The organism is Kushneria marisflavi (assembly GCF_002157205.1).
GTDB lineage: Bacteria > Pseudomonadota > Gammaproteobacteria > Pseudomonadales > Halomonadaceae > Kushneria > Kushneria marisflavi.
Genome location: NZ_CP021358.1, coordinates 3,167,498 through 3,225,168, shown reverse-complemented (window position 1 = coordinate 3,225,168; position 57,671 = coordinate 3,167,498). Strand labels below are relative to the sequence as shown.

Sequence of the window (57,671 nt, the reverse complement as noted above, 5' to 3'; positions counted from 1 at the left end):
CATTGCCCCGATGCGGGCTCGGGCACGGTAATCAGCTCATAACGATTGTCGTGACGCCAGCGACTCGCCACACCTGGCGCATCAATGCTCAGACGCTCACCGTCGGGACTGACCAGCGTCACCGGCCCCTCACTCTGATCATGAAAGATCAACGCCGTAAATTCGCGCACATGGTCGTCGACCTGAAACCGGCCATCTTCCAGCGGCAGTTGCTGTCTTGGCGCCACCTGATCGAGCACATCAAGAAAGGAGCGCAAAAGCGCCTGAGAATCTTCTGCCACCGAGGCCAGCCCCCCGGTCTGCTGCGAAATGGAACGCATCAGATCAATATCGGCATTACGGGATAGCGCGATGGTATGTACGACCACATGGCGCCCGGCAAGATCCGGTGCCAGCGTATTGATGATGCGCTCGCGCGAGGCGCGATCCCGAGCGGGCTTGTTGCTGACGGCCGGGACATCCACCATGCCATCGGTCAGCACGATAAGATGCGTCCTGCCCTCCGCGCTCACCCCCCGGGTGGCAAGATTGAGCGCCGACTCGAGATCAGTGAACTGCTCATAGTGGGTCAGCTGAGGCAGTACGGAGAGTGCGCGCTGGCGCCACTGATCGTTGACGGCCCCCATGGCCAGCGGATTGGCGACCTGTTGACCAAAGGTCCAGAGCCCGGCGCGCACGTTATCGGGCAGCAGATCCACCAACAGACGAACTCCGCTGGCGCGCAGGTTATCGGGGTCGTTGTCCTTCATGCTGCCGGAGACATCGATGGCCAGACGAACATCGCTCTGCTCCGGCGAGCCCTGTGGCTCCGCTTGAGCCGGCAACGCCATCAGGGCCAGCAGCAACCATGCACCTGTCATCAGCCACCGATACAGCATAGGGCCTATCTCCCGAGCGAAGGTTCCCGTCGCGCTGGTGCACTTTCCCGACGCTGGCGGGAAACATCACGATCATCACGACTGTCTCTGTTTCGAGCATTGCCGGAACGGTCATCGTCGTCATGATCATGCCGGCCGCGGCGGCCGATAAAAAAGGTCACCAGCATACCCAGCACTGCACCGATGGCCATCAGGGCACCGCCGAAAAGGATCTGGCCGCCGTTATGCTGCAGAAATCCGACAGCGGTCACCACCAGAGACGGTGCCCACCCCGAATACCCAAGCTCCGACTGTGGACCGGGCACCGAAAAGAACGCCGGCATCCAGAGCAGGCCAGCAACGGCCCCGGTGACCAGCCAGCGCGGCAGGCGTGGCAGAAATGAAATGGCGAAGTAGCCGAAAACCAGCACCGCAACGGATAATACGAACCAGCATAGCCACAATAGTGGGATCGAGTCTGAAATCAGCACGCCCTTGATACCTCCGGGTTAAATACAGCGATCAATGTTACACTGCACATTATGAAAGAACACCCATCTCCCGCGCCGGTAGCGCGCTTCAAAAAAGTCGAAGACCCCCACTGGCACTGGCTTGAAAACCGTGACGCGCCAGAGGTGGCCGAATTTCTTGAGGCCGTAAACCTTGAATGTGATCAGTGGTTTGAACCACTTGATTCACTCACGCAGACCCTTTTTGACAGCCACCTCGCCCGCCGCGAGCTGGCCGTGACAGGTCTTGCCACGCCCTTTGACCATTTCGTGTACTGGAGTGAAACGGCGGCTGACGCCGACTACCCGGTCTTCTGGCGCCATCCCATCGCTGAAGGCCTTGACCATCTCGATATCGAGCGCCGCGGTCACGAATGCCTGATCGACCTGCAGGAACTTTCTACCCACAACAGCTTTCTCGAACTGGGTGATCTGTCCCTGTCCGAAGACGAGCAGTGGATGGCCTGGACGCTGGACACACAGGGCAACGAATATTTCGATCTCTACCTGCGTCATTTGCCGGATGGCGAAACGATTCGCCTCGAGCGCGGGATCGGACCTGACCTGTGCTGGGCAGAAGATAACGCTACCCTGCTATTTACGCGCCATGACACGACCCAGCGTCCGGCGACCGTCTGGCGACGCCATCGCAACCATGATGATGCCGTTTGTATCTTTGAAGAGAGCGACGTCGAATTCTGGGTCGGTCTGGACAAGACCCGCTCAAGAGAGTGGCTGGTCATTCACAGTGCCTCAAAGGACACCAGTGAAGCCCATCTGGTTCCCGCCGCGACACCGGAAACCGCCCCGACCTGCTTTCATCCGCGCGAAACCGGGGTGGAATATGGCCTCGATCACCGTCCGGGAATGTTTTACGTACTTCACAACAGAAATGCCGTGCATTTCTGCCTCGACCGCGCCGAGGAGCATGCATTTGATCGCTGGATACCGATGATCGAGCATCGCGCCGACACCACCCTTGAAGACGTGGATGCCTTCTCCTGGGGGCTGGTGCTGACCGAGCGTGATCATGACAGCGCTCAGGTGCATCTGCGATTGATGCAGCTGGATGACCAGCATGACGTGACACGTGATGAGTGGCTGCCCATCGCCGAGACACCCTGCAGTCTCGGGCTCGCCGACACGCCCCATTTCGATACACGCCAGCTTCGCCTCCACGAAGAATCCTTTACGACCCCGCCCCGCTGGGTTGAATTCGATATCGACAGCGGCGAGCGACGTCTGCTGCGCCAGCAACCCGTCTATGGTGATCTCCAGCCCGGCCATCTGGCCTGTCGCCGACTCTGGGCCACCTCCTTTGATGGTGAACGCGTACCGGTATCGGTAGTGGCACGCGCGGATTTGATCGACCGCGGGCCGCTGCCTACCCTGCTGTATGGCTATGGCGCCTATGGCCAGACGCTCGACCCGTGGTTTTCCATCTCGCGCCTTGAACTTCTCGCGCGTGGTGGTGCCTTTGCCGTGGCCCATGTACGCGGCGGCGGCGATCGAGGCGAGCCCTGGTATCTGGCCGGCAAGCTGGAGCACAAGGAAAACAGCTTCCAGGATTTTCTGGCCGCTCGTAATGTGCTGGTAGAACACGGCTTGGCCGAAGAGCGCCACATTGCCGCTTATGGTGCCAGCGCCGGCGGACTGCTGGTAGCTGCCAGCGTCAATCTGGATCCACACGCCTTCTGTGCGGCGGTGCTGGATGTCCCCTTTGTCGATGTACTGCGCACGATGGAAAACCCGGACCTGCCGCTGACGACGGCGGAATATACCGAATGGGGCAACCCGGAAGAGCCGGAGGCCCATCGACGCATCAAGGGATATTCCCCGTTGAACAACCTGGTCCCCGCACCATGGCCGGCCGTCTATCTGCAGGGCAGCTGGCACGACTCACGGGTGCCCTACTGGGAGCCGGCCAAGCTCTATGCACGCCTGGTCGAACTCGACAGCGCCCGAGGGCCGGTCATGCTGCGCACCGACATGAGCGCCGGTCACGGTGGTGCTTCCGGACGCTTTCATGCCTGGCGTGATGTGGCCCGGCAGGACGCCTTTATCCTGTGGGCACTGGGGCTGTCAGACGCTTCAGCCACCATCGAAACGCTGCCGCAAGACGACTGAACGTGATGGGTGCTGCAAAGGCGCCCATTAACAGGAAGTTGTCACACGACCATGTCCAATTAAAAGGGCGCGCCTCATGACCGAGGCGCGCCCTTTTTAAATGCGATATTGCACTAATTTCAGAGCCTTTACTGACCCCCTGGGGCAGCGCTTACGACTGGCAAGGCATCACGGCAATGATGTAATCCTCGTAGTCCTGCTCGGGCACCTTCTCTTCACTCACGGCCATACCGTGCACGCTGACGCCGGCGCGGCGCGCTCCCTGCGGATCACCACTGATCAGCGGGTGCCATTTGGGCAGCGGTTTTGACTGCGCCAGGCGCCGGTAGCCACAGGTGTCGGGCAACCAGTGAAACGCCCGGGCTCGCTCTGGCGTCAGCTGCAGGCAGTCAGGCACCTTGTCAAAGCGGTGCTCGTAATCGCTGCAGCGACACACCGTGGTGTCGAACAGACGACAGGCGACCGACAGCGTCACGATTTCTTGGTGCTCCTCGTCCTCAAGGCGCACCAGACAGCACTGCCCGCAGCCGTCGCAGATGGCCTCCCACTCCTGAGGCGTCAACGCCCCCAGCGGAAATCGCTCCCAGAATCGCTCTCGCATATGCCCTCCCGACACGCCTATTCAGGTGTCCGATCATCAAAGCGGGCGCTGACATCAAAGGCCAGATCCCGCGTTCGTGCATCGCCACCAGGCGGCATCTGAAGATAATAGCCCTTTTCCTTCAGCGCCTCGATGACCCGAGCTGTATCGACACGCGCCAGCTGACGCTCCGGCGTCATGACCATCATCATGATGGACTGCGGCGCGCCAAAGCCTTCCAGCAGAGCCTCTGGCACCACCTCCAGCCCTTTGGTGCGATCCACGTATAGAAACATCTCTTCCTGACGTGGGCTCTTGTAGATCTGACACAGCAGCAGTGTCGGTGTCGAGGCCATGGGGTTCTCCGAAAATGCGTAATGGCTTCAGCGCCCGTGGGCATCCGAAGTCTAAGAGCGGGTATCGTGCGACAGCGCCGATACCAGGGCATCGTTGAGCACTTCCCCCCGCCAGCCGCTCATGCAGGGCCAGTCGGTCCGCTGAAGATCCGCGCTGATCCAGCGCTCGAGCTCACGGCGGGTTACAAGCACTTCTGCCGGCAAGGACAGTGCCGTGGCGCGCTCGTTGACCGCCGCCTTCAGTGCCTTCATGCGCTTTTTGTACGCATCACTGATGGGAGAAGGCAACGTATTGGGCAGATCGGCCTCTTCCAGCCGCACCGCCTCTTCGATCAATGCCAGTAACGTGTCACCTTCACGCTTGATCAGGGCAGGCTTGATGCCATCCACCCGGGAGAGCTCATAACGATTGCCCGGCAGCGCCGCCGCCATTTCCATCAGGGTGGCATCGCTGGCCAGCCAGTTGCGCGGCAGATTGCGCTCGCGCACGGCGCGCTCTCGCCAGACACACAGACGTTGAAAGGCCGCCAGCTGGCGTGGTTCCAGACGCCAGGCATTGCGGTGTCGCAAATACCAGCGGGCGTCATCGCGTGCCCCTCTTGCAGCATCGACCAGCGCATGGCAGTCCTCGAGCAGCCATTGGAGACGGCCCTTTTCACGAAGACACGCCTGCTGACGCTGCCAGATCGATGACAGCCAGACCACATCCAGCGCTGCATAGCGACACTGCTCCTCGCTCAGCGGACGCTGCAGCCAGTTGGAGCGGGTTTCTCCCTTGGGCACATGCTGCTGAGCCCAGTGATCCACCAGCCGCTGGTAGCTGATGGAGCTTTCCTCGCCCAGCAGGGCATGAGCCATCTGCGTATCAATCAGCGGTGAAGGCACATCGCCCACCCAGAGCGTAAAGATTTCCATGTCTTCACTGCAGGCATGCAGAATCTTCAGTGGTCCCGCATCGCCCAGCAGGGTACGCAACGACTCGGTCGGTGCGACGGCGGTCGGGTCGATCAGATAGACAACATCAGCATCCCCGAGCTGAATCAGTGCAGGCACCGGATAGAAGGTGGTTTCGCGCATGAACTCGGTATCCACTCCGATCACGTCGCGGGTGGCAAGATCAGCGCAGGCGCGCTCGAGCGCTTCTTCGGTATCGATAAAGTGCCAGGTGACGTCAGTGGGCATGGTCATTGGGTCTACAGCCGCCTGCCGACGCTCGGGCCGGCAGTGAATCAAGAAAAACAAGCCGCATGGCGGCTTGTCGCATCGGTTGGGTTCGCCTCAAGCGGCGCTCTGGCATGACATCATTCAGGGTCCCGCTCGCCAAAGGGCTGGCGGCCCATGAACGCACGGGACAGCGTCCCGCCATCAACATATTCGAGCTCACCCCCCATGGGCACGCCATAGGCAAGACGCGAGCAGCGCACACCCAGTGCACGCAGCTGCTCGGCGATATAGTGTGCGGTCGCCTCGCCCTCAACGGTAGGATTGGTGGCCAGAATCAGCTCCTCGATCTGGCGCTGATGGACCAGCGTCTCCAGCTGATCAAGCCCCAGATCATTCGGGCCGATACCATCGATGGGAGAGAGATGGCCATGCAGCACGAAGTAGCGCCCGCGAAAACCGCCGGCCTCTTCGATGGCCAGCAGATCGGCCGGGGATTCCACCACACACAGGGCGCGATCATCCCGGCGAGTATCCTCGCAGATGCTGCACAGCCGGCTTTCTGTCAGGTTACGACAGCACTCACAGTAGCCCACTCGTTCAAGCGCCTCGCCCAGCACTTCCGCCAGCCGGCGTCCGCCTTCACGGTCACGCTCAAGCAGATGAAAAGCCATGCGCTGCGCTGTGCGAGGGCCAACACCCGGCAGCACTCGCAGCGTTTCGAGCAAACGATCAATCAGCGGTGAAAATGTCGCCATGAATTGCGCGTATCCTAGAATGGCATCTTGAAGCCGGGCGGCAGATTGAGCCCTTGGGTGGCTTCTTCCATTTTGGTGCGCGAGTTGACTTCCACCTTGCGCACGGCGTCGTTGACGGCCGCAGCGAGCAGGTCCTCAAGGAATTCCTTGTCTTCCTGCATGATGGCCGGGTCGAGCTCGATCGATGTGACATCATGTCGGCCGTTCATGGTCACCTTGACCATGCCGGCGCCGGATTCGCCATGCACTTCGGTGTCAGCAATTTCTTCCTGCACCTTTTGCATCTTGTCCTGCATTTCCTGAGCCTGCTTCATCAGGTTGCCCATGCCGCCCTTCATCATGATTGCGCCCCTCAAGAGTCGTTAAATCAAACCTTGTTAATTGCCTTGTCAGCCGTTGCCGACATCATCCTGCTCGAACGAGGTTACGCTGCGCTCCAGCAGGCGGGCACCAAATACTTCCTGTAGAGACTGAATATGTGGGTCATCACGCAAGGCTTCAATGGCACGCTGCAATCGCGCCTGCTCAAGCCGTGCACGGCGACGGGCAGGCGTTTCGATATCCTTATCGATCTCCCCCACTTCAATACTCACCCGACGTGACAGACCTCGTGCCATCAGCGCCTTCTCAAGACGCTCCCGGTGCACTTCAGCGTTCATGGCGCTCTGGGAGTGATGCAGCCACATGGCGAGATGCTGACCATCATCATGGCGCACCACGCAGTTGGCCACCAGATTGGCCGTCATTCCCGAAAGCCCCAGGACAGGAAAGAGCTTGAGCCAGCCCGCATTATCGATCGGCGTATGATCCGCCTCGATCGGCAGAGCATGAAAAGTCGACCCGGCACCCGACACGTCATTGTCTGTCTTATCGTTGTCTGTCGTGTCATCTGTCGATATGCCGGCGTTATCGTGTGACGGGGCATCGGCAGACGGATCATCGCCAAGCCCTTCAACCATTGTGGCGAGCGCCTGTGCCTGACCACCAGCGTTCTCACCGACCGCTTCATTCATGTATTCATCAAGCGGATCGTCCTGATCATCCTCGTCGTCAGGCGCCTCGTCGATCGGCGCTGTCGGTGCCGAGGCCGTGCCAAACATTGCCTGGTGAGTATCCGCAACTTCTGGCACTTCCGGTGTCACGCTCGGCTGAGGGTGATCGGCAGGCACACTCTCACCGGCCTCGTCATATAGCGCTTCGCCATAGGCGGCGCTGCCTGTCGCGTCGACCAGCGACGCCGCGGCGTCATCATCGCTCCAGGGCGGTGCCGGGACAGGCGCAGACGACTCGGCAGCGGATGGCACAGGCGCCACGGGCTCGGATGGCACGGCCGGAGCTTCCGCGGTGGCCGTATCGGGGGGTGCAGGCGTTGGTGCCGAAGCCGCATTCGACTTGGGCGCCGCCTCGGCGGGTGTCGCCTCAGCAGGCGCCGTTTGTGCGGGCGCGGCAGTATTCGTCACCGGTGGCGGTGACGCATCGCCACGAATCGGCAACGGCTTGTTATCCGGCGCCGGCGCGCCCTGCGGGCGGAAGGCCAGCATCCGCAGCAATGTCATTTCCAGCGCCGTTCGCTGCTCGGGGGCATTGTCCATGTCGCCCCGGCCGTTGAGCGCAATCTGGTAATAAAGCTGCACGTCTTCAGGCGTGAAGTGTGCGGCCAGGGCGATCAGGGATTCGCGGTCGCCCTGGGCATTATCCAGTGCCGCCGGCACCATCTGCGCAATCGCCAGACGATGAAAGACGCCACACAGGGCGTCCAGTACGCCGGCAAAGTCAGGGCCCTGTTCGGCCAGCTGCGCCACTCTTGCCAGCACATCGGCAGCATCACCGCCGGCCAGCGATTCAGCCAGCGCAAGAATCTGTCGATGATCGAGTGTACCGAGCATCGCAATGACATCCTGCTCGCGCACTTCTCCGTGACCAAAGGCAATGGCCTGGTCGGTCAACGACATGGCATCGCGCATGGAACCATCGGCGGCACGGCCCAGCAGCCAGAGCGCGGCAGTATCGAAGGCCGTCTGCTCCTGAGTCAGCACATGTCCCAGGTGATCAACGATCCGCTCGGGGGTCATGCGCTTGAGCGCAAACTGCAAGCAGCGCGACAGCACCGTAATGGGAAGCTTTTGTGGGTCGGTAGTGGCCAGCAAAAAACGCACGTGCGGCGGCGGTTCTTCCAGCGTCTTGAGCAGCGCATTGAAACTGTGGGTCGACAGCATGTGCACCTCATCAATGAGGTACACCTTGTAACGGCCCTGAGTCGGCGCGTACTGCACGTTATCAAGCAGCTCACGGGTATCTTCAACCCGGGTTCGCGAGGCAGCGTCCACCTCGATCAGGTCGACGAAACGCCCCTGATCGATGTCCTGGCAGGTCCGGCACTGCCCGCACGGGCGCGACGTCACGCCGGTTTCACAGTTCAGGCACTTGGCCAGGATGCGTGCCAGCGTGGTCTTGCCCACCCCTCGCGTGCCGGTAAACAGGTAGGCATGGTGCAGCCGCCCCTGATCAAGCGCGTTGACCAGCGCACGACTGACATGCTCCTGCCCTATCAGCTCATGAAATGTGCGCGGCCGCCATTTGCGGGCCAGTACCTGATAGCTCATGCAGCGCGATAGCCTGTATTCAAAGCGGTGAAGTGTCGACGCATGAGAAAGATCGTCGATCGATGGATAGGCCGACCATTCTATCGGCTGGGCGTAGATGCGCCAATCAATCCATGACAACGACTCTTGTCATGATCACCGGGGACAGTCTTTCAAGAGAAATAGCGTTATGACGGACAGCACAACATGACCGGAAGGGTCGGCATGATCAGATCAGTATGGAGAGGATACTTCGAAGAGAGGGTGGCAACCCTCGACAGCCACATCCCGGCACACGCATCCATCACTACCGTTGCTCCCTTCCGGGCCTGGCGGGGTTCGCGATATCGCGTTGCGAGAGGACCATCGAGGGTCACCATCACCGGAGATCAGGGTAAGATATGTGCCGGCCGCTGGCCAGCCCCCGATCAACCGAGCGCGCATCTTAGCAGCACGACTCCCGGAATCGCAAGCGATGCCGACAAACGATCACAACAGTCTTGATGCGCCGGCCGTCCAGGGTAGACTGCCCCTCTTTTGCGTACGGTCGCTGCGGAGCCTTCATGGCACTACTGCTCATCGAGGATGACGTGCTGCTGGCACAGACTCTTGAAACCCTGCTGCGTGATCATGATGACCGGCTGGAGATCATGACACGCGGGGATCATGCCTGTGATTATCTTGCCACGCCTCGCCAACTCGACCTTGTGATTCTGGATCTCAATCTGCCGCATCGCAGCGGCCTTGAAGTGCTCACCACGCTGCGTCGGCACGACCATCAGACACCCGTGCTGATTCTGACCGCCCGCGCCTCAATCGAGGACCGAGTGGCCGGTCTTGACCTGGGCGCCGATGACTACCTGACCAAGCCCTTCTCGCTCGACGAATTCGAGGCCCGAGTACGTGCGCTCTTGCGCCGCGCGCGACCAGTCGTCAATGACACCCTCACTCTGGGCCAGTTGATGCTGCATGTCCCGACCCAGCGACTCGAGCTCAATCAGACGCCGCTGTCGCTTCCGGGCCGCGAACAGCGTCTGCTGGCCTGTTTGCTGCGTCATGGCGAACAGGTCATCAGCCGTGCCGATCTCATGCGTGAGGCCTTTGGCGGCGATGCCCCACCGGGGGACAACGCGCTCGAGGTCTATGTGCACCGTCTGCGCCGACGCCTTGAAGGTAGTGATGTGCGCATTCGTACTGTCCGCGGCCTGGGTTATCGTCTGGAGCCGATCTAGACCATGGCGCCTGCGGTCAGCCTCCATCGTCGCCTTCTGGGTGGGCTCACCCTCCTGCTGTTGCTGACCTGCGTCCTGCTGCTGCTGCAATCCTGGTACAGCGCGCAGCGCAGCGCCGATCGCGTCTATGACCGACTGCTGGCTTCCGCTGCTCAGGTCATGAGCGATCAGGTCGGCTGGCGCGACGGTAGACTCTGGTTTGATGTGCCGGCCTCGGCACTGAACATGCTGGCGCCAAATGGTGATGAACGCGTCTTTTATACGCTGGTCGATCACAGGGGGCAGACGGTCAGCGGCAACGCCGATCTTGAAAACCTGGTCACGCCACTTCCAGCCACCGGCACCTTCCAGGCCGATTCGGCTCATCTGAATGGTCTGTCATTGCGTATTGGCGCACTGGGGGCGCGTCTGACCGCCTGGCAACACCGCGAACCCTATACACTACTCGTGGGCCACACACTGGAGGCGCGACGCGCGATGACGATAGCGCTCTTTCGCGACAGCAGCCTTCGACTGGCCGGTATCGTGGTGCTGGCGCTGACAGGGCTTTTGATGACCCTGCGTCTGGCCCTGCGACCACTGGAACATCTGCGCACGCGCTTAAAGGTCCGCTCGGCGCATGACCTCTCCCCCATCAATGCCCGCGTGCCACGCGAGCTAGAAGAGCTGCTTGCAGCTCTCAACGCGCTGCTGGCCCGCCAGCAACAGGTGCGCACTCATGAACAGCGCTTTATCGGTGATGCCTCTCATCAACTGCGGACGCCACTGGCCGGAATTGCTGCCAGCGCAGAACTGGCACTTCGAAGCCATGACCCGCATCGCTGGCAGCAGGCCCTGCAGGAAGTACAGGGCGGTACTCGCCGCGCGACGCGCCTGGCCGAACAGCTGCTGTCATTGACACGTCTTGACGCGCCGCAGGCCCCGGTGAATCGACAACCGATAGCGCTCAAGACGCTGACCCGCGACACGCTGCTTCGCCTGCTGCCGGCTGCCGACCGCGCCGGCATCGATCTCGGGCTTGCCGAGCCCTGTCCGGCGCTGGCCGTAGAGGGTGATGGCTGGCAGCTCGAAGAAGCGCTGAGCAACCTGATCGATAACGCCCTGCGCTACGCCCGCACCCGAGTGACCGTTGGCATCGATGCCGACACCAGAGTGCTTTATGTCGCAGACGATGGCCCGGGCATCAGCGCCGCCGAGCAGGCGGACGTATTGCGTCCGTTTCATCGCTGTCAGGAGCAGGGACCCGGTAGCGGTCTTGGGCTGGCGATTGTCGATGGCGTGGCCCGAGCCCATGGTGGGCACGTGGTCATGGACCACACGGACAGCGGTGATTTCAGGATCGGTCTATGGCTACCCGATTGATGCTGATGCCAGCTTCCTTCAAGGCCCTGTGCCGCGCGGTGTTGATCATGCTGCTGATCCTTGCAGCCGCAGCCTCTGATGCTGAAGGCACCGGGACAATCTCACCGGGCCATCTGCACCTTGAGGGACAAGGCGTTGAGCGTCTCAACATTCAGGGGGTGGTGGAGGCCGACGTTTTGCGCCCCGTACTTGAAGCCTTTCATCGGCGCTACCCGGGTATCACGCTGGACTATCGCGACGCCTCACGTGGCGAGCCCCAACCCTTCACCGCCATCCCCTCCGATGTCGATCTATTGATGTCCTCGGCCATGGCACAGCAGTACCGTCTGGCCAACGCGGGTCTGGCACAGCCACTGGGCGAGGGAGTGATCAACCCGGCCTGGCCGCAGGACGCCCGCTGGCGCGATGAGCTTATTGGCCTGACCCAGGAACCCCTGGTCATGGTCTACCGTCGGGAACTGGCCGATCGCGCCCAGCCGCCAACGGATCATGCCAGTCTGCTGGCCCTTTTAAACCATCACCGTGATGCTCTGACCGGTCGCGTCGTGACCTATGACCCCGCCCGAAGCCCGACTGGTTTCATGGCCGTGGCCCAGGATGTCGCGCGCTCCACGGAGGCCTGGACACTTTTCGAGGCCATGGGTCAGGCCGACACACAACTGGTGGACTCTACCGCTGCGATGCTTCAGGGGCTTATCGAGGGACGCTATCTGATCGGCTACAACCTGATCGGCTCCTACGCGCGACGCGCGGTTCAACATCATCCCGAACTGGTGATGCAGGCCCCCGATGATTATGCGCTGGCCCTGCAGAGGCTGGCGCTGATTCCCGGGACTGCCCCGCACCCGAGCACGGCCAGACGCTTTCTGGCCTTTATCACCTCAAACGAGGGGCAGGCCGTCATGACCTCCCTGACACCGCTGGGCAGCCCGCTGGCCGTTCATGACGCTACTGGAGGCGAAGCATCACTGGAGCCCATTCGACTGACACCGGGATTGCTGGCGCTGATCGACCCGCTCAAGCGGCAGGCTCTGCTCCACCGCTGGCAGACGATTTTTAACAGTGACCGGCACTTCGTCTCGCACACCGTTGAAGGCGAGGTAGAATAGCCCTATAGAAGATCCCGAATGCCTGGCATCGGGCCCCCCCTTTCTTGCACCGCAGGACATGAACATGAGCAGGATGGTACGTGTCGATCAGCTTCTGGTCGCCCAGGCACTGGTACGTTCGCGCACACGTGCCCAGCGCCTGATTCGTCACGGCCGGGTACAGCTGATCCAGCAGGGGCAGCCACGCACCCTGACCCGCCCCGGCGAAAAGCTGCCCGAAGAGAGTGAGTTTCATGTCATTGAGGACCCGGAGGAGCGCTACGTCTCACGAGCCGGGCTCAAGCTAGAAGCACTGCTGGCCGCCACCAAAATGACGCCCAAGGGGCTGACGCTGCTGGATGTAGGTCAGTCGACCGGCGGGTTCACCGATTGTCTGCTCCAGCATGGGGCGGCGCGAGTGATCGGCATCGAAGTCGGCCATGACCAGCTCGATGCACTGCTGCGCGACGATCACCGCGTGCACTGTCTGGAAGGCATCAATGCGCGCCACCTGCCGGACGAGCAGATCATGACGCTGGCCCCTGACGGGCTGGCCGGTGCCGTGATGGATGTGTCGTTCATTTCCCAGACGCTGATTCTGCCGGAGCTTTCGCGTCTATTACCGGCCGGCTCGCATCTGCTCAGTCTGGTCAAGCCACAGTTTGAGCTCTCCCCCGAGCAGATTGGCAGTGGCGGTATCGTGCGCGATGCGCGGCACTACCTGCAAGTGGAAAGCCGCCTGCGCGCGTGCTGCCAACAGATCGGATTTACTCTCCACTACTGGGGAGACAGCCCGATCACCGGCACAGACGGCAATCGGGAGTTCGTGATGCATGCCACCCGCGATCTCGGCTGACCGGAATCAGGTCAGCTCGCCGGGCGAGACATCGCCCGGATCACCGTCGTGGGCGTTGCTGGCATGAGGGCTCGGGCGGCCATCCTGCGTCGCCCGCTGCTGAACCAGGCGCTTCTCGCCCTTTTCGTTGTGCAGCCAGACGTCCATCTGCTGGAAGGCCACGCGCAGGCCGCTGGTCCTGAATTCGGCATCGACCCGGCGATTGATCTCATCGGTGACCACCAGACGATCGACCAGTTCGTTGACGAACACCCGCAGCTCGAAATTGAAGGCGCTCTGGCTGTAGGCCATGCAGAACACCTGTGGTTCGGGGTCGGCAAGCACCTTGGGGTGCTCATCGGCAATGCGTCGAAGAATGCGATGGGCCAGATCGAGATCGGTGCCGTGCGCCACCCCAAAGGTCAACACCACGCGCGTGATGTTGTCGGTCAATGACCAGTTGATCAGCTGATCCGTCACGAACGTCTTGTTGGGGATGATGATCTCCTTGCGATCAAAATCCGTCACCGTGGTGGCTCGGATACGAATCCGGCTGACCGTGCCGTGCAAATTACCCAGCGTAATGGTGTCGCCGATACGAATCGGTCGCTCGAACAATATGATCAGACCTGAAATGAAATTGGCAAAGATCTCCTGCAGACCAAAACCCAGCCCGACCGACAGAGCGGCCACCAGCCACTGCAACTTGTCCCAGGTCACGCCCAGCGTGCCCAGCGCTGCCACGATACCGCTGCCGACAATGGTGTAGGACAAAAGCGAGGTAACCGCGTAGGCACTGCCCTGCTTGAGATTGAGCCGGGACAGCACCATGACCTCCAGAAGCCCCGGCAGGTTGCGCGCCATGACCACCATCAGTCCGACAATGATCAATGCCGTCATCACATCGGCAAGCGTCACCACGTTGACGTCGCCACCAGCGGCATCGCTTTCGCTGATCTGACCGATGCTGACGTTATCCAGATACGACAGCACGCCCAGAAGGTCAGCCCAGACCAGATACAGCACGCTGATAAAAATCAGAAACAGGATCAATTTGGACAGACGCAGTGACTGCTGATTGACCTGTTCCATATCCAGCGGCGGTTCCTCGACAAGCTCAACACCGCTTTCGGCGGCACTGTCACGCCCCTGTGCGCGGCGACGGGCCACCGCACGTCGGTACGCCAGCCGCCGGGCCGCTACGGCGAGCCCCCTGACCACACTGGCCTCAACCAGAAGCCACAATGCCAGAATATAAAGCGTCAGAATAAAGCGGCCACACAGCCGCAGCGCCGTGTATTCATAGCCAAACAGAATCATGCCGATCAGTGCCAGCGGCACCATGGAAAGCGTAACGCCCAATAGCAGACGGAAAAGACGTACCCCCATCCAGGGCACGTGCGCCAGAATCAGGCGCAGCATGAAAACGCTCATGCCGACCAGCCCCGCCAGCATGATCAAAAGCGCCAGCGGCTGCTCGGCCAGTCGGCTATCGGCCTGTTCGGCAATGCTGGCCACCACGACCACCGGGCTCACGCTGCACCCCAGCCAGAAGATATTGCGACGCAACTGTTCGACATAGGAAGAAGGCCAGTGAAAATGGCGTGTCGCCACCCCGTCGGGCACCAGCAGACGTCGAATCAACCCGAACACCTGTACGGCAAGCGCCAGCTGCAAAAGCGCTCGTCCCAGCGAGACGGCAAACCCTTCGCCGCCCAGCCACAGGGCTATCCCGGCAGTCAGGAGGGTCAGCGGCAGTGTCGAGGACAGGACCAGATTGAGCAGGATGGCACGGGGGGTATGCAGCTGCGTATCCCGCTTGAGACGACCGATCTGGTCATGCAGCTCCAGCAGATAGGCCTTGATGCGACGACGAAAAAAGGCCACCAGTCCGGCCACGATCAAAAGCGGTACGGCCAACAGGGCTCGCGGGGAAGGGATGGCCCAGAGCGACCCCAGCGTCTGAAACCATTGTCCACCCAGCAGCTGCTGCCCGAGGCGCTCCGGAAGCTCCCTGAGCCATGACAGGCCCAGCGGCTGTCCGTTGGCAACCCAGAACAGCTGCTCTTCAATGGTGTCACGCACCGAGCGGCTGATGTCGACCAGCTGTTGCTGGTTAAGCTGAACATCGATGGCCCGGCTCAGTAGACTGCCGTACTCGCGATCCAGCTGATCCAGCAGGTCACGCCGCATCTCGAGCGTTTGTAGCAGTACCTGACGTGCCTGAGGCGTCAAGGGTTCATCGCTTTCCACCTGGGTATCGATGTAGCTTTCAGGGTTGGCCAGCGCCTGGCGCAACTGGCCGATATCAAACTGACGCAGGCGAAGATCGCCAATCTCTTCCTGAAGGCTGTTCTGATTCTGAACATCGGGTAGCGATCCACGCTGCTGACGCAGCACGCGCGACAGCAAAAGGCTGCCTCGAAGCGCCTCGATCTGCTCGTTGAGCGTGCGCTCGACCTGGCGCACCTGCTCAAGCCTGGCACGGGTATTGATCCCGTCACGAATCATCGTGTTGGCGCGATCGGTCGTGCGTAAAAGCTCCTGGGCCAGCGCCTGATTTTCGGCACGCGCTTCATCCACGACCGGATTGCTGATCCGATCGTTATCCCCGATGTGGGCGGCCTCGGCAATGGCCTGCTCGGAGGCATCACGACGCTTCTGGTTGATCGCCTCCTGCAGCACCAAAAGCGTATTCTGATTGATATCGATCTGACGCATCAGCAGCTCTCGATGCACCTGATTGACGTCGCGCAGTACCGTACTGTTGGCCAGCTGACGCTGACCCAGCTCGATTCGGGCATCCAGCAGAGCCATGCGCACGTCGACCAGCTGTCGCTGTTCGCGGCTTGGCGCACTACCATCGCTGGACTCCAGCGAGTCACTGAGCTGCTGTTGCTCACGACGTGCATCGCTGATGGTGGCCTGCACCCGCTCAGGCAGGGTCTGGGCGCTGATCAGGGCACGAGAGACTTCGCTGAGCTGCTCCTGCTGACGCTTGAGGTCCTCAAGAGTGGTGCCCAGCCGCTGCTCCAGCTGTTCGACGGAACTCCTGCCCAGTGCCTCACTGTCCAGCGCTCGATCACTTTCCAGCCCCTGTAGCTGACCTTGATACTGACGCCGCTGTCGGCCGGCCTGATTGACTCTCTCTTCGAGCGAGGCCTGTTCCTGCTGCGTTTTATCAAGCGCCTCAAGCGCCTCGCGGGTCTTTTTCAGCGTTTCGAGCGTCTGCTGTTCGACCGCGCTTTTGGGATCGTTGCCCTCAAGCGTCTGTATCTGTTCGTCTATGGACTGACGAGTCGGCATTTCCTGATCGCTGGCCAGTGCCCACAGAGGCATCAACCACAACATCAGTATCATTACCAACAACATGACCCGGCACGCTGACCCCCTGACAGGTTTTCCCACGCTGACCCTACCTCACATGAACGAACATCTCTGGATTAGAACTTCCTGCGCAGACATAATATCGATCTACCAGGTAATAACTAAAACGTCGCTCGGAATTGCCGATAATGACGGTCATCCCGACAGCGTCTGCCCCACCCCTGGGCATGTCGAATTCTGGGCGCCATGATAAGCTCATCGTGACGTCTGTCATCTCTGGAATGGATCTTTATGACTCATCGTATTCAACGTCTGGTAGTGAAGTCCCTTCTACTGGGTCTCATGACAGGCAGCACGCTGGCCGGTGCCGCGGAAAACGATACCGATACCCTCGCCATGCAACGGGATCGTGACAGGGAAGCACTTGAGCGGCAGGCGACGCTTAACCCGGTAGCCATTACCGTATACAAGCGCAATTATCTAATGCCCTACACCTACAACACCCGCCCCAACGCCAGCGATTTCAGAGAAATCGATGAAAATGGTGAGATCGATCACGGCGAAGTCAAGTTTCAGTTCAGCGTCAAGGTCGGGCTGATCGATGACGTGTTTGGCGACAATGGCGATCTGTACTTTGCCTATACCCAGCGCTCCTGGTGGCAGGCCTACAACAGTGACGCTTCTTCGCCATTTCGCGAGACCAATTATGAGCCGGAACTGTTCATGAGTTTCGATAACAGTACCGTTCTCGGGGGCTGGACCAACACGGCCAATCGCGTGGGCCTGGTGCATCAGTCCAATGGTCGCTCCGATCCGCTGTCACGCAGCTGGAATCGCATTTATCTCGACAGTATCTGGCAAAAGGGCAACTGGACCGTCTCTGTGGCGCCCTTCTGGCGTATCCCTGAATCCGAAAAGGACGATGACAACCCGGATATCGAAAATTACGTGGGCTATGCCGATATCACGACAGGATATCTCTTCAGCAACCAGCACGAGATTACCTGGCTTGCACGTGGCAATCCGGGCAAGGGCAATTTCGGCAATCAGATTGATTATTCCTTCCCGCTGCACGGCAAGATCCGCGGTTTTGTACAGTACTACGAGGGCTACGGGGAAAGCCTGATCGATTATGATCACTACACTCGCCGTATCGGCCTCGGCTTTTCGCTGAACACGTCATTTCTGGGGATTCCGGATACCATTTAGGTCTCTTGCGGAACGCATGATCTCTTTACATTGATGCCTTCGGCCATGCTGCTATGATGAGTATGCAATTTTATTGTCAACGGAGGGACATCGCATGGCCATGAAGCCTATCAGGGGTAATGAACACGAAAGCCAGGAGCAGCTGCGCGAGGATCTGCGTCAGCTCTCCAGCACGATCGAGGAGTTGATGCATGCGACTGCCGACGACTCCCGTGAAAACGTGGCTCGTCTTCGTGAACGCGCAGAAGCCAAGCTTGTAGAAACCCGTCAGCGTCTGTCAGCCAGCGGTGAGCGTGTTCGTCATCAGGCACAGGACAGCATGGAATGTGCTGATCAATACGTGCGCAGCAATCCCTGGAAAAGTGTCGGCTACGGTGCGGCGCTGGGTGTCGTGGTAGGCCTGATCCTCGGTCGCAGCTGATGTCTTCCGGTAGCGGCCCTGCCGAACGCGTTATCCTGGCCGCGCGGCGTCTTCTACGAAATCTTCTGGATACCGGCGAGACGCGCTTGCGTCTCGCTGTTATCGAGCTTCAGGAAGAACGCGCAAGGCTCTTTTCGCTGCTGTTGCTTTCCGGCATCGCGCTGATGTTGTTCGCCTTTGGCATCGGCATGCTGATGCTCTTGATCATTGTGGCCTTCTGGCAGGACCATCGATTGCTGGCGATCGGTATTGCTGCTGGCGTGTTAATTCTGTCGGGACTGCTGGTGGCTTTACGTGTGAGATCCATCTCACGCGAGCCGAGCCTTTTACGCTCAACGCTGGCGCGCTTTAGCGAAGACAAGGAATTGCTGGATCAAACACGCATCGACCACACACGTGTGGGAGAACGGCATGAAGAAAGATGAACTGGCTGCTCGGCGTCATCGCTTCGAACAGCGCATCATGCAGGAGCGTCTTCAGATCACGAGTGCCGTGCGGGACTGGAATGAAGCCACTGCCCCTATCGATCATGCCTGGCGGCAAATCGTTCACTACAAGGGACCGATTCTACTGGGATCGGGCCTTTTAGTGACCATGCTGTCACGCAACAAGGGGCGAGTTGGTAAATTGTTCAAGCGCTCCGTTGTTATTTATACAATGGCGCGCCGTGCCAAAAAGATGATCGGCCGCTAGACATGACCGTGGACCAGTGTTTTCCTGAGCGCAGGCCTCAAAGTGCCTGCGCACAGGCATAACCCGAAGCCCAGGCCCATTGAAAGTTGAACCCGCCCAGTTGACCTGTTACATCAAGAGCTTCGCCGATAAAGTGCAACCTGGGGTTCTCCTGAACCGCAAAGCTTTTTGATGAAATGGCCCGGGTATCAATGCCACCGATGGTGACTTCTGCCGTGCGCCACCCTTCTGTTCCAGCCGGCTTGATCGTGAAGTCAGTAATCCGGGCGGCCAACGCTTCAAGCTTTTGATTGCTGTAGTCCGCCATAATGCCGGATAGCCCCAGCCACTCCTCCATCGCCTGCGCCAGTCTTTTCGGCAGATGTTCTCCCAGCCAGCCACCCAGTGTTCTTTTGGGAGCATCCTGGCGTACCCCCTTGAGTGTAGCGAAGAGATCATCCACCTCGGGCAGCCAGTTGATATGAACCTCATCGCCTCCCTGCCAATGGCTCGATGCCTGCAGAATGGCTGGACCCGAGAGCCCACGATGCGTCAATAACGTCGCGTCGCGATAGTGCCCGTCCCTGCATTGAACAACCGTCGGTGTGGATACCCCTGATAGCGCTGCCATCCGTTCCTTCCAGGGCATATCCAGCGTCAGGGGCACCAGTGCCGGTCTCGGCGTAATGATATCCAGCCCGTACTGGCGAGCAACATCATAAGCAAACCCGGTTGCGCCAAGCGTCGGAATGGAGAGACCACCGGTTGCAACCACCAGCTTGTCCGCCAGCACCTGCCCGGTCGAGGTGGATAACGCCACTCCCTCCTCTTTAACATCAACATGCTCGATTGACGTCGATAGCCTGAGCTCTACGCCGGCCCACTGACATTCAGTCAGGAGCATATCGACAATCGGCTGGCTGGAATCGGCACAAAAGAGCTGGCCCGGCGCCTTCTCAATGGGCTCGATGCCGTGACGCTCAACCATTTCGACAAAATCGCTCGGCGTGTATCGCTTCAGGGCAGAAATGGTGAAATGTGGATTGCGCGAGAAAAAATGGCCCGGCGCCGTCGCCATATTGGTGAAATTGCATCGTCCACCGCCCGACATCAGGATTTTCTTCCCGGGGCGTTTGACGTGATCAAGCAGCAGCACTCGCCTGCCACGATAGCCGGCCTGAAGAGCGCACATCATGCCGGCGGCACCGGCCCCGATGACCACCACATCCCAGTGATTCATTTGCTTTACGTATCTCTACAAGAGTTGGTGTGCACTTTTTCAGCAAAAAGAGAAAGGGGCCGCAAAAGCGGCCCCTGTTCATCACCTGCCATACAGGTTTAGTCGGCAGAAGGTACGGATGTTTCCTTGTGACCGCCGAACTGCTGGCGCATGGCAGACAGCAATTTTTCGCCGTAGGTATTATCGCTGCGTGAGCGAAAGCGCGTAAAGAGTGCGCTGGTCAGAACATTCGCCGGTACAGCTTCCTCAATGGCTGCCTCAATGGTCCAGCGGCCTTCGCCGGAGTCGTTGACATGGCCGCTGTACTGGGAAAGGTCATGGTCTTCAGACAGGGCAATCGAGGTGAGATCCAAAAGCCATGATGAGATAACACTACCTCGTCGCCAGAGCTCGGAGATGTCTGCAAGATCAAGATCGTAACGCTCGCCTTCGGGCAGCGTTTCAAGATTGCGATTCTTGAGAATGTCAAAGCCTTCGGCATAGGCCTGCATCATGCCGTATTCAATGCCGTTATGAACCATCTTGACGAAGTGACCGGAGCCGACCGGACCACAGTGCAGATAGCCCTGCTCGGCGCGACCATCAAAGCGCTCACCTTCACGACCGGGCGTTTTTTCAATATCGCCGGGCCCCGGTGCCAGGGTCTTCAGGATAGGATCCAGACGTTCCACGATGTCCTTTTCGCCACCAATCATCAGGCAATAGCCACGCTCACGCCCCCATACACCGCCGGATACCCCGACATCAACGTAATGGAGATCCTTTTCACCAAGCTCTCGAGCGCGACGGACATCATCCTTGAAGAAGGCATTGCCACCTTCGATCAGCGTGTCCCCCGGTTCAAGCAACTCCGAGAGCTTGCTGATGGTGGATTCGGTGATCTCGCCCGCGGGCAGCATCAGCCATATGTTGCGTGGGGCAGGCAGCTTGTCCACCAGAGCCTTCAGGGAGTCAGCGCTATCAGCACCGTCCTTTTGAAGCGCGTCTCTTGCCTCATCACTGGTATCGAACACAACGCATTCGTGACCGGCGTCCATCAGGCGGCGCGTAATATTGCCGCCCATTCTGCCAAGACCAACAATTCCTAGTTTCACAATCGCGCTCCCGTCTCGTTGCCCGTCAGGCCGCCAGGCCCGACAACGTCAGTATCGTGAAGTGAAGTTTAACAAAGGTGTGTATTTCCTGCCTCTTGACCTCGGCTCGCATCCGCAAGGTTTTGATAGCTTAAAACTATAACAGTCCAATCTTTTATGCCGATGTGTCCGGGCTTTTATACGAGCCTTAAGGCGGCGGCGACGGCGGTCAACATGGCACAGAGCGGGCATTCATATAGCGCAGGCTATCCAGTACCTTGAACCCCTCAAGATTACTAATGATGACCCAATGAATCATTAAGTAACAATTAGCTGACATACCCGTCATCACAAGCCCAACAGGGAGTGTTCATTCCATGCACCGGGAAAAGTTTGTTGCTCTGGACTGGCTGCGCTTCGCACTGGCGATTTACCTGGTGCTTTTCCATACCCTCAAGGAGTATGGCGATATCCGAGCGGTACAATGGATATACAGCAGCATGAGTCTCGGCTTCTATTCGACCAGCACCTTCTTTGTGCTGTCTGGATTTCTGCTGGCCCACGTCTATATCGGCAGGGACCAGGGGCGCCATCTTGATTACAAACGTTTCTGGATCAAACGCTTTGCCTCGCTTTATCCCATTCATATCATGGCACTGATCATTGTGCTGCCGCTGGTCATCATCAATGCAGGCGGCATCACACAAATCGCGGTGACCCCCAACACCAACGACTGGGCAGCGGGCGACAGCATGGCCTCACATATGCTGGGCGTCAGCGGCTTCATGAGCAATCTTCTGCTGCATGTCAGTCTTCTGCATGCATGGAGCCCGTTCTATACCACCTTCAACTTTGCCACCTGGTCGTTGTCGGCCCTGCTCTTCTTTTATCTGGTATTTCCCTTTATTGGCCCGGCGCTGGCACGGATTCACCGCCCCCTGCTGGCACTTGTTGCCATTGGCCTTATCTACGCCATACCGGCGCTATACATGTTTCTGACCGGCACCAATGACAACGTGGTAGCCCATGGCCTCATGCACCGTAACCCACTTTTTCGACTGCCCGAGTTTCTCGCCGGCGTGGTGCTTCATCAGGTTTATCTGCGCCATAGGCTGCTATTGTCGGCGATGTTCAGTGCGCGTGGCACAATGATCTGTATCGCTTTTATTCTGGGATGTTTTGCCTTCAGTGCTTGGATTCATGCCGAAGTCAGGGGCAGCTGGTATTACCTGCTGCATAATGGGATTTTGCTGCCCTCTCAACTGTTGCTGGTACTGATGTGTGCCTGGTTCCAGCCCGATAGCAATACGTCTCAGGCCAGACTCGCAGCACGCCTTGGTGTGGCATCGCTGTCCATCTTCGCACTGCACACACCGCTCAACATGATTTCTTCGAAACTTGAGAAGCTGATACTGGGTACCATCGAGATGCTCACCACGCAGGCACCGGTTTCCATATCGTCACTATTGAATCTGGCTGGCGAGCAAACACGGGAACTCTGGATGTATCCGTTTTTTCTGGCAGGCGTTGTGGTGGTCTGCGTATTGTTCCAGGAGCAATTGGTTAACCGGATGCGTACCGCGATTCAGAATCGACTCCTGAACAGACAAAAGCGCAGTAACACGAACATGTCTCACGGACATGCCTGAGGGGTGAATGGTTAACGTGACTGTTGATTGAACATGACAGTCATTGTTAACTAAAATTTAGTTACTCAAAGACACAATATATGTAACAATGCAGCAACGTTGCCTGGCAAATAGCCACAACGAGATTTCAGGCCGGTGACGCACCCTCGCAGCCGGCCTCTTTTTCATATCTCCCGCCCCGCCGGTGCGAGCCGTAAATTTCGATATAAGCGGGCACATCCGTGTGCGGAAGGCTTTACCGTGACCATCCAGGCATCCTACCCAAATACAGTATTAAACACCTTTTTTAGATTTTTTTGATACAGGTCAATTATATACAAAACCTTACGCTTCGATCATCCCAGGTAGACATCTTCTGTATGCATAAGGCACGGATGCTGAACTGTTTGGCCTCGTGTCCAGCAATGTCTGCACCAGCCCGGTGTTTAGCGTCAGACGTCGATGATAAAAGCCTGGAGCATCCATCCACCGTGCATTGAGTAGAGACACGAAAAGGGGAAATCAGGCATAAGTCGATTCCCCTTGATGTTCTGAAGTGATGGCATCGGCAGCCTGACGTCGCGGGCGCCCCCTCCTTCCGCACGAGCCAGACAGCACTTGTTACCTGAATAGCGTTTTTTTAGACATGAAAAAGCCGGCTACAAAAGCCGGCTGATTCTGAATACGTGGCGGAGAGGGAGGGATTCGAACCCTCGAAGCCTTGCGGCTTACACACTTTCCAGGCGTGCTCCTTCGACCACTCGGACACCTCTCCGCATTGTCATCCGCGCAGACTTGTCTGCGAGAACGGCGCACATCCTGACATGATGGCCCAACAATTGCAAGTCTCAGCCATCAATACGCTCGACAAAGTCGCGGGGATCGAGCGGTTTTGGCGTCCGGTCTCCCTGAGCGCAATGTCCCAGATAGAGAAAGCCCACGAGCTCATCATGAGGCTCAAGCCCCATCGCCCGACGAACGCCTTGATGGTGAGCAAAACCGCCGGTTCGCCACATGGCCCCCAGCCCCTGAGCATGCGCAGCATAAAGCATGGCATGGGCGGCACAGCCCGCCGAGATGATCTGCTCGATGCGCGGCACCTTATGGTTGGGCGTCACCGAGGCGACGACGGCAATCACGACAGGCGCGCGCAGCGGCTTGGCACGCGCCTTTTCAAGTGTCCTGTCGCTGACCTCTGGATTGTCTTCCTGTTCGGCGCGAGCAAACATTGAACCAAGCGTCTCACGACCGGCGCCGCTGTACTCGATAAAGCGCCAGGGGCGTAGCTCACCATGATCCGGTGCTCGCAAAGCGGCACGATAGATGAGCTCCATTTGCTCGGCGGTGGGCGCAGGGGCTTCGAGCCCGCCGTGTGACTGGCGATCCAGCAACAGTGCCATGGCATCCATACTGCTTATCTCCCCTACTGGCGCATCAGGCGCAGTGTCTTGATCGGTGTCTCGCCAGGCATGGCGCGCCATGGACTGATATCCAGTCCGCCTCGACGCACATAGCGTGCCATGACCAGCAGCTGATCCGGTTCAGCCTCACGCAGAATATCCATGAACATGCGCTCGACGCAGTGCTCGTGAAATTCCTGATGCTCGCGAAAGGAGATGATATAGGCCAGCAGCGCATGATGATCCAGCGCCGGGCCGCGATAGCGAATCAGCACGCTGCCCCAGTCCGGCTGGCCCGTGACCGGGCAGTTGGACTTGAGCAGGTGAGAGTGCACGGTCTCTTCAATGATTTCATTGTCAGTGATGATCAGCTCGGGGTCGGGCTGATAGGTGTCTACTTCGACGTCGAGATCATCCAGACAGATCCCGGGCAGGCGCCCCGGGGCAAGTGCCATGTCATCGACGCCAAACAGCGTGACCTCCACCTCGGCATCCACCACGCGTGACAGGTCCTGCCTGAGCACTCGGCGTACCTCGACAGAGGAGGCAAACCGGGTCTGGTTAAAGCTGTTGAGATAGAGCTTCCAGGACTTGGACTCGATCAGATGTGTCGAACTGGCAGGCACGCGAAAGCGCGCGATGGCCACGACCGGCTTGCCGGTGGGCGTCAGCCAGGAGAGCTCAAAGGCCTGCCATTCGTCTTCCCCTTCAAAGGGAAGATCATCCTCGTCCAGATCCAGCGACGCCCGGTTGACACTGCGTGCAATCGGATACAGCAGTGTCGGGTCGTATTCGGTGATGTAGGCACTGGTCTGTCCCAGTGGCGCATCCTTCAGGTCGTCGCTCATGATCAGCTACGCAGCCCCTTGCCACGGCGCAGCAGCCACATGGCCGCGGAGAAGAAAATCACGATAAACACCGCAATGGCCCCGACAGCTGCGCCAACATTGATATCGGAAACGCCAAGGATACCGTATCGGAAAGTATTGACCATATACAGAATCGGATTGATCAGGGAAACGTTCTGCCAGAACTGCGGCAACGTGTGGATCGAATAGAATACGCCCCCCAGATAGGTCAGCGGTGTCAGCACGAAAATGGGCACGATCGAGATGTCATCGAACTTCTTGCCCAGTAGCGCATTGATGAACCCGCCGATGGAAAAGAGAATCGCGGTCATGATCACAACCAGCGTGGTCAAAATCGGATGCTGGATATGCAGATCAGTAAAAAAGAGCGATACCGCGGTCACGATAATGCCTACTGCCAGTCCGCGTGCCGAGCCACCGATCACAAAGCCGGACAGCACCAGCCAGTTGGGCATGGGCGAGATAATCATCTCTTCAACACTGCGTTGAAACTTGCTGCCAAAAAACGAGGAGGCCACGTTAGAGTAGCTGTTGGTGATGACCGACATCATGATCAGGCCGGGCACGATGTAGTCCATGTAATCCACGCCATCCATCTGGCCGATACGTGAACCGATCAGGTTGCCGAAGATAATGAAATACATCGTCATCGTGATGGAAGGTGGCAGCAGCGTTTGTGGCCAGATACGCATGAAGCGGCGGATTTCGCTGCGTACGATGGTCCAGAGCGCCACCATCATCTGTCGAGTGTTCATCAGCGAATGCCCCCCTGCTGCCCTTTCGTGTCGTTACTGCCTTCCACCATGCGCACAAAAAGCTCCTCGAGCCGGTTGGCCCGATTTCGCATCGACACTACCTCGATGCTTTGCTCGCTCAGGCGGGCAAAGGCGTCGTTGATGCGCTGTCCCTTGTCGACCGACAGCGTGAGCTGGGAATCATCAATTCTTTCCACGTCAAAACCTTCGATCACCGGGCACCTGGTGACCGGCGAGGCCAGATCCAGCACGAAGGTTTCGCGGCTAAGCTGACCCAGAAGCTCACGCATGCTCGTGTTATGCACAATTTCGCCGTGATTGATGATGGCAATATTGCGGCACAGGCTTTCTGCCTCTTCCAGATAGTGCGTGGTCAGGATGATGGTGGTGCCTTCCTGCTCGTTGATGCGCTTCATGTACTCCCACATGCTGCGACGAAGCTCGATGTCCACGCCCGCGGTGGGCTCATCAAGAATCAGCAGACGCGGGCGATGGATCAGGGCACGCGCGATCATCAGGCGCCGCTTCATGCCGCCGGAGAGCATACGCGCAGCGTCGTTGCGCTTGTCCCAGAGCCCAAGGTCTTCCAGCAACTGGCGTGCACGATCCTCGGCCTGACGACGCGGAATGCCGTAATAGCCGGCCTGGGTCAGCACAATGTCTTCAACCTTTTCAAACTGGTTGAAGTTGAACTCCTGCGGCACAACGCCGAGATGATAGCGAGCACGGGCAAAATCACGGTCAACATCGATGCCGTAAATCGACACCTCACCTGCCGTTTTGCGCACCAGTGAACTGACCACGCCAAGCGTGGTGGATTTACCGGCACCGTTGGGGCCCAGCAGCGCAAAGAAATCGCCCTGGGGCACTTCCAGGTCGATGCCCTTGAGGGCGTGAAAACTGTTGTCGTAAACCTTGGTCAGGCCTCTTATGGAGAGGGCAGCATGCACAATCAGAACTCCATGACGATCAGAAATATCGCCGCAAGCACGTGCACCGACGGGGAGCCACGTCATCCTGCAAGGCAGGTTAAAAAAGGCGGCGACAGGGGGACGCCCGTACAGGAAGGGCGTTAAATGAAAGCATCGATTATCAAAACGCCATCCAGCGGCGCTTGAGGAGATGCCTAATATCAGGCAGCAATGATAGTTGAACAGACGACATACGGCACTGTTCAGCCACAAAAAAGCCAGCCGCCGGCGTCAGTCTGAAAAGACGGATCCGACGTGACACAACACAATAAAGCGAAAAAGCCAAAGGAAATGGCGTCCCATAGGGGGTTCGAACCCCTGTTACCGCCGTGAAAGGGCGGTGTCCTGGACCACTAGACGAATGGGACGTATTCATATGAGCAGAAACACCGATCGAACCTGCCTGTCAGGCAACGATTCGGAGAATCTATTCTGGATATCGAGGATGAAGCAGCAAGAGAACTTGATTGGGCTGGCGTTTCATTGAACCGGCATAGCGGATCACGACCCATGCTTTCTGACTTGCGCTAACAAAAATTGGAGCGGGAAAGGAGATTCGAACTCCCGACCCTCGCCTTGGCAAGGCGATGCTCTACCACTGAGCTATTCCCGCATCAAACAAGAAGTGGCGTCCCATAGGGGGTTCGAACCCCTGTTACCGCCGTGAAAGGGCGGTGTCCTGGACCACTAGACGAATGGGACGTATTGGAGCGGGAAAGGAGATTCGAACTCCCGACCCTCGCCTTGGCAAGGCGATGCTCTACCACTGAGCTATTCCCGCACCGGTCATCAATGAAGCGAGTGGCGTCCCATAGGGGGTTCGAACCCCTGTTACCGCCGTGAAAGGGCGGTGTCCTGGACCACTAGACGAATGGGACGTATCCGGTTCGCCTCACCGAGTGGCGCGCATATTACCCACACGCCGTTTATGTGTCAAGCATGCAAATCCACATCCATCTCATTTTTTTGATTCTATCCATCATCTCGCATGAGAGTGCCCTGAAACACGCGCTTGTGAACGGCCCTGCTCTACCGAACTGATATCTGGCGCATTTTTTGCATCCGGTAATGCCCATTCCTGGATGACGAGTGCCTGATGTCTCTTACACTTACCAAAGTTTCAAGCGCTGCGTCAGCGTCTATCAATGCCGATCGATCTACACCGGGCTCAGCCGGTACGCCCTCCCCCGAGGTCACGACGTCACGCCCGCAGTGTCAGGCCACACCGGCCACCACCGATCATCGATTCGATGCCGCCTTCAACACTCAGCGAAGCTATGGCGGCGGCAGCTGTGTTGCGCCACATCATCTTGCCGCCAATGCCGGGCGCGATGTTCTCAAACAGGGCGGCAACGCCATCGAAGCCATGGTAGCGGCGGCGGCCACCATTGCAGTGAGCTATCCGCACATGAACGCACTGGGCGGCGACGGCTTCTGGCTGATCCACGAACCGGGCAAGCAACCTGTTGCCATTGATGCCTGCGGCTGTGCGGCACAACTGGCCACGCCCGGTTTTTATGCCGGTGAAGCATCTATCCCGGAGCGCGGACCAGAAGCGGCCCTGACCATGGCAGGGACCGTCAGCGGCTGGCAAAAGGCGCTCGATATTGGTGCAACCTGGAGCACGCCACTGCCATTGGGCACCCTTCTGGAGGATGCCATCCGTCACGCCGAGCAGGGCATCGCAGTGTCCAGAAGTCAGGCGGCCCTGACCCGCAAGCACCTGGAGCGGCTGTCACAGGCGCCGGGATTTAACGACACCTTCCTGATTCATGGCGAAGCCCCCCTTGAGGGTCAACGACTGCGTCAGCCGCGGCTGGGCGCCACGCTGCGTCGTCTTGCTCAGGCAGGGCTGGATGATTTCTACCGCGGCGACCTGGCAAGAAGCATGGCAAGGGACCTTGAATCATTGGGGAGCCCGCTGCGCCTTCAGGACTTTCACGGCTATCAGGCACAGGTCGTGACACCGCTGGAAGTCACGCTCAAGGAAGCCACGCTTTATAATCTGCCCGCCCCGACTCAGGGCATGGCATCCCTGATGATTCTGGCGCTCTATGATCGCCTCGGAGTGGAAACCGGCGAAGGTTTTGCGCATTTGCACGGTCTGATCGAGGCCACCAAGCGTGCCTTTTTATTGCGGGATCGATACATCACCGATCCCGAGCGCATGACGATAGCGCTTCAAACATTGCTTGAAAGTGACCGCCTGGATCACGAAGCCTCAATGATTGACCCACAAAGGGCCATGGCCTGGCCGCATACGCCCGAGCCGGGCGATACCATCTGGATGGGTACGGTCGACAGTGAAGGACGGTCGGTCAGCTTTATTCAAAGCCTTTACTGGGAGTTCGGCAGCGGCGTGGTTCTGCCCGAAAGCGGTGTTTTATGGCAAAACCGGGGCATTGGCTTCTCGCTGGACCCGGCAAGCCCCAGGAACCTCGCCCCGGGTCGCAAGCCCTTTCACACTCTTAACCCGGCACTGGCTCGCTTCACGGATGGACGCACCATGGTCTACGGCACCATGGGCGGTGAAGGTCAGCCGCAGACCCAGGCGGCCATTTTCTCCCGCTATGCGATGCACGGCATGCCACTTCAACAGGCGATTGCGGCACCGCGCTGGCTATTGGGACGCACCTGGGGGGATCACAGTACCAACCTGAAACTGGAGTCACGCATTTATACACCGCTGGTGAACGCGCTCGAACAGGCCGGTCACGACGTGGAGGTACTGAAAGAGGCCTTTACCGACACCATGGGCCACGCTGGCGCCATCGTGCATCACCCAGACGGGCTGATCGAAAGCGCACATGATCCGCGAAGCGATGGCGGCGCCGCGAGTCTATAAATCGCTGTCCTCCCCCGCTCCAAAGCGAAACAAGGAAGCCTGCGTCACGACAGGGCCGCACACAGACGTGTACCGTTCTATCCTGTTAGGATGCGGGCCTGTCCGGGCAGCCGTCTGGCTGACATGACTGACGGGCATGAACAGGGACTGAGGAGGACTTCATGGACAAGGTAGAAAAAAGCGATCGCGAATGGCGCGAACAGCTCACCGACGAGCAGTATCGGGTCACGCGTCAGGCCGGCACCGAGCGCCCCTATACCGGCGACTATCAGGTCGAGTCCTTGCAAGGCATTTATCACTGCATCTGCTGCAACGCACCCTTGTTTGAAAATGAGCACAAATTCGAGTCGCACTGCGGGTGGCCGAGCTTCGATCGCCCACTGGCCGACGCAGCGCTTGAAGAGCACACTGATGAAAGCCACGGCATGCGTCGCATCGAAGTGACCTGCCGGCGCTGCGATGCTCACCTGGGTCACGTCTTCCCGGATGGCCCGCGTGACACCACAGGGCTTCGCTACTGCATCAATTCAGTGGCCATGACCTTCCATCAGGGTGAATAGCCTTCCCACTGCGTAGTGGCTTCGGCATCGACGTCTAACAGGGTACACTTCGCGGCCATGATTGCGGTACGCGTGTTGTACCCGTCACGGGCCGTGCAGTCTGCCCGCCGAATCAAATCGCAACAGGAGAGAGATATGCTGGGCTGGTTCCCGGGGCATATGAACAAGGCCAAGCGCCAGATCAGCGAAGCCCTGCCCGAAATTGATGTGGTCATCGAAGTGCTGGACGCACGTCTGCCCTACTCCAGCGCCAATCCCATGCTGGCAGGTCTGATTCGCCACAAGCCGTCATTAAAGCTGCTCTCGCGCGCTGACCTGGCCGACCCCGCCATTACCAAACAGTGGATCGAGCACTTTGATGCCCAGCCTGACGTACGCGCCATGGCCGTGGTCACCACCGAGACGCGTCAGCTCAAGCCGCTTTACAAGCTCTGCCATGAACTGGCCGGTCATATTCGTGAAGACCGGGACGTCCGCGTGATGGTGATGGGCATTCCCAACGTGGGCAAATCCACACTGATCAATACGCTGGCCGGCAAGAAAATCGCCAAGACAGGCAACGAGCCGGCCGTGACCAAGCGACAGCAGAAAATCCGCATTGGCCAACGCATTGCCCTCACCGACACACCCGGCGTGCTCTGGCCGCGTATCGAGGATCAAAACAGTGCCTATCGGCTGGCTGCCAGCGGCGCCATTCGCGATACCGCACTGGAATACGTCGACGTGGCCTCGGTAGCCGCCCTTTCCCTGGCCGAACGCTATCCCGAAGCGCTCAGAGCCCGCTACAAGCTGGATACCCTCGGCGATACCGGCGAGTCCATCGTTCGCGAGATTGCCACCCGTCGCGGCGGCCTGCGCGCCGGCGGTGAGGTCGATATGCATCGGGGCGCCGAGGTATTGCTGATGGATCTGCGCGGCGGCAAGCTTGGCCCCATATCGCTGGAGACACCGGCCGACATTCCCGATGAAGCAGGTCTTGAAGCCATGCGTGCCGAACGCGAACGTTTCAATCGCGGTGAAACCTTTCTCGATGATGATGCCTCGCCTGACGAGAGCACACCGTCCGGGCAGTGATCCCAACGCAGCAAGACAGCGATGGCATCACGGGCAGACAGCGCGGTATGCTGAAATGGCTGATATCGTCATGATGTCAGCCATTTTCATGGTTATGGCAGCTCCGCCGGGCGCCGTGCGCCCGGCCGATGACTGCTTTCTTTCATTTCAGCGGACCCATTGAGCAGCATGACCACGCCGATCAGAAAATCCCACAAGCTCGACCACGTCTCCTATGACATTCGCGGTCCGGTACTTGAGCACGCCAAACGGCTCGAGGATGAGGGGCATCGCATCCTGAAGCTCAATATCGGCAATCCGGCGCCCTTTGGCTTCGAGGCACCCGAAGAAATCCTGCAGGATGTCATGCGCAATCTGCCCACGGCGCAGGGCTACAGCGATTCAAAGGGACTTTATTCGGCCCGCAAGGCCATCATGCAGGAGTGCCAGCGCAACCGTGTGGAAGGCGTGGGCATTGAGGACATCTATGTCGGTAACGGCGTTTCCGAGCTGATCGTGATGGCCATGCAGGCACTGCTTGATGACAGCGATGAAGTGCTGGTGCCCGCTCCGGACTATCCGCTCTGGACGGCGGCCGTCAACCTTGCCAGCGGCCAGGCCGTGCACTATCTCTGCGACGAGGAGCAGGGCTGGCAGCCGGACATCGAGGATATCCGTCGGAAGGTGACTGCCCGCACGAAGGCGATCGTGCTGATCAATCCCAATAACCCGACCGGGGCCGTCTACTCAAGACAGGTCATCGAGAATGTGCTGCAGATCGCCCGCGAGCATGGTCTGATCGTGTTCTCTGACGAGATCTACGACAAGATTCTCTATGACGGGGCCGTGCATGTCCCGACGGCGTCGCTGGCCGACGATCTGTTAATCATCACCATGAACGGTCTGTCCAAGAGCTATCGCTGCGCCGGGTTTCGCTCCGGCTGGATGATCGTCTCCGGTGAAAAGCGCCATGCCCGGGACTATATCCAGGGCCTGGAGATGCTTGCCTCGATGCGACTGTGTGCCAATGTGCCGGCACAGCACGCCATTCAGACGGCACTGGGTGGCTATCAGTCGATCAACGATCTGATCCTGCCCGGCGGGCGCCTGCTGGCCCAGCGCGATGCGGCCTGGGAAAAGCTCAACGAGATTCCAGGCGTCAGCTGCGTGAAGCCGCGCGGCGCGCTCTACATGTTCCCGCGTCTTGACCCGGACATGTATGACGTCAGGGACGACCAGCAACTGGTACTGGATCTGCTGCTCGAAGAGAAGATGCTGCTGGTACAGGGTACCGCGTTCAACTGGCCGACCCCCGACCATTTACGCATCGTGACCCTGCCCTGGGCCGAGCAGCTTGAAGATGCCATCGAACGACTGGGGCGGTTTTTGGCCCGCCGCCGTCAGGTGTGATCACCTAAACGATCCTTAAGGTGTGATTGAAACTCCCGGCGCCAGCACTTATCTAAAGTCTGTCGCCGGAGACCCTTGCAGTCCCGACAGACGCACTACCGACTGACGCATTATCCCAATGGAGACCACCGGTCATGATGAGGATCGTCCTCTTTCTTGCCACCAACCTGGCAGTAGTGCTGGTGGCAAGCATTACGCTGCGCCTTCTCGGCGTGGACAATTACCTTGCTGGCAGCGGACTCAATCTGACGTCGCTGCTGATTTTCTGCTTTGTCTTTGGCATGGCCGGTTCACTGGTCTCTCTGCTGCTGTCCAAGAAAATGGCCAAGATGAGCACCCGGGCCCAGATCATCGATCGTCCGAGCAACGCCAACGAACAGTGGCTGTATGACACCGTAGCCGAACTTTCCCGTGATGCCGGCATCAAGATGCCCGAGGTAGGAATCTTCCCGGCACAACAGGCCAATGCCTTTGCAACCGGCTGGAACAAGAATGACGCCCTCGTCTGCGTCTCGGCCGGCCTGCTCAATCAGATGCGTCCTGAAGAGGTACGCGCTGTTCTGGGTCATGAGATCGGGCATGTGGCCAACGGTGACATGGTCACCCTGTCGTTGATTCAGGGGGTCTTGAATACCTTCGTGATGTTCTTTGCCAGGATCGTGGCTCAGGTACTCGACAGCTTCCTGCGTCGTGACGATGAGGGTGGTGGCCTTGGGTTCATGGGCTACTTCGCCGTAGTCATGGTACTGGAAATCGTGTTTGGTCTGATTGCTTCCATCATCGTTGCCTGGTTTTCGCGCTACCGCGAATATCGCGCCGACGAGGCCGGGGCAAGGCTTGCCGGCAGCGGCGCCATGATCAACGCACTGGCGCGTCTCAAGGCCCAGCAGAACATGCCCGACCAGATGCCGGATTCGCTGACCGCCTTTGCCATCACCACCGGTCAGACCCGCAAGCTCATGGAAAGGCTTTTTGCCAGTCACCCGCCGCTGGATGATCGTATTGCTGCCCTGAAAAAGGCTGCCTATCAGCAGTAATGCCATGACCCTCATGTCGTGAAAGACACAAATGGGCCCGCCATCCGGCGGGCCTTTTTTATGCTTGTTTCCTGCTCTCCGGGCGTCCGCCACCGATCAACATCCGCTGTTGTTGAACCGCTCCATCTCTTTGGTCGATACCCTCAAGGCGGCCTTTGACATGAGTTGAGCCGTGCATCTATATAGACCGGTCTATATAGGAGTTGCCGCTGATGCCTGCTTCCAAACGTGACCACTTGTTGAGCACCGCCGAACAGCTTTTTCATGAGCAGGGATTTCACGCCACCGGAATTGATCGCATTGTGTCGGCGGCCGGGGTGGTTCGCATGACGCTTTACAATCACTTCAGCTCCAAGGAAGCTCTGATCCTTGCGGTGCTGGAGGCGCGCCACAAGCGCTTTCTCGATAGTCTCGATACCGCTGTGGCGGAGGCCTGCGCCGGCCATGCCACCAAAGCGCTGGCCGAGGCGCACCACCGCTGGCTTGAGGCCTTCAGTCAGCATGGCTGCATCATGCTCAAGGCGATGGGAGAATTTGCCGAGCACAGCGCGGCCATTCATGCGTTAGCCACTCGATGCAAACAAGACCTCCTGCAGCGTCTCGAAGCGGCCGTCTCCCGGGACGGAGTAGCGCAAGATTCTGCTCTTGCCCGACAGCTGTTTACGATACTGGAAGGCAGTAACAACACGGTGGCCGTGCTGGGCGTGGAAACGGCTCTAGGCGATACGCGGGACATGATCGACATGGTGATCAATGCCACCATGAGGGCGACATCATGAGGCCTTTGACCTCGGTGGGCATGGCTATTCTCGGCAGCGGCGTCATCGCCATCACGTACGGTCTGGCACGCTTCGTCTTCGGGCTTTTTCTGCCGGCCATGCGTGATGAAATGACCATTCGGCCCGCCATGGCCGGCATCATTGGCGCACTGCCGTTTTTGAGTTTCGTCATCGCCATCATTGCCGCGCCGGCCATTACCCGTTTTCTGGGGGTACGCCAGACGGCAGTAGTAGCGATCGTTCTATCAATGACCGGGTTGATCATGATTGCGCTGGCGCCCTCATCACCGATACTGGCCGGCGGCGTCCTGATCTGCGGTCTCAGCACGGGCCTCTCTTCACCGGTCATGGCCGAGGCGGTCTATCGAATCGTCCCGGCCAGTCTGCGAGGACGAGTCAATGCCATTACCAATGCGGGCACCAGCGTAGGGATCGCCTTTGCCATGCCGGCCGTTTTGATCTGGGCAGAAGCCTGGCGCAGCGCCTATATCGGTTTCGCCGTGCTGGCAGCCCTGGGGGCCATGGGCGCACTATATTATCTACCCCGCGAACAGCGAGACGTTGAGCAACCGCAGCGGCGGGAAGCGCTCTCATCGGTGGCGCCCTGGCAGTGGTTCAGCATGGCGCGCCTGAGCGGACTGGCAGCCCTGACGGGTGTTGCCAGTGCCGCCTACTGGGTATTTGCCCCCGACGCCGTCATGACTGGCGGTGGCATGGCGTCCAGTCAGGCGGCCTGGATGTGGCTGGCCGTTGGCGTTGGCGGCCTGGCCGGTGGTAGCGCCGGCGATCTCATCGCCCGCTTTGGGGCGGTTGCAACGCATGCCGGCGGCCTTGTGGTGATTGCCGCCGCGCTGGCCCTGCTGGCGCTGGACCCGAGCAATTTTTTACAGGCGCTGCTCTCGGCAGCCCTGTTTGGCGCCGGCTACATGACCCTGACCGGCTTTTATCTCATCAGGGGCACCGAAATCATGCTGGATACTCCATCGCTTGGTCCCGTTCCGCCACTGCTGGCCACCTCGATCGGGCAGATCATGGGATCACCGCTGGCCGGCTGGCTGGTCGGATCTCAGGGCTACAACGCGACTTTCACGATATTTGCCGCCCTGAGTCTTGGCGTCAGTGCGCTAGGGGTCTGGTTGTTGCATCGATACATATAGGCAGGATGGCCCGGACGTCCTTCGAGACGACTCCGGGCAAGCGACACGACCGGACAGCGGTCATGCCTGGGGTCACGCCATCAAGTGAGATGAATGCTATTTGCGCGGTGATCGAATGGCAAAACCGGCATTTTCCAGCACTTCCCGCACGGCGCCGGCGCTGTGCTTGAGCTCAACACGCAGCGTTGAAAACTCGCGTCGTACCGGATATTCGCGGCGCATCAGATCAAACCCTTTTGCCATGCCATACTGGCGTCGATAGCGCTCAAACAGCAGGGTATCGCGGCGCACGTCATAGCAGGTGCGCGTGCACAGCAGCAGTGCTTCCTGCGGCGGTGCCCGACGGGAAATGGCAATCCGGCGCAGCCAGTTCTCGGGCTTGAGCTGACCCAGCCGCTTGCGCACTGGCAGACCAAAATGGCGGCTCATGGCCTGATACAACATCTCGGTGCCGCGCAGCTTGCCATCCAGACTGTAACCGGCAATATGGGGCGTGGCGATGGCGGCAAGACGGTAAAGGGCTTCATCGATGTCAGGTTCGTTTTCCCATACATCCAGCACCACACGCAGATCCGGGTCGCGCTCCAGCCGTGCCTTCAGAGCCTGACCGTCCACACAGTCTCCCCGTCCGGCACTGATCAGAATCTGATCGGTACGTAGCGCTTCGATGTGCCGCTCGGCAAGAAGATGATGTGTGGGATGATCGCCCTCGCGGATCAGCGGCGTATGCACGGAGATGACATCGGCCTTCTCGATCAGGTCATCAAGACCTGTAAAGCCTTCACTGCCCTCCTGCTCGGCCCGCGGCGGATCACAGACCAGACAGCGAATGCCCAGCGCACGGAGCCGCTCGACCAGCCGACCCCCGACGTTGCCTGCTCCCACGACGCCAACCACCCGATCAGTCAATGCCACGCCATCCTGCTCGCCGAACAACAGCAGCGTCGAGATCACATAGTCGCCCACCGAATCGGCATTGCATCCCGGCGCACTGACAAAACCGATGCCCTGCTGTGACAGCCATTGTTCATCGACGTGATCACGCCCGATGGTCGCCGTCCCCACGAACTTCACGCGTGATCCTTCAAGCAGCTCGGCATTGATGCGTGTTACCGACCGCACCAGCAGAATGTCGGCATCGCGCACCTGCTCGCGACTCATTTCTCGCCCGGGCAGCCGTACCAGTTCGCCGTGATCGGCGAAAAAGGCCTCGGCCAGCGGGATATTCTCATCTGCCACAATACGCATGATTCAATCGATACCTGCACTACCGTGAATGGATGGCACCCCGAGCGTCAATGACCGACGGTGTGCTCTGCTTTGTCGAAACGCCCGCGACCGTTACAATCAGCGACCTGTCGGCGCTAACGGCAGTACTGCCCTCATGTTCTTCGCCTTCAATACTACACAGGAGCGCTGCCTTGATCATCCGCTGGGAAAGCGAACATGACTATGTACTCGTGCACGTCCATCAGGACATGTTCGGTGACTGGATCTTTGTCCGCGCCTGGGGACAGATCGGCACGGCCTACGGAGGCATTCAGCACGCGCTGGCTGAAGACTATACCCAGGCCATGACCTGGGTCAGCGACGTGGACCATATCCAGCGCCTGCGAGGCTTTTCCAAGGTACTGGAAACAAGCGATGACGCCCCGGAAGCCCGGGACGCCGTACGCCAGCTCTCGCTACTGGATGCCCGCTAGGCGCTGCGATGGCGAATCTGATAAACGTGATGAATGTCCGGCCGGCGTTCGAAGTCCGGATCCAGCATCTGTTTTGACAGCGACGTCACATCGAAACGCTCGCCCATGGCGTCATCCATTTTGAAACGACGCAGGTTGTTGGAAAACAGCAGCGTGCCTTCAGACGCCAGATGCACCATGGCACGCTCGATCATGTGAGCGTGGTCACGCTGAATATCCAGCACGTTGTCCATCTTCTTGGAGTTGGAGAACGTCGGCGGGTCCATGAAGATGAGATCAAACTGCGGCCCAGATCTTTCAAGCCAGGCCATGCAGTCCTCACGCAGCAGTTTGTGACGTGACATGTTGAGCCGGTTGAGCCGGAAGTTGTCCTCGGCCCAGCCAAGATAGGTGTTGGACATGTCGATGCTCAGGCTCTCGGCAGCCCCACCCAATATGGCCTGCACGCTGGCCGTGGCGGTATAGCAAAACAGGTTGAGCACTCGCTTGCCGGCCGAGTTGTCATGCAGCCAGCGACGCACCGGCCGGTGATCCAGAAACAACCCGGTATCCAGGTAGTCACGCAAATTGACCCAGAGCCTGGCGTCTCCCTCGCTGACCTGAAAGCGCTGACCGGAGCTGTCACGACGCTCGTACTGAGCGCGCCCCGCCTGCCGTTCGCGGCGCTTCAGGAAAATGTAGTCTGCCGGAATCTCCAGCACCTCCGGCAGCACGCCGATCGCCTCGAGCAAACGACGCTCGGCCTGATTGGCATCGACCGAGCGTGGTGCGGCATATTCCTGCACATGAACCCATCCACCGTAGATATCGATGGCCAATGCGTATTCAGGCATATCCGCGTCATAAAGCCGGTAGCATTCAACCCCGGAGCGCTTGAGCCATTTTGACAGACGCTTCCGATTTTTCCTGAGGCGGTTGGCAAACATCTGCGCGCCGGCCGAATGGGTCACGGCGCCGGCATCTTCATCGCTTTTGATGGCGGCCTGCGCAGGCTCCCCCCCTTCCGGACGCACTCGCTCATGCACGTCAATGAGCAAAAGCTTTGTATCCAGGCTGCCGTTCTTGAAGGCGTACTGGCGGTGGGCCTTCATGCCAAGCCGATGACCGAGCTTCGGATCACCGGTCAGAAGCGCGACCGACCAGCCGGCAAAGTGCTCGCGCAGCAGCGCCCCCAGCCCCTGATACAGACTGATCAACGCCGGCAGCTCACCCAGGCGCTCACCATAGGGCGGATTGGTGATCACAAGGCCGGGCGTCATCACAGGAGGAGTCGAGAGCGCATCACCGTGTTCAATCTGAATCAGTGACTCGACTCCGGCACGACCGGCGTTGGCACGGGCCGACTCTACCGCGCGCAGGTTATGGTCGCGACCGCACAGGGTCAGCCGGCATTCACGTCGACCGACCCGGGCACGGTTCGCAGCCTCACCGTGAATATTCTGCCACAGCGCCTCGTCGTGACCGGCCCAACCGTGAAAGCCAAAGCGCGCCCGTGTCAGGTTGGGGGCAACATCGCAGGCCATGAGAGCCGCCTCGATCAAAAGCGTTCCCGACCCACACATCGGATCGAAAAGACTCTCGCCTCGAACGGCGCGTGCAGGCCAGTCAGCACGGACCAGCAGCGCTGCTGCCAGGTTTTCCTTGAGCGGGGCGCTGGCGCCATCAAGGCGATAGCCGCGCAGGTGCAGGCTGTCACCGGAAAGATCGATTCCAAGCACCAGCCTGCCACGATGCAGATGCGCGTAAAGGCGCAGATCTGCCGCTTTCGGGTCGATATCCGGGCGCACCCGGCCATGATCCTGAAAACGGTCTACCACGCCATCCTTGATGCACTGCGCACCGAAGCGGGTATGCCGGATCTGGGCACTTTCGCCGTGGAAATCGACCCGCAGGCTGGCATCAGGAGCAATGAGGGTCTCCCATTCGATGCTGTTGGAGGCTGCCACCAACCCCGGCCCATCCTCGATATCCTCGAAACGTCCGGCCACCAGAATGACGCGATTGGCCAGACGCGACCACAGACAAAGACGATAGAGCACCTCACGTGTCGCACTGCCGTGAACGCTCGAGACGCTGGTACGCGCGATGGTAGCACCGAGCCCTGTCAGTTCCTCGGCCAGCAGGGCTTCCATGCTGCGCGGACAGGTGGCGAGAAAGGCAAGCTCCTCATGAGCCGTCTCCGATGATTGTTCAGTGCTGGAAGGCATCATGCGGTGTCATATTCCTGAAAAGATTAATAAGTGATTTACTTAGATGAAAATGATTTTCGACAGCGTCTTGTTGCTGCTGTAAAGGTATAGGGGTAGCTACGAAAGATCGCACGATCGCTGTCAACCTACGACCCCTGCGATAGTGGCGTCATCGCACACTATCTCGGATCGAAACACTTTTTTTGTGTGAAGCGAGGTTATCCAATGAAAAGACAGAAACGTGATCCCTTCCAGAAAGCCTATGTCAGTGGTTATAAGGCCGGTGTGACCGGGCGCTCCAGAGACGACTGCCCCAGTCAGGGCATTGAAATGCGGGAGTCCTGGATGAGCGGCTGGCGTGAAGGCCGTGAAGCGCAATGGTCCGGCATGACAGGGGTCTCGGGTCTGCACGTTAATCCGATGGCGACCACCTGATCGCCTTCGGAACCATTGAACCCATCGCATGACATGATATCCGGGGACGTGACGCACGTGCCCGGTCTTTTATAACGCCGCCCTTTTTTCTTTCGAAGCACTGTCTCTTAACGCTCGGGCGCACTGTTCGACCAGCGTCGGCCCTTCATAGATCAATCCGCTATAGAGCTGAACCAGATCGGCACCGGCCTGCTGCTTTTCCAGTGCCGCTTCGCCGCTATCAATGCCGCCAACGCCAATGATGGTGATCTCGGGCAGCTTCTCGCGCAAACGCCTGACAATCGTCGTTGACGACTGCCTCACCGGCCGGCCCGATAGTCCACCGGCTTCCTCGGCATGAGGACTGCCTGCGATCCCGTCACGACTAACGGTCGTATTGGTACCGATCATTGCCTCCACTTCGCAGGCCTTCAGGCATTCGGCCACCAGGTCCGTTTCCGGCTCACTCATGTCCGGTGCAATCTTGACTGCCAGCGGCACACGGCGGCCATGACGCTGATTAAGCGCCTGGTTTTCCTGTTGCAGTGCCGATAGCAGTGCATTGAGCTGCTCGCCAAACTGCAGGCTACGAAGTCCGGGTGTGTTGGGTGAAGATATATTAACAGTGACATAGTGCGCATGAGCATGCACCGCGCGCAGACAGGCCATGTAGTCATCCACGGCCTTCTCGACCGGCGTGGTGAGATTCTTGCCAATGTTGATACCAAGCACCCCGTCGTAACGACTTTTGGCCACATTGGCGATCAGCTGATCCACGCCCTGATTGTTGAACCCCATGCGGTTGATGATCGCCCCGCTTTCGGGGAGACGAAAAAGGCGCGGTTTCGGATTTCCGTTCTGCGCTCTGGGCGTCACGGTGCCGACTTCCACAAAACCAAACCCCAGCGCCCCCAACGCATCAAGATGCTCGGCGTTCTTGTCCAGCCCGGCGGCCAGACCGACCCGATTGGCAAAGCGAAGGCCCATCAGCGTGACAGGGTCCTCGACAAATGAAGACACCAGTGCCCGCTGCAGATGAAAGCGATGCGCCAGATCCAGTGATGACAATGTCAGGCCATGGGCCGTTTCAGGGTCGAGACGAAACAGCAGCGCACGAGCGGCCTTGTACATGAGGGCAGGTCCTTGGAAGCAGATGGATCAGGCCCGGGGCATGCCCCGGGCCATGCAGGAAGGGTCAATCGCCCGGCTGCTCGATACGCAGTGTGAAGTTGTTGGCGCCACCACGAACGCCGCCAAACTTCTGGCCACGCACGCGCACGCTGTAAATTCCGGGCTCAAGCGATTCGCGCAGATGGAAGTCGCCCTGGAAGCCGCTGCCGCTATCGCTGGCCACGACATTGCCGTTGCTGTCCAGGAGCTCGCCGGAGATGCGATAGTTACCGCTGGAGTCCATCGTGAAGCTGTCAACGGTCACGGTGCCGGCAGTGACGACTTCAAACTTCAGCACTTCTCCGTTGGTCCTTATAGGCACGTCACGCAGAATTCGCTCACGAACGGGTGAGACATTCTCATCGGCTGTGGCCGATTGCCCGCTTTTTCGCGCGGTGTTGATGCTGCCCTGGTCAGCCGCCAGACCTTCGCCTTCCTCAACCGTACCGGACTGAGCGGCACGCTCAAGTGCCCTGCCGGAAGGACCGGGCTTGATCGCCGGGCCATCGGGCGCGGCCGTCTTGCTGGCACTACGCTGGGACGTACCAACGCCGGCCAGTGTGGCATCGCCCTGAACCGCTCCCTCGCGCCCCAGCCGTGCCGGTGCATCAGGATTATTGGCAGCGGCGACGTCGGGATTCCCCAGTCGCTCGATGCGATTGGCATCGGCCAGTCCCGCCCCGCGAACGCTGGCATCAGCCTGCTGCACGGAAACGGTGACAGACTGCGTCTGATCGCGCGCCGGGCTGCGGCTTTGGCCGGTAATCACCACATGATAGGTGCCTGGCTCAAGTTGATGGCGAATCATCAAGCCGTTGGTCTGATTGTTACCGCTGGCCGTAGCAAGCGTCTGGCCGGCGTCATCACGCAACTCGGCATTGACCTCATAAAGTCCGGACGTGCCGTGAAAGGCCCGAGCTTCGATGATGTATTCACCGCCCTGGGTGACGTCAAAATCATGGGATACCGGTTTTGAGCCCAGATACATGGATCGGCTCATGCCATCCGTATCACGCTGAATGGCATCGGAAAGATCGACCTGGCTTGCCGCCTGCTCGGCACGCTCAAGGGCCGGGCTCTTGTTGGCCAGTGCCTGACCCGAGAGAGTTCCAAGCCCGACGCCCATGCCCAGTGCCAGATACAAGATTGTATTTTTCATGATGTCTCTCGTTGGAATAATCCGTTGATGCCGATATGCACAGCAGATGAAATCCTGGTCGGTCGGCAAAGCGGCCACAGCATAACAAAGCCTGCGTATTTGGCGATGCTTTTGACTAGCGCATTCGTAGTGCCATTTTGGTATATAGCGATTGACCGTCCCCCTGCATGACGACGGCATTTTCGCCAAAAAAGGCCCTGCCGGCTGACACGTGATCCATGGCCATCAGGGTTTTCAGGGGCTCGCCGGGCACGGCGATGTCGCCACTGCACTGGTTGATGGTAGTAATACGACAGCGCTCACAGGGCTTGCACAGCCACAGTGACAGATTCTCCCCTTCCAGTCTGGTCATGCCATGCTCGGCAAAGGGAGGTGCGCCCTCAATGACGATATTGGGCCGAAAACGTGACATGGGCAGCGCCGGTAGCCCCTGCGTGGCCAGACGTTCGTTGAGTGCGGCCAGCGAGGACAGTGAAGCCACCAGTAGTGGGTAGCCATCGGCAAATCCGGTATGCGCCACATGATCTCCCAGACGCTCGGGACTGACACGACGCTGGTTGTCGCGGGGCACCCGCTTGAGCCTGACGGGACGCTCAAGAAAGGCGCTCAGCCAATGGGCGGCTTCATCGCCCTCATCAAGGCCCCGACACTCGTTACCAAAAATTCGTACCCGGGAGGGAGAGGCCTGCGGCGGTGCAAGCGGAATGTAAAGATGGCGCCGATCAGGCGATTGAAGAATCAGGTGATACTCATCGATGGCAGGTACCAGCGTCGCCATGCGGGCACAGCCTCTCTGGGTGATGAAATCGCCCTTTTCATCGGTGATGACCCAGCGTCGGTCATGACGCAGTCCCTCTGCCGTCAATACCGACTGATGCACGTCGATGCCGCCCAGCGACTTGACCGGATAAATATGCAATGAATGGAGGCTGGCAGACATGGTACGTCATCCCGTGTTCGAAGCAGACGATGAGCAATGTAACATAAAAAAACGCCACCCCTGCGGGTGGCGTTCGCTCTTGTTGGCTTGTGATATTGCACGATAGCCGTGTCGATCAGTGACCGGACGGCGGCCGCTCGGAGAGCTCTCCCAGAGCCCTCACGGCGACCGTAAAGAGCGCATAGCCCAGCTCGTCGGTGGAATGGACTTCCTCAAGCAGTGCACACCAGCGTTCGACCGGTGCCTTGTGCTGATTCATCCACTCTTCGACACAGCGATCGACGTCCTCACACTCTTCGCCGCGCAATACGCTGGCCGTCAGCATCAGCTGCTGTCGATCAAGGTCGTCGCGCAGGGCTTCACGTGCGATCGTCTGCCAGCTGTCGTTCACCTCAAGGCGATTGACCTGCTCCAGCATCCAGGGCAGTGAGAGCTGCTCGCCGATGAGATAGTAGGTGTCAGCCACTCGCTCCAGAGAGACGCCGGTCAATGCCGCCGTATCAATGATGCCAAGTCCGGCATAAAGGCTTTCGGTGGCGGCCACCCGCTCGGCCAGCGCCTCGGGGGCACCGGCTTCGATGTAGCGATCCCGCAGTGACATGCACTGTCGCTGCGCCTCGCCCCGAAGTCTTTCTCCGATGTTATCGCGCAGACGCTCAAGATCCGGGGCGTACTGCTCGACCACGGTGTCGGCGTCACTTTGCATGTGATAGCGCAGGAAGTAGCGCGTCGCACGACGCAGCAGACGCACCAGCGAGAGCATCATGTCGTACTGAATGGCGGTCTCGACCTGCGAGTCCAGTGCCTCGATCTCCCCCCACAGCGATGCCAGTCCGAAGCTGTCACGCGCCATGACATAGGCCCTGACCACCTCACCGGCACTGGTCCCGGTGATGTCCATCAGCCGTCGCACAAACGGAATGCCCATGTGATCGACCACATCGCCGGCAACCTTGGTCACCACAATCTGGTGACGCAGCCGATGATTGGCAATCTCCTTGCCGTAGCGCTCAACCAGCGTCGCCGGGAAGGCGCGCTCAGCGTGATTGACGATTCCGGGTTCATTGGGAACCTCGGATTCCGCCAGCATGCCCTTGAGGTCGATCTTGGCATGAGAAATCAGCGAGGAAAGCTCGGGATGCGTCAGACCTTCACCGCGTTCGGCGCGCGAAGCAAGCGTGGCGTCATCCGGCAACGCCTCAAGCTCACGATCAAGCTGTCCGGTCTCTTCCAGATCGCAGATGAAGCGCCGATAAGGGCCCAGATTTTCCGAGGACAACAGTCGTGACAGAGAAAGTGCCTGGGTCTGGCGATAATTATCATCCACAACCAGATCCGCCACCTCATCCGTCATCTCGGCCAGAAGGTCGTTGCGCTGCTTGCCGGTCATATCACCGCGCGCGACTACTTCATCCAGCAGGATCTTGATATTGACCTCATGATCCGAGCAGTTGACGCCTCCGGCGTTATCGATGAAGTCAGTATTGAGACGTACCCCATGCTGTGCAGCTTCACGACGACCCAGCTGCGTCACGCCCAGGTTGCCGCCTTCACCGATCACGCGACATCCCAGCTCACAGCCGTTGACACGCAGTGTGTCGTTGGCCTTGTCACCCACGTCAGCATGGCTCTCTTCGCTCGACTTGATGTAGGTGCCGATACCGCCGTTCCAGAGCAGATCCACCTTTGACTTCAATAATGCGTTGATCAGCTCGGCAGGTGCCATACGCGAGGCAGTCAGGCCAAAACGCGTTTTCATGGCTTCGGTAATCTCGATCGACTTGGCATCGCGGGAAAAGATGCCACCGCCCTCACTGATCAGGGACTTGTCGTAATCTTCCCAGCTTGAGGTCGCCTGCTCGAACAGACGCTTGCGCTCATTGAAAGAGGATGCGCAGTCAGGATCGGGGTCTATGAAGATATGACGATGGTTGAAGGCCGCAACCAGCTGAATCTTCTCAGACAGCAGCATGCCGTTACCGAACACGTCGCCAGCCATGTCGCCGACTCCGATGACGGTAAAGGGATCTTCCTGAGTATTAAGGCCGAGCTCGCGGAAGTGGCGCTTGACGGCTTCCCAGGCACCACGGGCCGTGATCGCCATGGCCTTGTGGTCGTAGCCGTTCTTGCCACCGGAGGCGAAGGCATCGCCCATCCAGAAGTTGTACTCCCGGGCCAGCGCGTTGGCGATATCGGAGAAGGTGGCCGTGCCCTTGTCGGCAGCCACGACCAGATAGGGATCATCTCCGTCATGACGCACCACATGCTCTGGCGGCACGACCTGCTTGTCGATCAGGTTGTCGGTAATGTCGAGCATACCGCGCACCAGGGTCTGATAGCAGGCGATCCCTTCCTTCTGAATCTCGTCACGACTGCCACCGAGCGGTGCCTGCTTGCAGATAAAGCCACCCTTGGCACCGCTGGGGACAATCACCGAGTTCTTGACCTGCTGAGCCTTGACCAGCCCGAGGATTTCGGTACGAAAATCCTCGAAACGATCCGACCAGCGCATGCCACCGCGGGCGATATTGCTGGTACGAAGGTGCACCCCTTCCATGCGAGGCGAATAGACAAATATTTCATACAGCGGACGCGGGCGCGGCACGTCGTTGATCTCACGCGGCGCGAGCTTGAAGGAAATATAGGGCTTGGGTTCGCCATTCTCCCCGGGCTGAAAATAGTTGGTGCGCAGCGTGGCCCCGATCAGATCCATATACAGGCGGATAAGCCGGTCATCATTGAGGCTGGTCACCTCTTCAAGATAGGCCTCGATACGCTCGCGGATTTTTTTGGATGCCTCTTCGTCACGCTCGACCTCAGGATCAAATCGTGACTTGAACAGGGCCACCAGCTCGCGGGTAATGTCGGCATGCTGGGTCAGTGCCGTGGAGATGTAATCCTGGGAAAGCCCGAAGCGAATCTGCTTGAGATAGCGCGCATAGGCTCGAAGCATCGCCACCTCACGCCAATCAATCCTGGCTGAAATGATCAGTCGATTGAAGCTGTCACTCTCACCAGCGCCTGACCAGATGCGCGTAAAGGCATCCATGAAGTTATGACGCATGCCATGCAGATCGACATGCTCACGACTTGAGGTTTCAAGATTGAAGTCGTGAATCCAGACCTGGCTGTCAGAGCGCTCGATCTCATAGGGGCGCTCACTGATCACGCGAAGGCCCATGTGCTCCAGCATGGGCAGCACATCGGACAGCGGCACCGGCTGGTCGCGATGAAAGAGCTTGAGATTGACATCATTTTCATGCTCAAGCTGGCGGTAAAGGCTCAGGCCGATTGAACTCTCGTTATCGAGCTCTTCCATGTGACCAATGTCATAAACCGCGGTACGTGACGTAAAATCCTCCCGATAGCTGCTCGGGAAGGCATCACGATAGCGCTCCATCAGGCGATTGGCCGGTTCCTCACCGTAGCCTTCAACCAGCGCCTCATGCAGATCATCACGCCAACCGCGGGCGATGGCGATCACCTTCTTCTCCAGTGCACGATCGTCATGCTCTACGGGCGTGTCATGATTGAAGCGCAGGATCAGCTGAATACGCGCCAGTACCGACTCGGAAAGATAGGTGTTGAAGTCGCCAAAGCTGGCATCGAGTTCTTCACAGAGCATGTTCTGGATGCGCATGCGCAGGTCGGTCGAAAAGACGTCACGCGGCACATACACCAGACAGGAATAAAAACGCCCGGAGCGATCTTCACGAATAAAGAGCCGTACGCGACGACGTTCGCGGATGCTCAGAATCCCCATGGCGGTGCGGCAAAGATCCTCGGTTCCCATCTGGAACAGTTCATCGCGAGGATAAACTTCCAGAATCTGCTGGAGCTGTTTGCCGTTGTGACCGGTCGGATCGATACCAGAGGCACTGAGCACAGTGTCGATCTTGCGCCGCAGTACCGGAATGTTGACCGGGCGTTCGTTGTAGACCGATAGCGTATAAAGACCCAGGAAGTGACGTTCACCAATAACATCACCCTGTTCATTGTGACGCTCGACAATGATGTAATCGGGATAGCTCGGGCGATGAATACGTGAAGGCCAGGCGCTCTTGGCAAAGGAGATCAGCTCGGGGATCAGGACATACTCGCCCTGCTCTTCGCCACTGCCATTAAAGCGCAGCGGCTCCTCGCTGTAGCGCGGGCTGTTCAAGGTCAGTACCCCGAGCTCGCTGCCACTTGAGCGAACCAGCTGCGAATGACCGTCCCGGGTCTGGAACTCATACTCTTCAAAACCCAGAAAGGTAAAGTGATCGTCCAGCAGCCAGGCCAGGAAATCGCGGGCCTCGTCAACGTCGCGCTCATCCACGACGCGCGGCGGATGCGTATCCATCTCTTCAAGTGCCGCACGTGCCTGGGCGCGCATGGCATCAAAGTCGGAGACCGCGGAGCGCACATCGGTCAGCACATCAAGGATGTTGTCCCTGAGCTCATCGAGCATGGCCGGGTCGGAGTGACGGTCCACTTCAATGTAGATGATGGATTCACGCGTCGAAGGCGCATCGGCAGCACGGGGCGGAGTAAAGCGCACCAGACGCTGCTGCTCATCACGCTCGCTGGCGATGACCGTGTTCAAAATGGAGTGAACGGTGAAGCCACAGCGATTGAGCTCGATACGCACCGAGTCAACCAGAAAGGACATATCTGGGCTGATGACTTCGACGACCGTGTGCGTCGACTGCCAGCCATGCTCTTCATACTCGGGGTTGAAGACACGAACCCTGGGCCGATTGTCCGGCTCACGCTGCTGCAGGAAAAACCAGGTCGAGAGTGTGGCCCCGTAGAGGTCTTCGAAATGACGCTCCTGCAGGTCCTCGTGGCTGGCACCGGCGTAATAATGGCGAGCGAAGGCGCTGATATCGCGGGCCTGCTCGGGCGTCAGACGCTCTTCGAGCAGCGCTTCAAGCGCTTTGAAAAAATCTTCCTTGTTGTCCGGCACTGTACTCTGCATCGATTCTCCTCGCGTCCCGCAAATGCCTGCGTATCCTGAAGGGATGGCCTCTACACATCCTAGTTCAGCAAACGCTTTATCCCTACTGTATGCGCATTTTTATCATGCCCCATGAGCATCCGGCATGAGGGTTGCCCCAATCATGACGTCTTCGGCATGGCTGCTCACAAAATCACGGGCGCCGCGGTATCAAAAGCCGGATAGACGTCATTCAGACCGGGGGCGGCGCTTGAGCAAAACGCCACACTCACAGTGATCGGTATAGGGAAACTGGTCAAAAAGTGCAAAGCGGTGGATCTCATGGGTCTGCCCAAGCTGCTCTAGATTGGCTTCGAGCGTATCAGGGTTGCATGAGATGTAGACAATCTCGTCAAAGCGAGCGATCTGCTCGCAGCTATCGGCATCCAGCCCGGCACGCGGCGGGTCTACCAAAACGGTCGAAAAGTCGTGCGTTTCAAGCTGCATGTCACTGACCCGGCGCCCTGTCTTCTCACCGGACAGCGCCTGAGCAAACTCCTCGCTCGACATGCGGGCCACGTGAACGTTGTCGATGTCATTCAATGCCAGATTATGCTGGGCCGAGGCCACGGACGTTCGCGAAATCTCAGTGGCCACGACCCGCCGGAAGTTGTCTGCCAGTGCAATCGTGAAGTTGCCATTACCGCAGTAAAGCTCGACCAGATCGGTCTCGCGACGCTGTCCATTCTCGGCCTGCGTCACTTCTCGAGCCCAGTTGAGCATGCTCTCGGCAATATCGGCGTTGGGCTGGGTGAAGCTGTTTTCGACCTGTTGATAACTGTAGACCTGACCGGCCACATGAAGGTGCTCGGTGACCGACTCACGTGTCAGCACCCGTCGCTGTTTGCGCGCACGCCCGATAATGGCAGCATCCAGCGTTGTCTCGAGCTCACGCGCGGCCTGCTCCCATTGGTCATCGAGCGGTCGATGATAGACCAGCGTGATGAGCGCCTCGCCCTGTCGGGTCGTCAGATACTCGACCTGGAACAGCCGATGACGCAGCTCGGGGCGATCACGAATGGCATCGATCACCCCGGTCATCAGCGCATTGATACGCCGGCTTGCCACCTCATATTGATCCATGCGCACGGTATGTTTAGCGCCGTCTGCGCCGGTCTCGAACATGGCATGAAACAAATCATCGCCTTCATGCCACAGGCGAAATTCGCAGCGCATGCGGTAATGGCTTGCCGGGGAAGCGAATACCTCGAGGGTGGGCGCCTGAAAGCGGGCGAACTGCTCGACGATGCGCTGACGCTTGGCGTCAAGCTGTACGGAATACTGGTCGGGGTCAACGACGGGTACGCTCAATGTCAGATACCTGGTCCGGCCGTTGTGATAACGGTCATGATGAAAGAGGCGGCCAGTGTAGCGCCTGCCCATCGCAGCTCAAGTACCGATGACGCTCCTGCCATCATATCCAGTCGCTATGGCACTGCGGCCTGGCTGCAAAATCTGTAGACTCCGGTCGCCTCATTGGCTATACCTCGCCCGTTATCCCGCAGGGGATAGGCCCCATCACGACAACCACGACCACTTTGGCTCTCAGGGACTCGATATGCTGACTCTTTTCAAACGGCACTGGATGCTGGCAGCACTGATATTGGCCGCTGTCCTCATGCTGCTTTTCGCTGCGGTCATACCCCGCAAACAGGCCGCGAGCATTGACCATGCCATTTACCCTGCAATAGAAAAATTCGGCGGCATTGCCGAGCGCCATGACACGGTAGATGTGCCCGATCCCGACAAGCATTATCGGGTCATCTTCGATGTGGTTAGCGGAAGCGACGACCCACGGGCCATCAATCCGGGTTTGATGCGCGTGGCACGCGCTGTCAATGTGTTTGCTGACGCTGGTGTTCCGCTGGAAAATCTGGACTTTGTAGCCATCATTCATGGCGATGCCACGCGTAGCGTGGTGGCTTCCAATCTTTATGACGAATGGTATGGCGTCGATAATCCCAACATCCCCCTGATTCATGCTCTGAACAAGGCAGGCGTTCGGGTAGAGGTCTGCGGTCAGGTCCTCAGCCACTGGAAGATTGCCGATGCCGATGTCAACAAGGAGATCGGCATCACGCCTTCTGCCCTGACGACACTGGCCATCTATGGCAATGAAGGGTATGCCTACGAACGGTTGTAACCTTTTACAGTATCGGCATTAAAAATGCGGGGCGGCATCCTGATGCCGCCCCGCTCATGTCTGCATGATCATTCGACTGCGAAGCCGGGGATCACGCCCCCGGGCGCAGGACACTCAGGCCACCGCCGAACGAATATCCCGAAACTCGGCGTAGAGGTCAGGATACTCCTGCTGCAGACGCGCCAGCTGAGTGCGGGCCTGAAGCGGCAGCGTGTCACGCAATTCGACGTACTCATCTTCGTTCATGCTGGCATCCAGCAGCGGAAACAGGTGCTCACGTTCCATACGTAACACGTGGCGGTGCGCATCAAGATAGGCCTTGAGACGCTCACCAAAAAGCGTCATGGGCATGATGGCATCCATCAGGATGTTATCGAGATCATCCTCCAGATGCCTTAGACGCTGTATGAGCTCGCGATACTCACCGGCCAGTTCGCAGACCTCCTGACCGGTGTGGGCACCGCGCTCGGTCAGCCGATGGCCGCACAGTGTTTCCAGCGGCACGATGTAATCGCTCATGTAGTCCATGATGTAATCACAGGCTTCCCGCATGAGGCGAAAACTCGGGCGCTCTCCGGTCACAAGATAGCGATGCTGCAGTGAAAGCACATGAAGCAGTCGAGCCATATGCGCATGATCCTGACGAAGCTGGGTCAACTTGAGCATGGCGGCGTCTCCGGCAAATTTGACGAGGTACCATTCTTGTGACTTTTGCCCCTGGTCGCCACTTACTTTGGTCGCATGCCGGTGGCACTAAAATTAATACCCGACACAGCTCTGACATGCGTGCCAGCAACCATCGCGGTCATGAGCCCGGCATGGCGGGCATGAGACATCTCCTTGCCCGGCTCATCCTTTCTCATGGTGCTTCAGGGCTGCGTCGATGCGTCGCATCCCGATCGAGCCCTTCCAGCCATTCAAGCTTTTCAGCGATACGCTTTTCGAGGCCTCGATCGACCGGCTGATAATACCGGGTGCCCACCAACGGCTCGGGGAAATAGGTTTCACCGGCGGCGTAGGCGTTCGGCTCATCATGGGCATAGCGGTATTCGTGGCCGTGACCCAGGGATTTCATCAGGGATGTGGGAGCATTGCGTAGATGCACCGGCACCTCATGCCCGGGCGTAGAGGCCACATGCGCGCGTGCCTGGTTATAGGCCACGTAGGCGGCATTGCTCTTGGGCGCGCTGGCGATATAAAGAATGGCCTGTGCCACGGCCAGCTCGCCTTCCGGACTGCCCAGACGCTCCTGCACTTCCCATCCATCGAGTGCCAGCCGCAGGGCCCGAGGATCCGCGTTACCGATCTCTTCGCTGGCCATGCGCACCACGCGACGCGCGATATAGAGCGGATCGGCCCCGCCATCGAGCATGCGGCAGTACCAGTAAAGCGCAGCATCGGGAGCGCTGCCCCGAATTGACTTGTGAAGTGCCGAAATCTGGTCGTAAAAAAGATCGCCTCCACGGTCGAGGCGGCGCGTGCTCTCTCCCAGCACTTCCTCGACCACGGCCTCGGACAGCGTGGGCGCCTTGCCATCACCGCCGGCTTCAGCCATGTCAGCGGCAATTTCCAGCAGATTGAGCGCACGGCGCGCATCGCCATCGGCGGCCTGTGCCAGCAAATCGCGCACGCTCTCGGGAGCTTCAATGCCCGCCTCGCCAAGTCCGGCCGGCTCAACCAATGCTCGGTCGATGACCTGACGCAGCTCCTGAGGCGTTAACGGCTTGAGCACATGGACACGCGCCCGTGAAAGCAGGGCGTTATTGAGTTCAAAGGAAGGGTTTTCGGTCGTCGCCCCGACAAACGTGAAGACGCCCTCTTCCACCCAAGGCAGAAAGGCATCCTGCTGCGCCTTGTTGAAGCGGTGCACCTCATCGACAAACAGCAGCGTACGCTGGCCGCTCTGACCACGCTGCTGAGCTTCAAACGCAGCGGCGCGGATCTCCTTGACCCCTGCCGACACGGCCGACAGCGTTGCGAAATGCGAGCGGGTATAGCCGGCAATCAGCCGGGCCAGCGTGGTTTTGCCAACGCCGGGCGGCCCCCAGAGAATCATCGAGTAGAGCTGATCGCGGGCCAGCGCCCGCGTTAGTGGGCGATCCAGGCCCAACAGATGTGACTGCCCGATATAGTCTTCAAGGCGAGCAGGACGCAGACGCGCCGCCAGCGGTTGCCCGGGCGGCGCGTCACGATCAAACAGGTCACTCATGAGGAAGGCACCTTTAAATACGGGTTATGCCCCCATCATGGCAGATTACGCTGTGGCGATCAGTTGCCTTCGCGCATCACATCTGCACCATCCGGAATCTTGAACTGAAAGTGAGAGGCACTGATATCAGGGTTGACCTCAATATTGCGAAACGAGATTTCCGTACGCTGGCCAGTTCCATCAGTCAGATCGATGCCGGAGAGACGTTCGTTGTTGAACACCAGCTCCAGGGACTCAAACAGCGAATCATTGGAGCGCGGTGACAGTGCGAAGAACTCGGTGGTGCCCTGCTGGCGTCGCGACACGTTGTAGTTCTCGGTCAACTCGCTGGCCTGACCGGAAAGCAGCAACGCCGGTGTATGGGTTACCCGCTGATCAAGCGGGCGAATGCTGACCTGCTCCAGATCGGGATCGTAGAGATAGACCTTCTGGCCATCGGAGACCACGGTCTGACGATAGGGGTCGGAAACTTTCCAGTTAAAGCGCCCCGGGCGCGACAGCCACATGTGGCCGCTGGCGTTTTGCAGGCTGCCACCACCGCTGGCGACCTGCTGATTGAAATCGGCAGAGTAGGTCTTGAGCGGCTCAAGCAACGACGTCAGTCGCTCGGCATCGCTGGAAGCGGCCTGTGCCGGCAGAGCCATGCACGCCGCCATGAACGTCGCGCCGGCCAGCCCAAGCGTGCGGGCCCAGCCCTTGCGAGCATTGGTCATCAGTGTCATCAAAAACATCCTGTCCTTGTCGGCAGAGAACATGCCGTGGTGTCCCTTTGACCTGCCACCGAGTGGCAGGTTCGCTGCAAGCCTCATATGAAACTTAAGACTTGTCGAGAGATATCAAGGCGTTGCCTCGAATCATTATCAGTGTGCCGGCGGTGATGCCAGCACCTCTCTTGCGCCATTGCTGCCCATGGAAGACACCACGCCGGCCATTTCCATCGCCTCCACCAGCCGTGCCGCCCGGTTGTAGCCAATCTTGAAGCGACGCTGGACCGAAGAGATCGAAGCACGACGGGACTCGGTCACGTAGGCCACGGCCTCATCGTAGAGCGCGTCCTGTTCCGGGTCATCGCTGCCTTCTCCTTCGGCTTCAAGGCCTGCCAGTGCATCGGCAGAAACGCCACCGGAGAGGATTTCATCGATATACTCGGGCTCACCGCGACGTTTCCAGTCATCAACTACCCGATGCACCTCGTCATCATCGACGAAGGCACCATGAACGCGCATGGGAATGCCGGCACCGGCCGGTAGGTACAACATGTCGCCGTGACCGAGAAGATGTTCGGCGCCGCCCTGATCCAGAATCGTGCGCGAATCGATGCGCGAGGAGACCTGGAAAGCCATGCGGGTAGGAATGTTGGCCTTGATCAAACCGGTCACGACATCCACCGACGGACGCTGCGTGGCCAGAATCAGGTGGATACCGGCGGCTCGCGCCTTCTGGGCGATGCGTGCGATCAGCTCCTCGACCTTTTTGCCCACGATCATGAACATGTCGGCGAACTCATCGATGACCACCACGATGTAAGGCAGTTTTTCGAGCACCGGCGGCTGCTCGTGCATCTCCCAGGGCTGCGGCTCCCACAGCGGGTCGGCAATCTGGGCACCGGCTTCCGAGGCCTCATCAATACGTGCGTTGAAGCCGGCCAGATTACGCACTCCCATGGCCGCCATCAGCTTGTAACGACGTTCCATTTCGGCCACACACCAGCGCAGCGCATTGGCAGCCTCCTTCATATCGGTCACCACCGGTGCCAGCAAATGCGGAATGCCGTCATAGACCGACAGTTCCAGCATCTTGGGGTCCACCATGATCATGCGCACTTCATCGGGCGTAGCCTTCAAAAGCATCGAGATCAGCATGGCATTGACGCCCACTGACTTGCCCGAACCGGTGGTACCAGCCACCAGCAGATGCGGCATCTTGTTGAGATTGGCAACAACCGGATTGCCACCGATGTCCTGACCCAGCGCCACCGTGACCGGCGAACGCGCATCCTGATAGACGTCGGAATCAAAGACCTCACGCAATCGGATCATCGCCCGATTGGGATTGGGAATCTCGATACCCACCGTCGGCCGCCCGGGAATGATCTCGACCACGCGAACGCTCTTGACCATCAACGAGCGCGCCAGGTCCTTGGCCAGGTTGCTGATCTTGGAGACCTTCACTCCGGGTGCCGGCTTGATTTCAAAGCGGGTAATGACAGGGCCCGGCCAGGTGTCGACCACCTCTGCCTTGACGCCATATTCGCGCAGCCGCACTTCCAGCAACTCTGCCATGTCCTGGAGCTGTTCGGCCGTATAGGTTGGCTCATGCGACGACGGCGGCGTCAAAAGTGACAGGGAAGGCAGCTTGCCTACCGGCTCCCCATCGGACTCATGCGCGGGACGCTGGGTCTGCATCTGCTGTACGGTCCAGAGCGTAGGACTGCTGTTGTCCTCGGTCTCCACTTCCGGCTCAGGGCGTGGTGCCGGCGTCTGAGCGGCGGCTGAAGGCGCATGTTCAGGAGACATCGTCGGGGGCGACACCGCTCTGTCCGCCCCAGAATGCGAGGGCGCTGCGGCCTCGGGAGCAGGCGATGTAGAAGAGGCTACGACAGGTGTTTCCGATGCAGGTGGTACTGGTGCGATATCCTGGCGATCATCGTCTTCCTCGAACGTCAGCGTTGAAGCCGAAGGCGCGCTGGTCAGAGCCTCTGCGTCATCACGCGCACTCAACGGCGTCGAGAATTCAGGCTCATCGTCTTCCCAGCTCAATATCGGGCGAGGCGCGTCCTGAAGCTCATCGATCAGCGGCGTGTCGCGCTCCTGCAAGGGCTCTGCGGCGGCCATTCTCACGTCATCCGTGGTCGGCTTATCAGAACCAGCCGGGGCCGGCACGTCGCTTTCAGTAGAGGCATTCGTTGACGGTTCAGTCTGTTGACGCGGTGCTGGCTCGGAACGCTCAAACACCGGCACAGCGGGTGCTTCGAAATCGTCTTCATCGTCTTCGGCCAGGTGCGGCTCGGGAATGACTTCAGGAATCCGCCGGCGCGTAACATCGGCCTGAGGAGATTCTGTGTGAGGCGTCTCGGCATCCCGCGGGGTTTCCGCTGGCGGCTGTGAGGGCTGCGCCGGCGCTGAAGCATCTTCTGCTGCCGTATCGCGGTGCGCATCTTTCATGGCGCTACTGGAAGCTTCTTCGTCATCTACTACCGGGCGGACCAGCGGCTCTTCGACGGGCGGCGTCCGGGAAGAAAGCACGTCATCATTTGTCTGGCGGTCTTCCGGCATCTGCGTGGCCACCGCGGCACTCGCAGAATCAAATGCCGAGGCCGAGGCCACGCGCTCCTCAGTGTGGGGGACAGGACGCTCGACATCAGCTGCCTGATGCTCTGAAACCAGCGACGTATCGGTATGGCGTGTTTTTGACGCCTGGCCAGACTCGGTCACGGGCTCGGATGTGGAGAGAACTGGATCGGTATCTCGACGGGACTCACGCGCTTTTGAAGCTTCCTCATAAGGCTGCTCCCAGGGGATGTCATCATCGCCGGTGCGCATACCGGAGAACTGCTCAGGCACATCGTCGTCACCACGACCGCCCTGCTGACGTGGCGGCGGCGCGACCGGCTCCTCGTCATCGTCAAAAAACTCGTCGTCGTGCGCCGACGCACGACGTCCAGGCATGAAGCGAGCCAGCAGGCCGCTGCGTTCACGCTGGGGACGAGCGTCTTCGACATCCGCCCTCAGACCGTTATCGGCGTCATCATCGTCGTGACCAAAATCAAACTCGTCCTCTTCCTGGGCGGCCAGATAGGCTTCACGTCGCTCCTGCGCCATTTCCCGGCGCCGCTCCTGAAGCCTTGAGCCGGCACTGCCAATGCTTGCGCCTGCCATGCCCACGCGACCCGCACACCAGCGCACACCACGCCAGATGCCGTTGCCCACTTCATCAATGATGGAAAACCAGGACATGCCCGTCAGCAGTGGCATGCCGCAAAGAAAGGCCGCCAGTGACAACAGCGTGGTGCCGTGTTTGCCGACCAGAGATGCCAGTGCGGCCGAGACACCCTCACCGACAATGCCTCCCGAGCCGTAGGGCAGATCATTGCTGGCATCCTGAAAATGCAGGGCACCCACGTTACAGGTGGCCACCATGACCAGCAGCAACCCACCGCCGCGTACGGCCAGGGCCATGGGGTCCCAGACGAGGTGGGCCTCCCTGGCACGTATCAGGCGCCAGGCACCCAGCCCCAGCATACCCGGCGCCCATAGGGCGCTGGCACCAAACAGGGAATAAAGAACATCGGAAAGCCATGCCCCCACAGGCCCCATCCAGTTGGTCACCTGCTGATCCGGGCCGCTGTGCGACCAGCTGGGATCTGCGGGCACATAACTGAAAAGCGCCAGCAAAAGGAAGGCGCAAAGCGCCAGCATGACGATGGCGACCCCTTCCTTGGCGGCGCCCTGAAGTCGGGCACTGAAGTGACGGGCATTATCCCGGGCTTTGGTCACACGCTGTCGAGAGCGCTGTGTTGTGGCGCTTTTACGCGTTGTTCGCGGGCTGGCGCCGCTTTTGCTGCGGCGGGCCTGTGACTGCGACTGCGATTGTCTGGTCTTGCTGGCGCTCAACGGCCATCCCCCCTGCACTCATGCGAGTGTTATGACTGTACTCTGATGAAGCATTCGAAGGCCTGATAAAGGCATATTGGCAGGGTAATGACATTGGGTCACACCCTGCCAGAGGCAGGTATCATACCTGGAGATGATGGTACGGCACAGACCCGGCAATTGCAGCCGGCAAATCCGGGAAATATCAGGCCGGCAGATGAAAGACCCTTACCACCTCACTGAGCTTGCGTGCCTGCTCGTCCAGATGGCCCGAGGCCGCCGCCGACTGCTCGACCAGCGCGGCATTATGCTGCGTCGTCT

General features: G+C 59.1%; 47 protein-coding genes, 6 tRNA genes and 1 other RNA gene (2 of these 54 running past the window's edge). 20 read left to right on the top strand and 34 right to left on the bottom strand.

The genetic code is table 11. From position 1 onward, the window contains the following. Positions 1-878, bottom strand: the start of a protein-coding gene (locus B9H00_RS14635; protein ID WP_086901273.1) for a VWA domain-containing protein. It extends 904 nt beyond the left edge of the window; 878 of the gene's 1,782 nt are visible here — the first part of the coding sequence; the start codon lies at positions 876-878; the stop codon falls past the left edge of the window. Positions 879-883: 5 nt separating this feature from the next. Then, the gene (locus B9H00_RS14630) at positions 884-1,348 is read right to left on the bottom strand and encodes a hypothetical protein (RefSeq protein ID WP_086901272.1); all 465 of its coding nucleotides are present in this window, start codon (positions 1,346-1,348) and stop codon (positions 884-886) included. A 51-nt stretch (positions 1,349-1,399) separates the two neighbouring features. Between B9H00_RS14630 and B9H00_RS14625 the strand changes: the two genes are divergently transcribed. Then, positions 1,400-3,493, top strand: coding sequence for a S9 family peptidase (locus tag B9H00_RS14625; RefSeq protein ID WP_086901271.1), 2,094 nt, complete (start codon positions 1,400-1,402; stop codon positions 3,491-3,493). A gap of 151 nt (positions 3,494-3,644) precedes the next feature. On the opposite strand, the gene B9H00_RS14620 is transcribed toward B9H00_RS14625, so the two are convergent. From B9H00_RS14620 to ffs, 7 genes are all read right to left on the bottom strand, one after another. After that, entirely contained in the window at positions 3,645-4,094 is a 450-nt protein-coding gene (locus tag B9H00_RS14620) for a YcgN family cysteine cluster protein (RefSeq protein WP_086901270.1), read from the bottom strand. Between the two features lie 17 nt (positions 4,095-4,111). Continuing rightward, positions 4,112-4,429 (bottom strand): YcgL domain-containing protein, encoded by a 318-nt coding sequence (locus tag B9H00_RS14615; RefSeq protein ID WP_086901269.1) that lies wholly within the window; start codon positions 4,427-4,429, stop codon positions 4,112-4,114. A gap of 51 nt (positions 4,430-4,480) precedes the next feature. Beyond that, positions 4,481-5,617, bottom strand: a complete 1,137-nt coding sequence (gene rnd / locus B9H00_RS14610) for a ribonuclease D (RefSeq protein WP_236944301.1) — start codon at positions 5,615-5,617, stop codon at positions 4,481-4,483. A gap of 113 nt (positions 5,618-5,730) precedes the next feature. Further along, positions 5,731-6,348 carry a recombination mediator RecR gene (gene recR / locus B9H00_RS14605; RefSeq protein WP_086901268.1) on the bottom strand — a complete coding sequence of 206 codons (618 nt, stop codon included), beginning with the start codon at positions 6,346-6,348 and terminating at the stop codon, positions 5,731-5,733. A 14-nt stretch (positions 6,349-6,362) separates the two neighbouring features. Beyond that, positions 6,363-6,689, bottom strand: coding sequence for a YbaB/EbfC family nucleoid-associated protein (locus tag B9H00_RS14600; protein ID WP_086620297.1), 327 nt, complete (start codon positions 6,687-6,689; stop codon positions 6,363-6,365). 48 nt (positions 6,690-6,737) lie between these two features. Then, positions 6,738-8,951 carry a DNA polymerase III subunit gamma/tau gene (gene dnaX / locus B9H00_RS14595; protein WP_086901915.1) on the bottom strand — a complete coding sequence of 738 codons (2,214 nt, stop codon included), beginning with the start codon at positions 8,949-8,951 and terminating at the stop codon, positions 6,738-6,740. A 251-nt stretch (positions 8,952-9,202) separates the two neighbouring features. Beyond that, an RNA gene (gene ffs, locus B9H00_RS14590) (signal recognition particle sRNA small type) lies at positions 9,203-9,299 on the bottom strand. 194 nt (positions 9,300-9,493) lie between these two features. Between ffs and B9H00_RS14585 the strand changes: the two genes are divergently transcribed. The 4 genes from B9H00_RS14585 to B9H00_RS14570 all read left to right on the top strand — a co-directional run bounded on the left by B9H00_RS14585 (position 9,494) and on the right by B9H00_RS14570 (position 13,468). Next, positions 9,494-10,162, top strand: a complete 669-nt coding sequence (locus tag B9H00_RS14585) for a response regulator (protein ID WP_086901267.1) — start codon at positions 9,494-9,496, stop codon at positions 10,160-10,162. Between the two features lie 3 nt (positions 10,163-10,165). Next, positions 10,166-11,524: a sensor histidine kinase gene (locus B9H00_RS14580; RefSeq protein ID WP_086901266.1), complete on the top strand. Its 1,359-nt coding sequence runs from the start codon at positions 10,166-10,168 to the stop codon at positions 11,522-11,524. Then, positions 11,509-12,633 (top strand): ABC transporter substrate-binding protein, encoded by a 1,125-nt coding sequence (locus B9H00_RS14575; protein WP_086901265.1) that lies wholly within the window; start codon positions 11,509-11,511, stop codon positions 12,631-12,633. The genes B9H00_RS14580 and B9H00_RS14575 overlap by 16 nt, the downstream gene beginning before the upstream one ends. Before the next feature lie 73 nt (positions 12,634-12,706). Then, positions 12,707-13,468, top strand: a complete 762-nt coding sequence (locus tag B9H00_RS14570; protein ID WP_086901264.1) for a TlyA family RNA methyltransferase — start codon at positions 12,707-12,709, stop codon at positions 13,466-13,468. 6 nt (positions 13,469-13,474) lie between these two features. Here B9H00_RS14570 and mscK read toward each other — a convergent pair whose 3' ends face one another. Beyond that, positions 13,475-16,819 (bottom strand): mechanosensitive channel MscK, encoded by a 3,345-nt coding sequence (gene mscK, locus B9H00_RS14565; RefSeq protein WP_086901263.1) that lies wholly within the window; start codon positions 16,817-16,819, stop codon positions 13,475-13,477. A gap of 246 nt (positions 16,820-17,065) precedes the next feature. Between mscK and B9H00_RS14560 the strand changes: the two genes are divergently transcribed. The 4 genes from B9H00_RS14560 to B9H00_RS14545 all read left to right on the top strand — a co-directional run bounded on the left by B9H00_RS14560 (position 17,066) and on the right by B9H00_RS14545 (position 19,097). Then, positions 17,066-17,983 carry a phospholipase A gene (locus B9H00_RS14560; protein WP_086901262.1) on the top strand — a complete coding sequence of 306 codons (918 nt, stop codon included), beginning with the start codon at positions 17,066-17,068 and terminating at the stop codon, positions 17,981-17,983. Between the two features lie 94 nt (positions 17,984-18,077). Continuing rightward, positions 18,078-18,404 carry a DUF883 family protein gene (locus B9H00_RS14555; RefSeq protein WP_086901261.1) on the top strand — a complete coding sequence of 109 codons (327 nt, stop codon included), beginning with the start codon at positions 18,078-18,080 and terminating at the stop codon, positions 18,402-18,404. Continuing rightward, complete coding sequence (locus B9H00_RS14550) at positions 18,404-18,829, top strand: phage holin family protein (RefSeq protein WP_086901260.1); 426 nt, start codon at positions 18,404-18,406, stop codon at positions 18,827-18,829. The genes B9H00_RS14555 and B9H00_RS14550 overlap by 1 nt, the downstream gene beginning before the upstream one ends. Then, a complete protein-coding gene (locus B9H00_RS14545; protein ID WP_120211720.1) occupies positions 18,816-19,097 on the top strand; it encodes a YqjK family protein in 282 nt (93 codons plus the stop codon). Before B9H00_RS14550 ends, B9H00_RS14545 begins: the two co-directional genes overlap by 14 nt. 37 nt (positions 19,098-19,134) lie before the next feature. On the opposite strand, the gene B9H00_RS14540 is transcribed toward B9H00_RS14545, so the two are convergent. Both B9H00_RS14540 and gnd read right to left on the bottom strand, forming a co-directional pair. After that, on the bottom strand, positions 19,135-20,316 hold the full coding sequence (locus tag B9H00_RS14540) for a BaiN/RdsA family NAD(P)/FAD-dependent oxidoreductase (RefSeq protein WP_086901258.1): 1,182 nt from the start codon (positions 20,314-20,316) through the stop codon (positions 19,135-19,137). Positions 20,317-20,414: 98 nt separating this feature from the next. After that, positions 20,415-21,410, bottom strand: a complete 996-nt coding sequence (gnd, locus tag B9H00_RS14535) for a phosphogluconate dehydrogenase (NAD(+)-dependent, decarboxylating) (RefSeq protein ID WP_086901257.1) — start codon at positions 21,408-21,410, stop codon at positions 20,415-20,417. A 356-nt stretch (positions 21,411-21,766) separates the two neighbouring features. Here gnd and B9H00_RS14530 point away from each other — a divergent pair, with 356 nt between their 5' ends. Next, the gene (locus tag B9H00_RS14530) at positions 21,767-23,038 is read left to right on the top strand and encodes an acyltransferase family protein (RefSeq protein WP_086901256.1); all 1,272 of its coding nucleotides are present in this window, start codon (positions 21,767-21,769) and stop codon (positions 23,036-23,038) included. A gap of 666 nt (positions 23,039-23,704) precedes the next feature. On the opposite strand, the gene B9H00_RS14525 is transcribed toward B9H00_RS14530, so the two are convergent. The 10 genes from B9H00_RS14525 to B9H00_RS14480 form a co-directional block, all read right to left on the bottom strand. Further along, positions 23,705-23,792, bottom strand: a tRNA-Ser gene (locus tag B9H00_RS14525). 73 nt (positions 23,793-23,865) lie between these two features. Further along, positions 23,866-24,426 (bottom strand): NAD(P)H nitroreductase, encoded by a 561-nt coding sequence (locus tag B9H00_RS14520; protein ID WP_086901255.1) that lies wholly within the window; start codon positions 24,424-24,426, stop codon positions 23,866-23,868. A gap of 14 nt (positions 24,427-24,440) precedes the next feature. Then, positions 24,441-25,265 (bottom strand): NADPH-dependent 7-cyano-7-deazaguanine reductase QueF, encoded by an 825-nt coding sequence (gene queF, locus B9H00_RS14515; protein WP_086901254.1) that lies wholly within the window; start codon positions 25,263-25,265, stop codon positions 24,441-24,443. Between the two features lie 2 nt (positions 25,266-25,267). After that, complete coding sequence (locus B9H00_RS14510; protein ID WP_086901253.1) at positions 25,268-26,041, bottom strand: ABC transporter permease; 774 nt, start codon at positions 26,039-26,041, stop codon at positions 25,268-25,270. After that, positions 26,041-26,994: an ABC transporter ATP-binding protein gene (locus tag B9H00_RS14505; protein ID WP_086901914.1), complete on the bottom strand. Its 954-nt coding sequence runs from the start codon at positions 26,992-26,994 to the stop codon at positions 26,041-26,043. The genes B9H00_RS14510 and B9H00_RS14505 overlap by 1 nt, the downstream gene beginning before the upstream one ends. 310 nt (positions 26,995-27,304) lie before the next feature. Beyond that, positions 27,305-27,380 (bottom strand) — tRNA-Glu (locus tag B9H00_RS14500). Positions 27,381-27,550: 170 nt separating this feature from the next. Then, positions 27,551-27,625, bottom strand: a tRNA-Gly gene (locus tag B9H00_RS14495). A gap of 13 nt (positions 27,626-27,638) precedes the next feature. Continuing rightward, positions 27,639-27,714, bottom strand: a tRNA-Glu gene (locus B9H00_RS14490). Positions 27,715-27,718: 4 nt separating this feature from the next. Beyond that, positions 27,719-27,793: transfer RNA gene (locus B9H00_RS14485), tRNA-Gly, on the bottom strand. 21 nt (positions 27,794-27,814) lie between these two features. After that, positions 27,815-27,890 (bottom strand) — tRNA-Glu (locus B9H00_RS14480). A gap of 218 nt (positions 27,891-28,108) precedes the next feature. On the opposite strand from B9H00_RS14480, the gene B9H00_RS14475 reads away from it, so the two are divergent. The 7 genes from B9H00_RS14475 to B9H00_RS14445 all read left to right on the top strand — a co-directional run bounded on the left by B9H00_RS14475 (position 28,109) and on the right by B9H00_RS14445 (position 35,853). Then, the gene (locus B9H00_RS14475; RefSeq protein ID WP_086901252.1) at positions 28,109-29,857 is read left to right on the top strand and encodes a gamma-glutamyltransferase family protein; all 1,749 of its coding nucleotides are present in this window, start codon (positions 28,109-28,111) and stop codon (positions 29,855-29,857) included. A gap of 161 nt (positions 29,858-30,018) precedes the next feature. After that, positions 30,019-30,417 carry a peptide-methionine (R)-S-oxide reductase MsrB gene (msrB, locus tag B9H00_RS14470; protein ID WP_086901251.1) on the top strand — a complete coding sequence of 133 codons (399 nt, stop codon included), beginning with the start codon at positions 30,019-30,021 and terminating at the stop codon, positions 30,415-30,417. 135 nt (positions 30,418-30,552) lie between these two features. Continuing rightward, the gene (gene ylqF, locus B9H00_RS14465) at positions 30,553-31,491 is read left to right on the top strand and encodes a ribosome biogenesis GTPase YlqF (protein WP_086901250.1); all 939 of its coding nucleotides are present in this window, start codon (positions 30,553-30,555) and stop codon (positions 31,489-31,491) included. Between the two features lie 168 nt (positions 31,492-31,659). Beyond that, positions 31,660-32,880: a pyridoxal phosphate-dependent aminotransferase gene (locus B9H00_RS14460; RefSeq protein ID WP_086901249.1), complete on the top strand. Its 1,221-nt coding sequence runs from the start codon at positions 31,660-31,662 to the stop codon at positions 32,878-32,880. A 134-nt stretch (positions 32,881-33,014) separates the two neighbouring features. Then, the gene (gene htpX / locus B9H00_RS14455) at positions 33,015-33,917 is read left to right on the top strand and encodes a protease HtpX (protein WP_086901248.1); all 903 of its coding nucleotides are present in this window, start codon (positions 33,015-33,017) and stop codon (positions 33,915-33,917) included. Positions 33,918-34,129: 212 nt separating this feature from the next. Then, positions 34,130-34,696: a TetR/AcrR family transcriptional regulator gene (locus B9H00_RS14450; RefSeq protein WP_086901247.1), complete on the top strand. Its 567-nt coding sequence runs from the start codon at positions 34,130-34,132 to the stop codon at positions 34,694-34,696. After that, positions 34,693-35,853 carry an MFS transporter gene (locus tag B9H00_RS14445; protein WP_086901246.1) on the top strand — a complete coding sequence of 387 codons (1,161 nt, stop codon included), beginning with the start codon at positions 34,693-34,695 and terminating at the stop codon, positions 35,851-35,853. Before B9H00_RS14450 ends, B9H00_RS14445 begins: the two co-directional genes overlap by 4 nt. 96 nt (positions 35,854-35,949) lie before the next feature. Here B9H00_RS14445 and pdxB read toward each other — a convergent pair whose 3' ends face one another. Continuing rightward, positions 35,950-37,101, bottom strand: coding sequence for a 4-phosphoerythronate dehydrogenase PdxB (gene pdxB / locus B9H00_RS14440; protein ID WP_086901245.1), 1,152 nt, complete (start codon positions 37,099-37,101; stop codon positions 35,950-35,952). Between the two features lie 173 nt (positions 37,102-37,274). Between pdxB and B9H00_RS14435 the strand changes: the two genes are divergently transcribed. Then, complete coding sequence (locus tag B9H00_RS14435) at positions 37,275-37,556, top strand: hypothetical protein (protein ID WP_086901244.1); 282 nt, start codon at positions 37,275-37,277, stop codon at positions 37,554-37,556. On the opposite strand, the gene rlmKL is transcribed toward B9H00_RS14435, so the two are convergent. Continuing rightward, positions 37,553-39,766: a bifunctional 23S rRNA (guanine(2069)-N(7))-methyltransferase RlmK/23S rRNA (guanine(2445)-N(2))-methyltransferase RlmL gene (gene rlmKL, locus B9H00_RS14430; protein ID WP_236944300.1), complete on the bottom strand. Its 2,214-nt coding sequence runs from the start codon at positions 39,764-39,766 to the stop codon at positions 37,553-37,555. The two genes, B9H00_RS14435 and rlmKL, sit on opposite strands and share 4 nt — an antisense overlap. Positions 39,767-39,970: 204 nt before the next feature. Here rlmKL and rmf point away from each other — a divergent pair, with 204 nt between their 5' ends. Next, positions 39,971-40,180: a ribosome modulation factor gene (gene rmf / locus B9H00_RS14425; protein WP_086901243.1), complete on the top strand. Its 210-nt coding sequence runs from the start codon at positions 39,971-39,973 to the stop codon at positions 40,178-40,180. Positions 40,181-40,249: 69 nt separating this feature from the next. Here rmf and B9H00_RS14420 read toward each other — a convergent pair whose 3' ends face one another. From B9H00_RS14420 to trmA, 5 genes are all read right to left on the bottom strand, one after another. Further along, positions 40,250-41,290: a quinone-dependent dihydroorotate dehydrogenase gene (locus B9H00_RS14420; RefSeq protein ID WP_086901242.1), complete on the bottom strand. Its 1,041-nt coding sequence runs from the start codon at positions 41,288-41,290 to the stop codon at positions 40,250-40,252. A gap of 64 nt (positions 41,291-41,354) precedes the next feature. Then, the gene (locus tag B9H00_RS14415; RefSeq protein WP_120211718.1) at positions 41,355-42,488 is read right to left on the bottom strand and encodes a hypothetical protein; all 1,134 of its coding nucleotides are present in this window, start codon (positions 42,486-42,488) and stop codon (positions 41,355-41,357) included. 115 nt (positions 42,489-42,603) lie between these two features. Continuing rightward, positions 42,604-43,428 (bottom strand): MOSC domain-containing protein, encoded by an 825-nt coding sequence (locus tag B9H00_RS14410; protein WP_086901240.1) that lies wholly within the window; start codon positions 43,426-43,428, stop codon positions 42,604-42,606. 115 nt (positions 43,429-43,543) lie between these two features. Further along, positions 43,544-48,388, bottom strand: coding sequence for an NAD-glutamate dehydrogenase (locus B9H00_RS14405; RefSeq protein WP_086901239.1), 4,845 nt, complete (start codon positions 48,386-48,388; stop codon positions 43,544-43,546). A gap of 207 nt (positions 48,389-48,595) precedes the next feature. Continuing rightward, positions 48,596-49,717, bottom strand: a complete 1,122-nt coding sequence (gene trmA / locus B9H00_RS14400; protein ID WP_086901912.1) for a tRNA (uridine(54)-C5)-methyltransferase TrmA — start codon at positions 49,715-49,717, stop codon at positions 48,596-48,598. A 247-nt stretch (positions 49,718-49,964) separates the two neighbouring features. Between trmA and B9H00_RS14395 the strand changes: the two genes are divergently transcribed. Continuing rightward, on the top strand, positions 49,965-50,549 hold the full coding sequence (locus tag B9H00_RS14395; protein ID WP_157663232.1) for a DsrE family protein: 585 nt from the start codon (positions 49,965-49,967) through the stop codon (positions 50,547-50,549). Between the two features lie 114 nt (positions 50,550-50,663). Here the strand turns inward: B9H00_RS14395 and B9H00_RS14390 are convergent, their stop codons facing one another. The 5 genes from B9H00_RS14390 to B9H00_RS14370 form a co-directional block, all read right to left on the bottom strand. Continuing rightward, a complete protein-coding gene (locus B9H00_RS14390; RefSeq protein ID WP_086901237.1) occupies positions 50,664-51,215 on the bottom strand; it encodes a hemerythrin domain-containing protein in 552 nt (183 codons plus the stop codon). A gap of 193 nt (positions 51,216-51,408) precedes the next feature. Further along, positions 51,409-52,758, bottom strand: a complete 1,350-nt coding sequence (locus B9H00_RS14385; protein WP_086901236.1) for a replication-associated recombination protein A — start codon at positions 52,756-52,758, stop codon at positions 51,409-51,411. Positions 52,759-52,817: 59 nt separating this feature from the next. Next, positions 52,818-53,414, bottom strand: coding sequence for an outer membrane lipoprotein chaperone LolA (gene lolA / locus B9H00_RS14380; RefSeq protein ID WP_169713464.1), 597 nt, complete (start codon positions 53,412-53,414; stop codon positions 52,818-52,820). A gap of 204 nt (positions 53,415-53,618) precedes the next feature. Continuing rightward, positions 53,619-57,371 (bottom strand): DNA translocase FtsK, encoded by a 3,753-nt coding sequence (locus B9H00_RS14375; protein WP_211329582.1) that lies wholly within the window; start codon positions 57,369-57,371, stop codon positions 53,619-53,621. A gap of 184 nt (positions 57,372-57,555) precedes the next feature. Beyond that, on the bottom strand, positions 57,556-57,671 hold the 3' portion of the coding sequence (locus tag B9H00_RS14370; protein WP_169713447.1) for a methyl-accepting chemotaxis protein. Its footprint extends 1,828 nt past the window's final position; 116 of the gene's 1,944 nt are visible here — the last part of the coding sequence; its start codon lies beyond the right edge, outside the window; it ends in the stop codon at positions 57,556-57,558.

Coding starts and splice junctions, on each gene's coding strand:
- B9H00_RS14460 (WP_086901249.1), top strand. CDS start 31,660: ATGACCACGCCGATCAGAAAATCCCACAAGCTCGACCACGTCTCCTAT.
- msrB (WP_086901251.1), top strand. CDS start 30,019: ATGGACAAGGTAGAAAAAAGCGATCGCGAATGGCGCGAACAGCTCACC.
- mscK (WP_086901263.1), bottom strand. CDS start 16,819: ATGTTGTTGGTAATGATACTGATGTTGTGGTTGATGCCTCTGTGGGCA.
- B9H00_RS14585 (WP_086901267.1), top strand. CDS start 9,494: ATGGCACTACTGCTCATCGAGGATGACGTGCTGCTGGCACAGACTCTT.
- B9H00_RS14540 (WP_086901258.1), bottom strand. CDS start 20,316: ATGAATCACTGGGATGTGGTGGTCATCGGGGCCGGTGCCGCCGGCATG.
- B9H00_RS14600 (WP_086620297.1), bottom strand. CDS start 6,689: ATGATGAAGGGCGGCATGGGCAACCTGATGAAGCAGGCTCAGGAAATG.
- B9H00_RS14405 (WP_086901239.1), bottom strand. CDS start 48,388: ATGCAGAGTACAGTGCCGGACAACAAGGAAGATTTTTTCAAAGCGCTT.
- lolA (WP_169713464.1), bottom strand. CDS start 53,414: ATGGCGGCGTGCATGGCTCTGCCGGCACAGGCCGCTTCCAGCGATGCC.
- B9H00_RS14410 (WP_086901240.1), bottom strand. CDS start 43,428: ATGTCTGCCAGCCTCCATTCATTGCATATTTATCCGGTCAAGTCGCTG.
- ylqF (WP_086901250.1), top strand. CDS start 30,553: ATGCTGGGCTGGTTCCCGGGGCATATGAACAAGGCCAAGCGCCAGATC.
- B9H00_RS14620 (WP_086901270.1), bottom strand. CDS start 4,094: ATGCGAGAGCGATTCTGGGAGCGATTTCCGCTGGGGGCGTTGACGCCT.
- B9H00_RS14415 (WP_120211718.1), bottom strand. CDS start 42,488: ATGAAAAATACAATCTTGTATCTGGCACTGGGCATGGGCGTCGGGCTT.
- B9H00_RS14475 (WP_086901252.1), top strand. CDS start 28,109: ATGTCTCTTACACTTACCAAAGTTTCAAGCGCTGCGTCAGCGTCTATC.
- B9H00_RS14615 (WP_086901269.1), bottom strand. CDS start 4,429: ATGGCCTCGACACCGACACTGCTGCTGTGTCAGATCTACAAGAGCCCA.
- B9H00_RS14530 (WP_086901256.1), top strand. CDS start 21,767: ATGCACCGGGAAAAGTTTGTTGCTCTGGACTGGCTGCGCTTCGCACTG.
- recR (WP_086901268.1), bottom strand. CDS start 6,348: ATGGCGACATTTTCACCGCTGATTGATCGTTTGCTCGAAACGCTGCGA.
- B9H00_RS14395 (WP_157663232.1), top strand. CDS start 49,965: ATGCTGACTCTTTTCAAACGGCACTGGATGCTGGCAGCACTGATATTG.
- B9H00_RS14445 (WP_086901246.1), top strand. CDS start 34,693: ATGAGGCCTTTGACCTCGGTGGGCATGGCTATTCTCGGCAGCGGCGTC.
- rmf (WP_086901243.1), top strand. CDS start 39,971: ATGAAAAGACAGAAACGTGATCCCTTCCAGAAAGCCTATGTCAGTGGT.
- htpX (WP_086901248.1), top strand. CDS start 33,015: ATGATGAGGATCGTCCTCTTTCTTGCCACCAACCTGGCAGTAGTGCTG.
- pdxB (WP_086901245.1), bottom strand. CDS start 37,101: ATGCGTATTGTGGCAGATGAGAATATCCCGCTGGCCGAGGCCTTTTTC.
- B9H00_RS14385 (WP_086901236.1), bottom strand. CDS start 52,758: ATGAGTGACCTGTTTGATCGTGACGCGCCGCCCGGGCAACCGCTGGCG.
- B9H00_RS14520 (WP_086901255.1), bottom strand. CDS start 24,426: ATGGATGCCATGGCACTGTTGCTGGATCGCCAGTCACACGGCGGGCTC.
- rnd (WP_236944301.1), bottom strand. CDS start 5,617: ATGACCATGCCCACTGACGTCACCTGGCACTTTATCGATACCGAAGAA.
- queF (WP_086901254.1), bottom strand. CDS start 25,265: ATGAGCGACGACCTGAAGGATGCGCCACTGGGACAGACCAGTGCCTAC.
- B9H00_RS14570 (WP_086901264.1), top strand. CDS start 12,707: ATGGTACGTGTCGATCAGCTTCTGGTCGCCCAGGCACTGGTACGTTCG.
- B9H00_RS14390 (WP_086901237.1), bottom strand. CDS start 51,215: ATGCTCAAGTTGACCCAGCTTCGTCAGGATCATGCGCATATGGCTCGA.
- B9H00_RS14550 (WP_086901260.1), top strand. CDS start 18,404: ATGTCTTCCGGTAGCGGCCCTGCCGAACGCGTTATCCTGGCCGCGCGG.
- B9H00_RS14420 (WP_086901242.1), bottom strand. CDS start 41,290: ATGTACAAGGCCGCTCGTGCGCTGCTGTTTCGTCTCGACCCTGAAACG.
- B9H00_RS14580 (WP_086901266.1), top strand. CDS start 10,166: ATGGCGCCTGCGGTCAGCCTCCATCGTCGCCTTCTGGGTGGGCTCACC.
- B9H00_RS14625 (WP_086901271.1), top strand. CDS start 1,400: ATGAAAGAACACCCATCTCCCGCGCCGGTAGCGCGCTTCAAAAAAGTC.
- dnaX (WP_086901915.1), bottom strand. CDS start 8,951: ATGAGCTATCAGGTACTGGCCCGCAAATGGCGGCCGCGCACATTTCAT.
- B9H00_RS14450 (WP_086901247.1), top strand. CDS start 34,130: ATGCCTGCTTCCAAACGTGACCACTTGTTGAGCACCGCCGAACAGCTT.
- B9H00_RS14575 (WP_086901265.1), top strand. CDS start 11,509: ATGGCTACCCGATTGATGCTGATGCCAGCTTCCTTCAAGGCCCTGTGC.
- B9H00_RS14555 (WP_086901261.1), top strand. CDS start 18,078: ATGGCCATGAAGCCTATCAGGGGTAATGAACACGAAAGCCAGGAGCAG.
- B9H00_RS14545 (WP_120211720.1), top strand. CDS start 18,816: ATGAAGAAAGATGAACTGGCTGCTCGGCGTCATCGCTTCGAACAGCGC.
- B9H00_RS14560 (WP_086901262.1), top strand. CDS start 17,066: ATGACTCATCGTATTCAACGTCTGGTAGTGAAGTCCCTTCTACTGGGT.
- rlmKL (WP_236944300.1), bottom strand. CDS start 39,766: ATGATGCCTTCCAGCACTGAACAATCATCGGAGACGGCTCATGAGGAG.
- B9H00_RS14510 (WP_086901253.1), bottom strand. CDS start 26,041: ATGAACACTCGACAGATGATGGTGGCGCTCTGGACCATCGTACGCAGC.